This window comes from Butyrivibrio sp. TB, from assembly GCF_900110805.1.
In the GTDB taxonomy this organism is placed as follows: Bacteria; Bacillota; Clostridia; order Lachnospirales; family Lachnospiraceae; genus Butyrivibrio; species Butyrivibrio fibrisolvens_C.
Genome location: NZ_FOER01000001.1, coordinates 1 through 57,671, shown reverse-complemented (window position 1 = coordinate 57,671; position 57,671 = coordinate 1). Strand labels below are relative to the sequence as shown.

Sequence of the window (57,671 nt, the reverse complement as noted above, 5' to 3'; positions counted from 1 at the left end):
CGACTTTCTTGCCAATGCAAGGGATAAGTCTTACTGCTGTAGTCTTCTGATTGATCATACCGATAGCCATCTCATCCGCAATGATACCTGCAATAGTTGTAGCCTTAGTATCTCCGGGGATTGCGATCATATCAAGGCCTACAGAGCATACACAGGTCATGGCTTCAAGCTTCTCAATAGTAAGAGCACCGGCTTCTACAGCATCGATCATACCCTGATCTTCACTTACAGGGATGAAAGCACCTGAAAGACCGCCTACATAAGAAGATGCCATTACGCCGCCTTTTTTGACCTGATCGTTAAGAAGTGCAAGTGCTGCTGTTGTTCCGGGAGCACCGGCGTGCTCAAGGCCTATCTCGCACAGGATATCCGCTACAGAATCTCCAATAGCAGGAGTCGGTGCAAGAGACAGATCTACGATTCCAAACGGGACGCCGAGTCTCTTGGAAGCTTCTCTTGCTACAAGCTGACCTACTCTTGTAACCTTGAATGCAGTCTTCTTGATGGTCTCACACAGTACTTCAAAATTCTCTCCGCGAACCTTGGAAAGAGCTGTCTTAACAACGCCGGGGCCTGATACACCAACATTGATGATCCTGTCTGCTTCTGTTACGCCATGGAAAGCGCCTGCCATAAACGGATTGTCATCAGGAGCATTACAGAATACTACAAGCTTGGCACATCCATTGACTTCAATATGCTCAGAAGCCTTGGCTGTCTCAAGGACCATCTCTCCCATAAGGCGGACAGCATCCATATTGATACCTGTCTTGGTCGAACCAACATTGACAGAGCTGCAGATAAGCTCAGTCTGTGAGAGAGCCTGTGGGATAGACCTTATAAGAAGCTCGTCAGCCTTGGTCATGCCCTTACTTACAAGTGCAGAATAACCGCCGATGAAGTTAACTCCTACTTCATGTGCTACCTTATCAAGAGTCTTAGCAATCTTTACAAAATCCTCTGAAGTCTTGCAGGCAGCTCCGCCTATGATAGCTATAGGTGTTACGGATATTCTCTTATTGACGATCGGAATTCCAAACTCCTTGGAGATCTGCTCACCGGTAGCAACAAGATCCTTGGCACTATTGTAGATCTTGTCATGGATCTTCTCGCAGAGCTTATCAAGATCAGAGTCTATACAATCGAGAAGGCTTATGCCCATGGTTATAGTACGGACATCAAGGTTCTCTTTTTCTATCATGTCATTAGTTTCAGAAACTTCTCTAATATTAATCATGTGCGTCCTTTCTCATATGGCGGGGATGTATTTCTAAGTGCCTGATTACAGGAAGTAATTAGTACTTGTCCAGAAGTGCATGGATGCACTTCTAAGTACCAAGATTACAGGATGTAATCAGTACATGTATAGAAGTGCACGGATGCACTTCTAAGTACCTGATTACAGGATGTAATCAGCACTTGCCTAGAAATACATGGATGTATTTCTAAGTGCCTTATATCCTATGCATTGAATCAAATATATCTTCGCGCTGCATTTTGATCACAACGCCCATCTCATCTCCGACCTTGGAAAGTTCTTCTTCGATTTTTCCAAACTCAGCATCAAGACCTGTTACATCAACGATCATCATCATATTAAAATACCCCGACACGATCGTCTGTGAGATATCGAGAATGTTGACCTTCTCAGAAGCCAGATAAGTACATACTCTGGCGATAATGCCCACGGTATCTTTGCCGACTACAGTTATAATTGCTCTTTTCATGACTGCTTCTCCTTTATATTACATATATAAATATGCTGTTTTAGGTTTTCAATACTCTCGTTTTATTACTCGCAGAATTCTCTGTTTTTTAACTTGTTTAGATCATTCAGAGCCATACTTTTACAAATGTTTTGCCAAAGTATAATTACTATCGTATCAGATCTCGATCACCTGAGAGACTTCACTTCTCTTAGCAACGTAAAGCGGTATATCGCTGCTATGATATGGATTGTCTCCCATATCTATCGCAAGTCTTACTGTCTCATATGCCAGTTCCGGAAGATTATTCTTGTCAGAAAGATGACCAAGAACTATACCTTTCATATGATCATTAAGTAGCTTGCATAAAAGCTCTCCTGACATATCATTGGACAGATGGCCCTGATTTCCTGCGATTCTCATCTTGAGCTGATATGGATAAGGTCCTGTCTGAAGCATCCTCACATCATGATTGGCTTCAAGCAGCAGTGCATCCATGTCCTGAAGACATCCTACTATATAGTCATCGTAGGAGCCAAGGTCTGTAGCTACAGCACATTTTCTTCCTTCGCATGCAATCCTGAATCCTACAGGTTCTCTTGCATCATGTGAAATTTTCATTGGATTTATTGTTATATCGCCCAGAATAACGGGCTCGTCGCTTCTTATTACGTGGAACTCTTTATCTAACATCTCGCCGTTCTTGTCGGCTTCTCTTATTCCCTGAATAGTTCCCTGTGTTGCATACACCGGAATGTCATACTTCTTCAAGATAAGACGAAGAGCCGCGATATGATCTGAATGTTCGTGAGTTATGAATATACCATTTATATCAGGAAGATCCACATCAAGACTATTAAGACCATCTATGATCCTCTTCCTGCTGCATCCTGCATCTATCAGAATATGAGTACCAGCAGACCCTATATAAGTACTGTTCCCGCTACTGCCGGATGACAGGCTTACAAATCTCATTCTTTCTCTTCCCCTATCTTCTATTTTTGTTATTATCAGATTAACCCTCCTAACAGAATACATCATCTTGCATAAGAATTCATCATCAAACTTTACCAAATAAAAAAAAGAGGCAGCCCCTAAATTAGTTATTAAGGCTACCTCTACGTTATCGCATTACATATTATTTTTTCCAATACACTTCGATATTGTCTCCCTCAGCGATTGGCTGCATATAGTTGGGAGAGCTGCCGTTGAGCATAGTCACGATGCCCCTTCCCTGCGGTTTACTAAGGTCAAAATCGATATAATCAAACACATCTACAAAGATATAATTAGCCTTGTTATGAAGAGTCACCGGAGATCCATTGACTATAACATGAAGGTCATGAGCCAGAATATTCTTGACAGGCGTTATATCATCAACCTCTTTATCCATGGCACTTTGGTCAAAGTCCTTGTCTTCTGCGATCGCAGCTTCGCCGGCATTTTCAAAGGCTTCTTCATTCTCCTGTTCCATGGCTACCACGTCAGCATCCGGAATATCCTTATAGTAGTCCATGATCGCATCTTCTCTTAGCTTGAACTCAACCTTGAAATTCTCATATACAGGAGTATCAGGGCCTGCCTCTTCATTATTGATCATGATAAGAGTATCAGGTGTTATCTCGATATCCAGAAGTTTTGCAATCTGCTCTGCTGTATCATAATCAAGTATCTTAACATCATCACCGGGTTTTATCTTGTAGTAAGAAGTCTGAGGCTGACCATCAACAGTAGCAAATCGTGAAGCCATGACTTCTTTGCCATCAACGTTGACCTTAAATGTAGACTTGAACTCATTAAGTGCGCCGATCTCCATTTGCCCCGGGTCGCCGGCTGTAGAGGGCTTAACCTCTATGATATCATTGGCCTTTATCTTACTGTGGATATCTGCAGGCTTGCCATTGAGCATGATAACTGCAGATTCTCCGGGATGTCCGGGTACCGACTTCTCTTCACCGTTGAGTGTGAATTTAAGAGCCTGACCTCTCTTTGGGAAAAGATCTTCATTCGGAAATGCAGCCTGCATGGCAGCATCAACGATCTGAAGCTTGCCATTGTCATAGATCTTGGTCTGAGCGCCGTTAAATGAAACAAATACAAAGTTGTTGGTATCTTCATAGTAGCTCATGCAGATACCCAAGGGTGTAACCATAAGCGAGTCCCTTGACACGTCACCTGCATTAAGAAACTGGAAATCTTTCATGACCTCTTCGCCCCTTAGAGCGACTCTTTCTTCCGAGATCTCCATATCCCTTGCTATAGCCTGTGTATATCCTTTAACGCAGCCGCCACCTCCAACTACGAATACTGCGCTTACAGGCTTGTCACCATTAAGGCGCTTTATTTCTTTGGTCACATCATCTGCCATCTTGTCAACAAGAGGCTTGATAGCAGTATCAACTTCGTCCTTACTTATAGTCTTTTCAAGACCCATGATATCAGTATATGTAACAGTGTCATGGGTTGATGCGTCTATCTTGATCTTGTCTGCTGTATTAAAATCAACCAGGCAGTGATGAGCGATAGCTTCTGTAAGATGATCGCCTGCTGTAGGGATCATGCCATATGCTGTTATAGTACCGCCATCTGTTACGCATATATCTGATGTTCCGGCACCCACATCTATAAGAGCCAGATTCAATAGTCTGAACTTCTCAGGTATAGCAACCATGATAGCTGCAATAGGCTCCAGCGTCAGATTAGCTACAGAAAGCTCTGCCCTCTCACACGCCTTATAAAGGCCATCTACAACATCATCCGGAAGGAAAGTTGCGATAAGTTCTACTTTGACCTTACCGCCGTTATGGCCTTCAAGATTACCGATCTGATAATCATTCAGATAATAATGAAGAACAGAATAGCCTACCAGATAGAACTTAAGATCAGACTCATTGTTTTTGATAAACTCCTGATAAGCCTGTTCCACAGCCTTAGAATCAAGGTTATAGATATCCTCATCTGTAATGGATCTGGTATCATCAAGAACCTCTTCATAAGAAGTCTCAACTGTTCTAAGAACTCGTCCCGCTGCAGCGATACATACATCTGTAAGATGTATATCTGTCTCAGACTCAAGTTCATTTTTTATAGTTCTGATCGTCGCACCGACCTTGCCTATGTCATGAATCTGTCCATCCAGCATAGCTCTAGTCTCATGCCCTCTTGATTTCTGGGCGATGACAAAGAACTTACCATCCTTCATATATCCGACAGTTCCGACTACATTCCTCGTACCTATATCAAGGCCGAATACTACGTTTTGATCTTTCTGTTCAAGACTTTGTGGCATGTTCTAGTCCTCCTGCAGACTATGGCACATCAGTTCAAAGGAAGATGACTACAATCATCCTTATAATACAATTCGTATATATTCAAATAATCATGGAACTTAAATAACCCTACGCTTTTATATCGGAGAGAATCAGCAAAAGATTAACTACTATCTAAAAAAAATCCCACACAGATACTAAATCCATGTAGGAAAGTCTAAGCGGTGCAATATCTTCAAGTATGATGTTAGTATATTTAATTCAAACTTCGCACTTGCCAAACATACGCCACCCTTTAAGGCAGCGCCGATGCGGATGGTTTATAATGCATTTTCATATCTTGAAGGTGTTATAATTCAGGGCATGATATCTGAATTTTTATATTCTAGGGTCTGAAACTCGCTTCGCTCAGACATGCAGACCCTAAGAAGAATATAAAAATCCATCTCTCATGCTCCTGAATTTTATAACACCTTCAAAAGATATGAAAATGCATTATAAACCATCCGCATCGGCGCTGCCTCAAAGGGTGGCGTATGTTTGGCAAGTGCGAAGTTTCAGTATTTAATCTATACTTCCAGATGCTTTCTTATCTGTCCGATAGCATGATCAAGGTCATTACTATTATCAACAACAAAATCACAGTTTTGCCTGAACACTTCTTCTGAAAGCTGCGCTTTTAAGATGCCATCTATCTTCTCGTCAGAGTAGCCTCTTGCCTTTTTAAGGCGCTGTCGTCTTACTTCTTCACTTGCAAAGATATACCACATCTCATCAACTATATCTTTGTATCCATTCTCTATTAATAGAGCTGCTTCTATAAAAAGATAATCAATTTCGCCCAAGGCTCTTTCTTGGTCGATTATATCAGCGATATATTTATTGGTTGCAGGATGAAGGATATCATTTACCTTTTGTAACAAAGTATCATCTTTAAATATAGCTGCTGCCATTTTCTTCTTGTCTATCTCGCCGTAGCTGCCGTCAGCATTTACTTCCAGGATGCCATCCCCAAGCAGGTCCACAAGGGCATCATAGGCCGGCATTCCTTTTTTCTTAACATCATTGGCAACATTGTCAGAGAAGATAACTTTGCAGTTACATATCTCCATAACCCTGGTAAGGAGGGCGCTTTTGCCTGCGCCAACTCCCCCGGTTACACCTATAATTTTCATAAATAACCTCATGTCGCGAGCAAAGTAAGTGACTAATGGTTCAAATTGATGGAGCTCGCGTCATCAATTCAGATTTGAAAATGGAACATTTTCAAACCTAATGCTTCTATTAATGATCTATTTTAAAATACGAAAAATACAATTATTTAGCTTCAAACCAGTCAGATCCTACACTGCACTCTGCAATAAGCGGTACCTTAAGGTCTGCTGCCTTCTGCATTTCTTCTGTAAGAAGACTCTTAACAACATCAACTTCATCAGGTGCTGTCTCTATAAGAAGTTCATCATGAATCTGAAGTATAAGCCTTGACTTAAGGTTCTCTTTTCTTAGTCTCATGAATACTCTTATCATAGCTACCTTCATGATATCTGCAGCTGTTCCCTGAATAGGCGCATTCATGGCAACGCGCTCACCGAACTGCCTGCGCATGAAGTTGGATTCCCTAAGTTCAGGTATAGGCCTTCTCCTTCCAAAGGTCGTGATACTATATCCATGATCCTTGGCATATGCAACAGAAGCTTCCTGATAAGCCTTAACTCCAGGGTATGTCTTGAAATACTCTTCCATATATCCCTTGGCTTCTTCGCGGCTTATACCAAGATCATTGGCAAGACCGAACACACTGATGCCGTATACGATTCCAAAGTTAACCGCCTTGGCATTACGTCTCTGAGTGTCAGTAACCTCTTCAAAAGGAGTATGGAATACCTTGGAAGCTGTTGCTCTGTGTATATCCTTGCCTGATCTGTAATCTTCAAGAAGTCCCTCATCAGCGCACATATCTGCAAGGATTCTAAGCTCTACCTGGCTGTAATCGGCATCTGCAAATACGTACCCGTCCTTGGGAACGAATACCTTACGAATAGCTCGTCCCAGTTCTGTACGCATAGGAATATTCTGAAGGTTAGGCTCAGAAGATGAGATTCTTCCTGTTGCAGTTATCGTCTGATTGAATACTGTATGGATCCTGTTGTCGGATTCGATATAGTCTGCAAGACCGTCTGCATAGGTACTCTTAAGCTTGGTAAGCGCTCTGTATTCAAGGATATCCTTGACAAAAGGGTGCTCCGGTGCAAGCTTATCAAGTACGTCAGCTGATGTAGAATATCCGGTCTTGGTCTTCTTGCCGCCTTCATATCCAAGCTTTTCAAAAAGTATAACTCCAAGCTGCTTGGGAGAATTAATATTGAACTCTTCTCCTGCCTCTTTATAAATATTGCGCTCAAGCTCAGCTATTCTTCCTGTGAGCTGATCTCCATACTCTTTAAGAGCATCGCGTCTGCAGATAATACCTTCTTTTTCCATAGAATATAAGACAAAAGAAAGCGGCATCTCAATATCATTCATAAGATCAAGCATCTTGGCATTCGCAAGCTTCTTCTCAATAATCGGCGCTGCGAGTAGTGATGTATTGGCAATTTCTGCAGCATACTCAACGATCTGTTTAAGAGCATCTTCCGGAAGGATCTGAGGCTCCAGAGCCTTCTTAGACTTCTTGGAAGACTTCTTGGCAGAATCATCATCAGCAGGCATAGGAATTCCAAGATCCAGTGTCATCTGCTGTGGAACCTCTATAAGTTCTTTAAGGCTGCTCTTACCAAAGCGCTCCTTATAGCTTCTCATCATCCTTCCAAGATGCTCTCCTGCTATATCTTCAGGAGTGTAGTCATCCTTTAAGGGATTAAGAAGGTAAGCGCCTATAAGTATATCAAAATCACCTTTTTCCTTCTTATGGTCAATTTCATATGGGGTAAAAAGATGGTAGGTATTCTTAATATCAAAAGTTGTAAGTCTGCAATCCTTGGACAGATCTTCAAGAACCTTACCTACGTATTCTAAAGTAAACTTCTCTGTATGCCTTAAGAAATATGCTTTGCCATTCTCGTAGGATATGCCAAGACCGATGAAATCATCAGGATCTTTGGAATCTTCTATGACGCTATAGCCTATAAATCTGTCATTATTACCTGCAGCATACTCTTTTGCTTTTCTTATAATATCTTCTGCTTCGTCAAATGAAGTAACTGATATAGCTTCTATCTGCTGCGGAACCTGTTTAAGGAGATTTATAATAATCTCATCCTGATTATCACCAGCTTCTTCTATATTACCGGTAGATGAAGACTTAGTATTTAAATTACTTGTATCAGCAACAGCCCCTGCAGATGCCTTATCAACAGATACTCCGTCCAAAGCTGCACCCTTAATAGCCTCTCCATTTGAAGCGATTCCATTAGGATCAGCTGCATTAGATGCTGCATTGGAAGCTGCATTAAAAGCTGCATCAACAGCATTCGTATTACCCGATTCTCCAACACTTGCAAAAGCCTTATCAACAACTTCCTGAGAGAACTTGGATAAGAGTCTCTTAAAGCCAAGTCTCTTATACTCTTTGTATGCATTTTCATTTAAATAGTTAACACGTTTTGCACTGTCCCATGGAAGTTCAAAGTCTGCATCCGTCTTGATAAGAGCCAGAGTATATGAAAGGTCGCAGCTTTCTTTATTGGCCTTAAGTGACTCTCTTATAGCATTCTTGGTGATCTCTTCTACATGCTCATAGATACCTGCTATAGAGCCATAAGTCTGCATGAGTTCCTTGGCAGTCTTAGGTCCAACTTTAGGAACTCCGGGGATATTATCAGATGAATCTCCCATAAGAGCCTTAAGTTCTACGAACTTCTCGGGAGTTACGCCCCATTCATCTATAACTTCCTGGGTGTGATACCTCTCTACAGTTGTCTGTCCGCCCTTAGTCTTAGGGTTAGCTATAAGGATATTGTCACTTGCTATCTGTAGAAGGTCTCTATCTCCTGATACAAGCGTTACGATCATACCCTGAGATTCTGCTCTTTTTGCAAGTGTTCCAAGGATATCATCTGCTTCAAGTCCCGGCTCTTCATAACGCCTTACGCCCATAGTATCAAGAACCTCTTTAAGAAGCGGCACCTGCTCATGGAGCTCTGCCGGCATAGGCTTACGGGTTCCCTTATACTCTTTGAATATATTATGTCTGAATGTAGGCGCACTTGTATCAAAGGCAACAACTACGTAGTCAGGATTCTCCTCATCAAGAAGTTTGAAGAAAATATTTAAAAAGCCAATAACCGCATTGGTATGAAGACCTTCGGAATTGGTCAGATCAGGCATACCATAAAAGGCCCTGTTAAGAATACTGTGTCCATCGACAAGTAAAAGTTTTGATGCCATATTAGTCCTCTTTCTATAAATATTACCGGAAGTTATATCCGATGATGAACAAGGTTGACGACGTGTTCACCTTTGATCTTAAATCAGCAAGTCGGAATGCTTATTCATCATGATCTTGCAATAATTCTGTGAATCTGCTTTGTATCTAACATTGTACCATAAAAATCTTTGACTTTTATACACAACGGTAACTCTTTATATAGTTTAATTGCTGGGATGACTAATACATGCTATAATACTTGTCTATGCCCAAAGGGGGCAATAGATTAGTAATAATAAGTTTTAGGAGGAGTAACATGCCAAAGTTTGAAAAAGTTTTTAACATGGACAAGGAGAAAAATGCTGCTGCCGTTTATAAAGCTCTCGAAAATGGCCGTGGCAAGGAGCTTCTAAGTTCATTCCTTGCAGAAGCACTAGGGGCCGGCGTTATGCATCTTGCAAAAGCCAATGTCGTGATCACTGCTAATTATGTCTGTCACTATGGAGACTTTAAAAAGTCCTTAGTAATCCTTCCGATCAAGGACATCACCAATGTCTACAGCTCCAATTGTTTTTACGGATCTTATGATTACAGCTTTAAGGCTGTAGCTGTTGAAACTGTAATGGGTGAAACATTCTATTTTTCAAAGTGCTCAAAGCAACAGAATGTAGCTGACTACAATACAGAGCTCGACACTCTGGCAAAGCGTTGCCGCATGAATGAAGGAAGTCTTATAGCTTAAGGAGAGAATATAAATGGTTATAATATATGGTTCAAAAAAGAAACTCAAATTAGATAAAGATCTTGGCAGATGTATATGCCCCAACTGTCACCACCAAGTAGAGCGTACGCTTGCAAGAGAAAAGACTTATGTAACTCTTTTTTATATCCCGGTACTGGGATGGACATCAAAGAAGTTCATACTCTGCCCATGCTGCGGAGATTCAGAAGTGCTTACTGGTTCCAAGTATAAAGAACTTAAGAATGCCTGATCGTATCTAAAAAACAAGAACCGGGTGCTGTAGATTTAATGATCACAGCTTGCCGGTTCTTTTTGTATAACCATTCATCGCTTCACATTATCGTATTGTTTCTTTAGATACTCTCTCAATCTGGGCAGCGGCTTCTTCAGGAGTTATTTTTCCTGTCGCAAGCTCTTTTAGTGCATCACATACAGCAAGACTCAGGTCTTCATACTTGATTCCTCTTGGCCCTGCAACATTGTTTTTTCCGTTTTCTACGATCACATCAAGATTCTTTTTTCCATCTTCACCAAGTCCCTGTACACTTAGTTCTAAATCTGCACGGGATGGCATATATTCCAGGTACTGATTGACCAAAAGATCCTGTCCTTCGTTTACTAGATAGTCCATAAAGCGAAAAGCTGCTTCCTTCTGTCTGGACTCCGGATTCAGGCAGAGGATCACATCCGGGTTTGCTGTCACAGGTGCTATTTTTCCATCGTCATTCCAATCAATAAGGAAAACATCATGGTCTGCACCCTCTTTATCAAAAACAGTCCTCGTTTTCTCATCGCTTACTGTGTACATGTTCATGGCCCAGGACCCGTTGGTGATCATGGGGATACTGCCCTCACGCTGGAACATGTCATTAACAGTATCGTAGATTGGCATTTTAACTGCTTTGTCCTGGAACACTCCGCTATCAAAGCAGTCCTGCCATATCTTAAAGGACTCTATTATAGGCTCTGACTCAAAGCTTGCCTCGCCTTCTATTGCATCATACAAGGCATCTTTGTCGCAATCCGCTGCAATTGACATCCACATATCAAGATTCATCCAGGAATCCTTGGCCCCGATTGAGAGTGGCATCTGTCCATTCTCGCGAAGTATCTGACAGGTTTTCTTCATTTCACGAAAGCTCTCCGGAACTTCGCATCCATACTGCCTTAGCATATTCACATCTGCCCACATATATCCCGCATAAGTCTGGCCAAGCGGAAGTCCATAAATCCTGCCATCGGAATCACTTACACGATCAAGACATGAATCAAGGAATTTATCCTGCCAGTCCTCTCCCCATTCTCTTTCACAAAAAGGAGTCAGATCTTCCTCGAAAATCCTGAAGGTATCAAAGGCAGAGCCTGCGCTTATTCCATATACGTCAGGGCCATCACCATCTATCAGTTCTACTCGCATATGTTCCTGATATGCAACTGATTTCGTAAAGACATATTTTACATGTATATCCGGATTTTCTTTTTCAAAAGAATCAATGATCTTGTATATAGGGCTATCCGGCCCATAATCTGCCGGATTCCAGGTCTGAAAGGTTATGGTCGTTTTCCCTTCCTGCTCTTTGGGTTCACAGCCGGAAAGAGCAGTTAAGCAAATGATCATAGTCAAAATACACAGAGCACTTCTTTTCATAAACGCTTTCCTCGCATCATCCTATTAACATGCGTACTTTAAACATATCGTTCCCAGCAATATATCTGATCTCGCTCCCTGTCTTTTTAGCAAAGTCAAGGACACTTCTGGTTCCGATTCCATGGTCATCCTCAGAGGCAACGGGGTGACCATCTTCATCAAGTTTTACTATCCCTTGGCAGGAATTTGATATCTCCAACAGAAGCTGCTGCTTATATTTGGCAGTAACTTCGATAAAACGCTCTGCTTCAGGTACCTTGTCGCATGCATGGATCGCATTCTCAAGCAAGTTGCTTATGGCAATAGCCAGTTGCATCTCATCAACGCCAACATTATGAGGAATATTCGTAGATACTTTTACCCTTATGTTATTTCTCTCTGCAATGGCTACATAATGCATAAGCGCTGCATTGACAGTAGTATTTTCGCAAAAGCTCCTGCTTCCCCGCGGCTCCTGAGACATACGTTCCTCAAGGCATTTTTTTGCCTCATCCACTTTCCCATCCTGTAAAAGAGATAAGATAAGTGCTTCAAAATGTCTCCTGTCATGGCGCATTGCCCTGTCCTGACTAAGGATCTCTTCTGTGGCATTCAGACGTTCTTTCATGCTGTTTGTGGCCATTTCCAAAATAGCCGCATCAGATTTTAACTGATACTCTCTCTGCTTAAGTACAGTTGAGTCAACCAGTGCATAAAGCTTTCCGATAACTTCTCCATCTGCCGAAAGCTCTTTTTCCTCAGGTGTATAATACTTATCGCCGATCTCAATGGTGTCGCCTCTTATGATTGCCTCTCTCAAGGTATTCACAACACTCATTGGTTCTCTGGTAATATCCGGATAAAGCTCTTTTGCATGTTCATTGTAGTACTGCAGCTTGTCGTCACAGTCAAGGGCAATAACTCCCTCTGATAACCTGTCCACAATATAATCTCTGGCCATATCTATTACGCCCAGAAGGTTATATCTGAATATGGCAATGAACATTGAAATAGTGATCGCAACATTTCCAAATACAGAAATATCAAAATAGTATGTGGCGAAGAATACATGCGCAATCTGGCATAGATAGAGTATTGCCGCAACAAGAAAGCCTCCGACAATGATAAAGACGCGTCTCCTGGCAATTTTACCCTTGTGGTCTTTTATAGATCTGAACAATATTACTAAAACGATGATAATAGCAACGGTCTGATACTGCATAAATGCCTTATGTACAATACCGTTTCTATGCAAAAGAACCGGAAACATACCGGTCTTGTCGTACCATATCTTGGAGTAAAACAGATCATGCTCCTGGAATGTAAAAATGATTGCATAGACAAACACATCAATTATAAGTAAAGATCTCACCAGGAGCTTGGGAATCAAAATGTGACACAGCTCAGCAGAGGCCATAATAAGGGAAAATACGATAAACACTCTTCCTATATATGAGAACTTCAGGGCCGCAATATAGCCATCTTCAGTTTTTGAAAGAAGTTCCAGAAGATAACCGGTATTACTGATCAGCATTGTGATGCAGTTCAAAAACAGATATGCATGAAGCTTATTTTTGAGCTTTCTAAAAACAATAATCCCCTCAAAAAGCATAGCAAATATGCTAAGTATTATCGCTGCTAAAAGAAATTCCCTCATAGTCATTTCTGCATCCTTTGTCCAAAAGTCTCTCTTAATTATACATGACTTTTCCCTTTACTAGCACAACAGTGCCAATATTCCGTATGATGCAAGTCCCAGGCTTGCCGCACAGCAGCTTGGTGCATCAATAAAGGAATCCGCAGGAGTACATAGGTACTGCAAACATCGCTAAAATTTCCCCTCCAATACTTTATAAAGCCTTCTGTACAAGTGGCTCTGACTGATGCTCACCTGCCAGATTATTAAGCCAGCGCTCTTTCTTCAGCCAGAAATGGAATATAAGAGTCCTTACAATGTCCAGAAGCTTTACGCAAAGGTACATCTGTACCGGCCCGATATCGGTATATCTTGCAAGCAGGAAAAGCATAGGAAGCATGACCGCTATTGTTATTCCGGCATCTGCATATGCGCCCATCTTCGTGTCGCCGCCGGATCTTGCGATGGCCTGCTGTGCGTTTACGAGTACCCATACAGGCATAAAGAATGCCATAAGTATTACCATACTCCTTGAAATTGCAATGGCGCTTGGACTTAGCTTTCCAAACACAACAGGAATGATAAGTGTTGTAGCAAATCCGACAAAAGTCATGGCAACACCAAATACGATAGCTCCTGATAAAAGCCATGTTTTCTCTCTGCGGGCTTTTTCAAGATTTCCCTCTCCCAGGGTCTTTCCGATTATTACTGTAGTTGCAGAGTAAATTCCTCCAAATGCTACAAAGAAAAGATTAGCTATGGCAAAGCTTGATGCCATTCCCGAAACCACATCTGCTCCGCCTCTTCCATTATAAATTGCCGTAGTCAAAGTTTCAGAAAGAACCCAGGTCATCTCGCAGAAAAGCATCAGAGCGCCTTTCTTTAGTATTTCCTTAAACAATCTTCCATCTACCATGAAATCTCTGTCAAAGCGAATTGCAAAATCAGGTCTGCTTCTGAAATAGATAACCAAAAATATAATAAACTCTAATGATCTCGCTATTACAGTAGCATAAGCAGCTCCCCGAACGCCCAATGCCGGAAATCCAAGATTTCCATAGATAAGAAGATAATTGAATACAGTATTTGTAAGAGTTGCTATTACTGTCACGGCAAGTGGTATTTTGACCTGCCCCATATCCCTGAGTGAACTTGCGATACTTACAGAGATTGTCATGGGAATTCCCACAACAGACATGATTCGTATATATTTTACTGCCTCATCAAGAATAAGCGGAGCCTGTGTATTACCAATAACCATAAGTGACAGTATTTCTCTTGGGTAGATAAGACACACCATAAGATATGGAATGAGCGCTACAAGTCCCGCAAGTAGTTTAAAAATAAACGCCTGTTGCATTCCGCCACGGTCTTTAGCACCAAAAAACTGCGTGAGGAATATTCCTCCGGTCATGCAGATTGTGTTAGTAAAGACCATAAACACAAAAAGCACCTGACCTGCAATATTTACACCAGACATTGATATATCACCAAGTCCTGAAACCATAAAATTATCAATAAGCGACACCATGCTCTGTATAAGCTGCTGAAGCATTATAGGTACTGCTATCGCCAGTACGTTTTTATAAAATTTTCCATCTCCAAAAATCGTATTCTTTTCTCTCATTATACTAATATCTCCTTGAATTAAATCCTTGTACCCATCATCTCCTGATCATCAATTTAACACCAAATAAAAAACAGGCCCTTTAGTTCACTTAATTGGACCTGTTTTACACTGATATTCAAATCAAGGTTCATTGCGCCGTCAGCTAATCCTTCTTCCAGAAAAAAGAATAATGATGTTTCTTCCTAAAGCCAAGCCTCTCATAGAATTCCATATCAGAAATGACGTAAGCTCTTTTAGCTCCAAGCTTTTTTGCTCTGCCCAGTGCTTCAAAGATAACAGCCTTCGCAACACCTTTTCCTCGATATGAGGGAATAGTGCAGACTGGCTCAACATAAGCATAGTCAGTTCCTGCCATATACCATAGCAGACAACACGCCACCATTTCTCCCTTTTCATTCACCGCAGCAACACCCAGATTCTTGTTAAAGTGTTTTCTGATTCTTGGAACAATTTCTTCTTCACGCTCAAATTCAGCTTTGTCCTCGCCATGGTCAAATCCTTGCCAAAAGAGCCACTGAAGTTCATAAGCATTTTCCACCGGATCCGGGCAAAAGAACCTTATGCCACTTGGAAGCTGTGCCCTGAGATCATCGTCCAGGCTTTTCTCCATAATGGTCTCCTGCTGATCCACAATTGTAAATCCAAGATGCTTTACAATCTCTGCTTCATCAGTATTTTCATCGCAGATAGCCAGTCCAAACCCGGAATCATCCTTTAGTTCTTTGCATGCATATTCCACAGCCGAAGAATATAGATCATTATACTCCGGAAGCACTCCGCAAAAGCCCTCGCCAAAATACATATCGTAAATTGCAGCACCAACAATTTTGTCATTCACTGTCCAAAGACCAATGGAATTCTTTAAGCTCTTATCAAATTCCGGATGCTCAATCATCCATTCAAGCCTTGCCCAGTTCCAGTTAATGTGACTATCATCGTTTTTATTTAATGCAATTAGAAAATCACACAATGCTTCATACTCGTCATCTGTGTAGTTCTTGAATTTTATATCAGTTCTCATTTTTAACCTCATGTCACGAGCCAAGCGAGTGACTAATGGTTCAAATTGGTGGAGCTCGTGACACCAATTTGGTTTTGAAAATGGAACATTTTCAAACTTTGATCCTCTCCTCAAATAGCTAATACTTCTTTTTCCCAATAATATATTTATCATAGAACAAAAAACAGCTCCAAATTTACACTCATTTGGAGCTGTTTTACACTGAAATTCAAATCCAGAGTCTTACTCAGTATATCTATATTTTTTCATGATCTGACCGGAGATTATACAGATGGCTGTTCCTGTCACACCAAGAATGAACATCATCATTGCGGCGCCTGAACCCTTACCGCTTCCGAAAAGAAAAGTCCAGAACGGATCATTACTTTTCAATGCCATAAACGGTTCGCAGATCTTGTCTACAAAGAGCCCGCCAAGGAAAAGTCCGATTGGAATAGTAAAGAACTGCAGAGTATTTCTGCAAGCATATACTCTTCCCTGAAGCTCTATTGGAATGACATTGCGCATTATTACATTCTGGTTGGCTGCCATGAGTGGAACAAACACCCATCCTATTATCTGGCCTATGCACCATAAAACAGAGCTTCTTGCAAAGGCCAGTAAAAAGTTCTCTATCCCCAGCGCAAAAAGCATCGTGAGATATATGACTCTTACCCTGTCCTTGGGCTTTGGCAGGATCATTGGAAGGAAACTTCCTGCTACCATGGCCAGTCCTGAGCATGCTGTTACGATCCCGTAAACATTGTTACCTTTTTGAGGTATAACAAGGGCCGGAAGTACAGCATCAAAGGCTGAAGCAGTGAGGTTAACCCCCGCCATAAACAGTATTACAGTAAGTATGAGCGGAGTTTCTTTTAGGAACTTTAGCCCCTCTTTAGCCAGTTTGATCACGTTTTTGTCCTTACTTGTTCCGTCCTTGATCTCAGTTAGTTTTATAAAGAACAATAATGCCACAAATGCCATGGCAAAAGACAGAAGATCTACCGCAATAACCGTATCAAGGCCTGCCAGTCCATAAAGTGCTGCAGCTATCAGCGGATTGCCAATTGAAATAAGCGAACGGGACAATTGCTGAAAGCCACTGGTCTTCTATCGAATTTATCTGTTATTGCACTTCCAAGCTGTGATAAGCTCTGTGTGATCCAGATTATGTAAAAATCTCTTAATTCCTTTATTCTGTTTTTCATTGTTTTTTATCCTCCATACAAATATTTTTATCTGCATGGAGCATATACACTGCAATTGATCATGTCCTTCCTCCTTCTTGTTATTTTAAACGAATATCATTCTTTTGACATCACATTCTTTTTCCAACATATCAGCGCAATAATCACTATGTATATTGCTGACAGTACAACATAAAACCAGATATCAACCTGTAAGAAACAATACAGGAAATTAAAGCAAAAGTGTATTACTATGCCATAGATCAGATTGTCATTCTTTTCCATGAAAAGATTCATGATAAAGCAAAGTCCCGTCATTACGATGACGTTGGACAGAACGTATGGTATCATCTGGATTCCCATATAATCTGAATCCACAAACCACAGTATGGTATGCCAGAATGCCCATATAACTCCCTGTATCACCGATGCTGTAAAAAAGCTGTATTTTGCATTAAGGTATGGGCGAAGATAACCTCTCCAGCCTGACTCTTCTCCTGTTGGCCCCGTTGTGATTGAGAATAAAAATGACGCCCAGAACGGGTAGGATCCAAGATTCCAGTACTCACCAAATGCCTTCCCCTGGAGCAATGATAAGATCATTACCGTAACGATAGTCGCACCAAGAGTTATAATAGCTGCAACGATCAGCGTTACTATGTTTACCTTTCCACCAAAAGCTTTTTTGTAAAAGTCAGCAATCCTACGGTCAAGACAAAAATACTTAAAGCCTATAAGCAGCACAATCGTAGGTGCCCACGCGCAGATATTAGATAAAATCCTCATTACAACCGGAGGGCAGTGAAATACCATGCTTGCTGTCCCGCATAATCCCAGCACCATGAGCCAAAACACAAAATAGCTTAATCCTATGTACCATTTTACACGTTTTTCCATATGATTGTTATGTCTCCTTCCGATCATCACTTTATCACCAAACAAAAAACAGCCCCGAGATTACACTCATTTAGGGCTGTTTTTCACTTATTTCTATCGACGGTCCAATTAGTATGGTGTGATCATACATTCCATCTGAAGATCATATGGCTCATCTTCCACACAGGAAGGAATAGGGTCAGAACTGAGGCGGAAACCCATAGCGGAGTAGAAGTTTATCGTTTCCTCAGATGAACAACAGGATGCATACAAGGCATGCGCTCCTCTCTTTAGGGCTTCATGTCTGGCAGCTTCAAGCAAAGATCTGCCAATTCCGCGACGACGGTAATCCGTAGACACATGGAAGCTATCTATGATGAGTCGCCCTTTATTTAGCTGAGGGATCAGCATAAGCTCTCCAACCACACATTTTTCCTCAAACGCACAGTATGTCACATATTTCCCACTGAGAATATCATCAGCTTTTTGCAGGCGGCGTGCAAGATCCCAATCCTCTGTGAAGGGATTGTAAACCAATATCATTTTCCCTTCATGCACACGGTATACATTCTTCACTTCCTGATATCGCTGAAAGCCTTTCAGTGAATCGCGTGTGAAGTTATGTTTGTCAACAAGCATAATTTCCATATAATATTATTCCTTCCATTCAGATCTCAATAAATCCTTATTCTATCTGTTTCCATCTTAATTCTCCAATTGTTAATCAAAAATCTGTCCGGGAAGCTTTAATTTTTCCTTTGGTGGGAATGCCTTGTCAAACTCTTCGACATCTGAGTCTTCAACATAGTATCCCTTAGGCGTCTGATACACTCCTGTGATACCATCAAGATATCCCGGAATCAGCTCTCTGCACAGGAAAAATGACGCATCTGCGACTTCCGGAAGATCATGATATCTGATTCCAAACTTGCTTGCATAGTCAAATCCGCAGTGACTGTAGAATCCGATATTTCCTTCAAAAAGAACTGCTCCAAATCCCATCTCTGTAGCCTTTTCAAGGGAATAATCCAAGATAGCCTTACCATAGCCTTTTCTCTTTAATTCCGGTGTGATTCCTATAGGTCCCATGGTAAGCACATCTATAGTTCTTCCATCATCTGCCTCAATAACAGTTTTCATGAACATGTTCTGCCCGATCAGCTTCCCATCCTGTTCCATAACAAAGTCAAGCTCAGAGATAAATGCCGGATCATCTCTGAGCACATGAATTACATAGTGCTCACTGCACCCGGGACGATAAACGTTCCAAAATGACTCTCTTACTAAGTTTTCAACGTCTCTATAATCTTTCTTTTCTTCTAATCTAATTGTGTAATTACTCATATTTTTCCCTCAATTTCTTATCCTTATGCTTTTTCCCGTCTATAAAATAACATTCCCTTTATGGTCGTCAAAATAAAGGCAACAGATGTGGCATAAGCAGCCCTTGTGATTGCCAGAACAAGTACAGTTATTACACTTATCCCCATAGACAATGCTATCATTACCCGTTTTGGTCTTTCGAGGTTAAAACGGTTTAAGATCACTATGACCATTCCTATCGCCACAAGTGTTAAAAACAGCACCCAGTAAATCACCTTGATACTGGCTGAAACATCGCAGTATTCTAGCATGCTCACAGCAAAAACCGTTCCATCTGCCGTATGCGGAAACAACGGAAGGAATATCAGTCCGCACACCATAAGATCAACCAGTCCCAAAAGATAATCCAATACTCTGTGAATATTTGCCCTGTTCTCTTTTTCTGCAATAGTTACAAGTTTTTCACTTGAAAGAAGCTCGTCTATTGAAACAGAGAAATACTTAGATATCTCTTTTAACGAATCTATACTAGGATAACCTCTTCCAGACTCCCACTTTGAAATAGCTGTTCTAGAGACAAACAAATCCTCTGCAAGTTCCTCCTGCGTCATTCCTTTGCCGTTTCTCAGTTCCAATAGCTTTTCGCCAAATTCCATAAAAGATATCTCCTTTTTAGGATTCACTTATGCATGATAGAACGAAACCCTTGTACAAATAATACAAGCCAATGCTTAACAGTACTGAGCCTATGATATCCGTAAACCAATGGACTCCGGATAACAGCCTTCCCACAACCATAAAAAGCGAAAATAAAACTGCTAAGACGTTAATAATCTTCTTTGCCTGATCATTATTCAGCCTCCGGGAAGTCTGCTCAATCAGTGTCGGCATAACACTAAGTACAAGTAACGTAGTAGATGAAGGATATGATGCCTCCATAACACCTTCTATAGGAATTGGCCTGTAGTTTATAGGTATCATCTCAAAAATCAGATATGCAAAAATGACAATAATATAATAGATGCCAAGAATTAAGATATCCTTATCCACTTTGAGCAGGCTCTTTCTGCTTATTAGTTGTATAAAGCCAACACATCCAAATATCATACATATAATTATTGGTACCAGCCCAAGCCAATCAGTGATTGTATAAAGGGTCATATTGACTCCGGTCAATGCATGAAATTCGATATTAAAATCAGCAAATCCTATGTCTGTTCCATTCTGCCCAACCGGCTGAACATCGATTGTCATAATAAGCACTGTCCATAAAACAAACATTGCGATCAAGATGCAGCCAATTAGTAAACTCTTCTTTTTTGTTTTCATTTTTGGATCCTCTCTTTTAAAAAATATTTCCTTCCGGCTTCTTCAAAGTAGCAAAGGTCATGAAAAAATAAAAGAATCGTTCAGTAACATTGGCGATACGCTTCGTGTCATCCGCATGGATACTGCTTTAGCCTCTGAACATTTATATGTAGTAGTGACCATACTTTATCATAGCAAAAGAAAACAGACTCAAATCACACTGATTTAGGTCTGTTTTTCACTGATTTAATAGAATTTATAATAATTCAATTCTGATCAAACTGTACTGGCCCTTTTTTATAACTAATATCAGTGTCCTACATGTTTTGAATAAAACACAAACTCCTTATCGCGCTTTATTTCTTTATAGCCAAGCTTAGTATAAAAACTATTTGTCCTGACATTCCAAATAGGAGTATCCAGTGTATACTCTCTTACTTCTGGAAACATATTCTCCACTTCCTGCATGATAAAGAGCCCATACCCTTTTCGAAAATGCTCCGGTGCAACGAATATCCTGCCAACGTTTAAAACGTCTTTTTCCAAAAAAAGGATTGCTCCGCCAACAATGAGTCCATCATCTGTCAATTTATACAGATACCCCTGCCGCGCCATTTTCGTATGAAATTGTAATGACATATATCCGGGAGGTCCTCCCGGTGATTCCGCACCGATCAGTACATCACTGTCAAATGCGCGCTTCGATATTCCATTCAATGAAAGCGCATCAGAAGTACTTGCCTTTAATAACTGTAAACTCATATAGACTCCTTAACTGACCAACATTCTGACTTTGAAGGTCTTTTCTTCAGCTATATATCTTATCTCGCTATCAGTTTTATTTATGAAATTCAGAACACTTCTGGTTCCTATTCCATGATCTTCCCTATCGTGATTGCTATCGATAAAATATCTACCAGTATCATCATCTCGGAATTCCACTTCAATTTGAAAGTTCCTTCATATAAAGACTTTGTTATGATACAGCCACCCATTATTCGCAATACATACATATTGTTCCATTTGATAACTTAAATCCGTTTTTTTCGTAAAACTTAGCCGCTGGTGCATACTCGCTTGTATAAAGAACAATGCCTGCAAGTCCTTTTTCTTTACTGTAATTTTTGACCGCATTTAATAGTTGTTTACCTATTCCATGCCCTTGTCGTTCGGGAAGTACCGCCATCTCATTAATGTATATCTCTTCTTTGCTTCCGGAAATTTTACAAAGTGCGAATATACAACCTAACACTTCATCATTTTCTTCATAAACATATCCAACAAATCTTTTCTGTTCAAAAAAATCGCGAAGATATTCTGTTGCATTTTCTGCATTCCAATCTATTCCCCAATGTTCCATGGGGAATGCTTTTGCATAAATCATGCCACATTGTGCTAAGTCAATGTTCTTCATAACTCTAATCATTTTGTTGTCCCACCATCAAGTTCTAATTTGTCTTAGCCTATCATCAAAAATTCTATATTACCATTGCTGAATAGTTTTCATATTGCTGAAAACCAAATTTTTCATAAAATGGTATTGTTTTCGGGTCTGGAGGCATTACTTTTATATATAATTTGATCAGCTATCAATCACTCATCCTTAGTGTCCTTTAAGCTCCCATCAGAAGCCATATGAATGAACGTCTCTTCATCTGCATGATTGCATCCAATCATTCAAAAAGCGAATTTGCTCGTCCGTATGAACCCAATGCTCTCCGCCCTCCATAACAGTAAGCGTTGCATTAATCCTATTAGCAAATTTTGTTATAGTATCCAAATCCTGCAAATTATCAAGGCTACCATATAAAACGTCTGTCGGCACATTCCATTTCACAGGATTCGATCTTACATACTGCAAATATTCCCAAGACAAATCATCACCAAAATCTACAGGAATAATTTTCTTTTCCTGAAGTTCTGTTTCTGTTGTGCCAGCCCAGGCAATCATGTTTAAAATCAGTTTTTCCATATCAACTATTGGAGATACAAAATATGCATGACTAATGTATTCATCACAATTTGCAACCATGGAAAAGTATGCACCTATGCTATTGGCGATTAATGTAATACTCTCATAGCAATTTGCCATTTCCTCTATTTTCGCTTTAAATTCTTTCTTTGCATCCCATGGATTATCAGACTTGTAGTCAAACCCATAAAACTCATGCTCTGAGAAAAATTTATGGTAGTTTTCAATTTCATTTGCATTTCCACCCTTGCCATGAACATAAATCACAAGGGATTTCTTATTCTCATTCATTGTAGTCTCTCCTTAATTTTCCACATTCTTTTACAAACTCGATCACATCATTCTTTTTATTTATTTTCTCAATTATTGATTCGTCTAATAAAGCCAATAAGTCTTCAAACTGAATCTGTGAAAGACTTCTTATTTCTTTAAGTTTCTCGGTGTCTTTCAGCTTTCTTGCAGCTTCACTCTTTGGATATCCCTGTCCAAATGGCTCAGAGAAGAGAGCTTCTATTGTCTTTTCAAAGTTATCTTCGCCTGCCCAGGTATAGTCTTCGCCTAGCGGAAGTGAAATAGCATTACCATTGTTGATCTGTGCAAACAGATAAGAGTCCTTTGGCGTAGGCGCATATCCACATATCACTCCAGGCATACTGTTGCACGCCAGCATCATTCCCTGTCCGGATGAACAACCGGTAACAACAAAGTCAACTGCGCCGCTTGCAAGTAATATACCAACAAGAACCGAAACATCTATATAGGAGTACTTTTCCTGCTCATCTAAAGTACAGCCAAAGTTTATGACTTCAGCATCTTTAGGGGCATATTTTTTGACAGTATTAAAAATAAGCTCATTTTTTTCAGCCTGAGAGCTCGCTTGAATTATTCCTATTCTCATTGCAACATTCTTCAGCATCTGCACATCGAGTCCCCCCTAAACCAATGTATACCCGGCATTTGTTAATGCGGTAAGCGCCTTTGAATAATTTTCCTCTTTTACCAAAATGTAGTCTGTATTGTATGTAGATACAGCAAATATCCCAATTCCATTATCTGCAAGGATTCCTGATAGCTTAGAAAGAATACCTACAAGTGAGAAATCCAGTACACCCTGTATTCTAAATCCCTTCCAGCCATCATCACGTTCAACTATATTCTCAGGAACTTCCTCTGTTTTACACACCAGGGATATTTCCTCATCAGTCTTACCGATAAAATAGAATTCCTTGCTAATGTCGATGTCATCAATCGACTTCAGCTTACATATGGTCAGCTTATGACTTAACTCTTTGATCTCCATACTTACATTCTCCTTGTAACGATCCATGCGCAATATTTACAGAAGACTAAAAGCCATGTCATACATTTCTCTGGCATCATTGGTATTTCTTATATAGTTTGGCTCATCCGGCTCATATCTGACGTATTTTTCAACTTCTTCAATAAGGGCCAGGTAACAAACTGCCAATGCATATCTAACTTCAGTCTCTTCAGAAAGAGCCATCCTTTCTGTCGCAGTCTCGTTGTAAATATCCAGCTCTTTCTGTTTGGCTGAAAGTGGTGCTTTTTGTCCTGCACCCAGAGTAATAAAATCAGCTACCGGATCACCCCAAAAGCCTCGCTCAGGATCAATCCAGCAGATCTTGCCATCATGATAAAGGACATTACTGTCCCAAAGATCAAAATTCACCATTCGGCAAGGTACACTCTTAAGGAGCTCTGCATGTTTATCAATATATGAAATAAACTTCTCCCCATCAGGGGTCTCGTATCCAAGAGCCTTACAATCCTTAACAAGATTACCTGCCATGGACTTTAGCGCATCATACCATGTATCGTGAAGTCCGGATTGTATGTAGCCAAATCTGTCATTTTTGATCCTGTGTATCTTGGCAAGCATTTCTATTTTCTGCCTCTGAACTTTTTCATATTCATTATCCGAGAAGTTTACTGCCCACAAGGGCACTCCTTCCATCATCTGCATGATGAAGCAGTTACTCTTTACGATGCTTTTGGAAAAATCAGACACATATACTTCCGGGCAAAGAATATCTGTGTTCTCATGCATCATCCTATACCAGAACACTTCTGATTCCATCATGTTTTTCTCATATGAAAGAACCGTCGCGTCTTCCGGAGGTGCTATCTTGAGGGCAAAACTCTTTCCGTCATCAAGCATTACCTTATATGCAGAATTGAACTCTCCATTACCAAGTGGTGCTATATCTGACACATTCCCAAGTTTATGGAATGCGAAAAGCTCCTTTATTTCTTCTAGGGTTGCTTCATATTTCGTTTTACTCTTGATCATTATTCAGCCCTTTCTCTTTTCTAATCAATTATTTTATTTGGCCATTTACAGATTCCCACCTCAAGAGCTCTTTCTTCCTTCAGATGAAAATCTGCATATTTACAGTACCAGCAGCCCTTTAGACTTGGAATTGCATCCTCTCTTGGAGTATATGCAGGACAGATATCCTCCGGCCATACACTTCCATCTCTCTTGGGAACATCATAATTGTTTGTTTTGTTATCTATCATTAGCAACTCTCCTTACAATGAAGTTCTGCTCTCGGCATTTAAGCCTCGCCAGAACAAGGTAGTACACTAAGCTCGAAAAAAGCTCGCTAAGTGATTACCTTTTACAGCCTATAATCCATGTAGCTATCCATAACTTCAGAATATCTGCTCTTTGTAACAGGTATCTGTTCCCCACCTCGAAGCGTAATATCTATCTTAGTCAATTTATCAATTGCTGCTATGTTCACAGCTATAGATTCATGGCATCTTACAAAATCTTTGCCGGAATGATTCTCTGAAAGATATTCTGCAAATCCTATCCTTAAGGTTGGTGTTGATATGATTTCGCCATTATCCATGTGATATGAAACCACATGGTTGCGATATTCTATATAAAGTATGTCGCTAAGATGCAGTGTCTGCATACCACCCTTGATCTTTATGCAAACGCTTTTATCACTATCAATGTCCACGCGAGAGATAGCCAGATCAAGAGTTGAAAAGAACTTTTCTTTCTCTATTGGCTTCAAAATATAATTTATGGGATTTACATCAAAAGACTCCAATGCATATGAGCTTTCAGAAGTTGCAAAAATAATCTGAGCATCGGGCTGATTCCACCGAAGTTCTCTGGCAGCCTGTATTCCTGTAACCATTGGCATAACTATATCCAAAATGTAAATATGAGGTCTATAATGCTCGCACTCCTCTATAAGTGTGTCCGGATGATCAAACACTTTGACCTGCGCTTTTATTGATTTTTTCTTCAAATAATCCTGAAGAAGAACATGTACCTTTTCCCGATCAGACTTGTCATCGTCACATATAGCTATACGTAATTCAGAATTCTCAATAAAGTCCTTGTTTTCCATAAATCCCCCTGTCATAGCGTGAATATCTTTTACTACAACACATTATATCAAAGTCCTGAGCTTTATTTACCCTCAAGTCTACGCTTGGCATCAGGATTATTACTGATTATTTCAGAAAGCTTGGAACATGATGTCATTTCAGTGCAGTCTCCGCAAGTAACAACCTTCATGCCCAATGCACATTGCCTGATCTGACACAAAGACTGGCAAAAAGGCGTCTTCACTCCTGTAAGCCTGCAGCCTACGCAATTTATCATTTCGGGGGTTATCTCTACTCCATTAAGCTTGGACCATTCTTTCGCTACTTTTGCTCTTAGATCGTTGTCATCATTAACTGTTGCTATACGCGCTTCACACTGTTCACAGTCAAGTCCGCAAAATGCGATATAATCTGTCATGGTTAATCTCCTTTTCCATATATGTTTTGCACTTACTTTATGCAATTTAATGAAGCAAATCAGTCAAAACTCTTTCCAAATTTCCCAAGTAGCAAAAAAGTCCCCAGAACTGCATTGAAAGTCACTGCTGAAAAGGTGCTGAATCTCTCAAATAACCCGAATACTGCCTTTGGCATAATTCCTGTTCCGATAGGTCCTAGAAGCATCGCTGCAAGACATACGCATGACCAGATAAAAAGAGATTTCATCCCCTCTTTCTTTGCTCCGATCATTGATAGTATCAGCGCTGCCAGAGAAAATATCACCACAAGAGCAGTTACTATAAGGTGCATCACATTCTGAGGGTGACTACTGTCAGCATCTGCCACCCAAGGAAAAAGTTTATAACCAACATCCGAAATCCATTCCATAGCAGCAAAGAAATATATTCCAAATCTCAAGAGCTTAGTCTTAAGATTCCGGGATGCCACGCAAACGGCCATAACAGAAACCAGTCCGCACGGTCCATACAAGGCATTCAGCCGTCCGGCAAGCTCTGCAGACGGAGCTCCGGCAGCACTTAATTCACTAACCGCCATGCTGAGCCAGTCATATCCCGGATAGACAAGGGGCGAAAACACGACCATAGCCGTATATGATAGCAGACTGATTATTCCGCATATACCAAGCTTTGTTAATTTCATAATGTGTCTCCTGTTCTGGGTTTTGTCTTAAGAGTCTTTTCTCTGTCTTCCAATCTAAACTCATCCGAATATTCAGCTCCATCCATTAGCTGTTCAAGCTTGGTGGTACTGATTCCACATTTTGTCAGCGCTTCAATGACATATTTAAACTCATATTCTTTATCCTGCATGTCGAATCCATAGAATCGTATATCCTGTCCTTTCCATCACTATATCCTCCATTTCAAAAATACATTACCACAGCAAAAAACAGACCCTATCAGTTACACTGATAAAGGTCTGTTTTACACTTAATTTTCGTTGCGAATCATGCATGCGTTATAGCTTGCATCATGTATTCTTCATTGTAATTTTCCTCAAAGAACTTTCCTTGTACGAAGAATGTAGTATCTTCCTCATGAAGCTCGCTTTTTTCAAAACCATCGGTGTCCTTCGGAGTAAAGCAAAGAACAGCTTTCTTTACCTGAGATCCAAATGCCCTGATCACCTCATCTACTGCCCCATTCCCGATGATGGTATGTAAGATAAGTGTATCGTCCTCCATTTCAGCAACAGCATAACTGCTACACTCCTCAATATAGAACATGTTTTCCGTCATAAACTGTGACAGATAGAACATATATAGTCCGGGATTTCCTACCATATACAACTGTGCGTTCTGATTATTTGTATCGAGTATCTTAGCCGCCCTGTCAAAATCAGTCTTATTCGTCAGCGGAATATTTTGGACTTTGCATTTACCGGATATGGTCACTTCTTTTGAATACTGATATTCTTTTGCTTCTTTAAATCCAAATTTCGGATAAAACTCAAGTACAGAATCATTGGCGAAAAGGTAAATTCCATCAGCTTTTCCGTCATAGTCTTTTATAACCTCTTTCATCAAAGCTCCGGCATACCCTTTTCCTCTGTGGTCAATGTCCGTCATGATTGTTCCAAGCTGTATCAGCTTTACAATTTTACCCTTATAATTCATATTACAGGCGTTTACTGAAACATTTGATACAACATCTCCATCTATCACCACAGAATATGGAATGTAGTTGTCCTGCCAAAATCCGTTCTGGTACCAGTTCTCGAAATTAAGCCCAAAGGTCTTTTCAGCCAGTCTGTTGAATGATGCTCTAAGCGCATCATTATTTCTGTAATTCTTTTCTATACAATAATTCATAATTTCATTCTCTCTGAATATTATTCAGGGACGAGAGCTAATAAGCTTCGTGATACCACCCTAATTCACTCATATCTCGCGATATGGATTATTTCGCGCCGCGAGCTACAAAAGTGCCATATTCCTTCTGCAGGTTGATGGCGCCGTCTTCTTCATGAAGTTTCAGCATCTTAAGAATCTCATCTCTTTCCATAGTGCCGATGCTGTGAAGAGCCTTGAGACTCTGAAGGTAATCTGCAAGGTCATCAATATTAGTTACATGGAGTGAATCCTCGTAGCGGCGCACTTCTATATCGGCAAATTCTCTGCCCAGAACTTCGCCTCCGTTCTGGAGGGTGAAGAGGTGGTTAGGATCATAGCTTTCGCCGAAAAGTCCAAACCACTCAGCAATGATGTCGTTGAAATTGTGCTCGCCGTATGTAGCACTGTAGAAGATGCCGTCGTTTTTAAGGACTCTTCGTATCTCGCTGACAGCTTTATTTATGTCAGGCACGTGATAGAGCATCATGTTGGCGATTACTATATCAAAAGAATTATCTTCAAAAGGTATATTCTGGACGTCGATCTGTTTGTATTCTACGTTATCACGCTCTCCAACGTTATTTTTGGCAGTATCGAGCATGCCTTCTGAAAAGTCAGAAAGGACAAGCTTATCGCACTTTGCAATGAGGTCGTCATGTCCGGTCCACATGCTGCCTGTGCCGGTGCCAAGTTCTAGAACTTTCATGCCTTCTTTTATCTCATAATTTGATACAAGCCAGGGGCCAAAGCCCATCTTGTTGGTTGAATACATATTGTGGAAGTTTAATCTGATATCAAGGCTTTTGGATGATGCGTACTGAGCTTTTACTGCGTCGCGGTCGTTGCTGCTTCCCATTTTCATACTAATAATCTCCTTATGTCTATTCATTATCGCTAATGTCACTCAGATGACAATCATAAGTCTAATGTATGCCCCAAGGGCAAAGTCAAATATTAATTTTATCTATACACTCGTTAACTATCGCCTCAACATCCGCGCCTACTACATCGAGTCCAACAGCCTGAATCTTCTCGCAATCTTTTATTCCATAAAAATTCTGGGCGAGAGCTTTTATATAGCCATATCCAAATTCTTCCGGAACATATGCACCGCCTGCTGTTGTGACATAGTAGAGCTTATCAGCTTTGCAAAGAGGCTTGGGGTAGCCTTCGTCTGTGTATTCGAAGGTTATACCAAGTACGTTGATATGCTCGATGTACTGTTTAAGTGATGCTGGGAATGATAAGTCATAATATGGTGCGGCAATTACGATCTTATCTGCCTTTGCGAAGTTCTTGGCAAGGTCGAAATACTCGTCTGTGAAGTCGCCTCTTGCTATGCAATCATCTCTATAAGCAAGAAATTTTTCATCTGTCTTAGGTAAAGAGATGTCTTCAAGTTTTACTTCTAAAACTTCGCCATCCAGCTTTTCAAGAAGATTATCAGCAATTCTTTTGGTCCTTGAATTTTCTTTTACGCAAGCGTTAATAAGTAGAATCATTATGCACCTCCGTCAGCAAAAACATATATACATCATCGATTTTCTAATATACATTTTATGAATATTATTAAAGCCGTTAGAAACATTGATATCGCCCATACAGCACTTAATGTTCCAACTAACGTAGTCTTTCCAAATCCCTCGAAGATTGTAGAAAGAAGTGAATATATTCCTGTATTAGATGATGAATTCACAGATCTGCTTATTTCATAAAACTGAATATTATGGTTCAATGCCCTTTGCATTTGAACTAACCGGAACATAAAGAATACTTTCTTCCCCGGCAGGTGTTTGGCATTTAATTCTGCCGTCCTGAAAATAAGCTGCCCCTCCTTTGGCTATCTCAAATCCTTCTCTGTCCAGACATACCGAATTTACAAGACATACATCATGGCCAAAACGCACAGACTGTTCAGCATAATTATTTGGGAATACTATATCGATATATCTTTGATGATACTATATCCGAACACTGAAAAAAAGAGACTTTCTGAAGAATAATCCTCAGAAAGCCTCTACTTTTCTTAATCTTTTTAAATTACTACTGCTTTGGCTTTTCCTTCTTCTCAGTCTTGCTATACATAAAGATATCAACAGCTTTACCTTTTTTGTAAGAAGAATCATTCATGTATCTTGCGGCAGCTCTGCTCTTTTGAACATTGCTCATACCGCCTTTTAAAATGGATACATAAATAAATCCAATGATGGCTGATATCACAAGATCGATAACAGCTCCTTTTATTGTTATGCCACTTTTTCCAAATAAGAGGATCAAAAGAAGTATTATGGCAAAAGAAACTGCGATGCCGATAACGAATCTAAGCCAGTAAAGACCTTTATCTACAGGAAGGCTTCCAACCATTTCTCCTGTCTGTCCGTTTATTCCGAAGGTGTAAGAGGTGCCTTCATATTTGGTGGTCATCATCCATACAGGTAGCATGGCATATTCAGCTTTGGCATCAGTCAGATTTATATTTTCTGCTTTGGCATCAACTGTATCATAACCTGATACCTGCTCGCGCATCTTATCTCTGAAGGTGTTTTTTACACGCTCATTAGCCCTTGGTCTGGCATCGTTCTCGGCAATGTCATATCTGTCTGCAAGGTAGCCGCTAAAATAGGCAGCATCATACTTCACAGCTTTAGTCATGTCAAAAGGCTCTAAAGATTCCATAACGGTGGCATCCATCTTGCTTGAAGCATCAACCGGGATTTTCTCAAAGGTCATCTCTCCGCTTCTTCTGACTCTGTAGAAATCCTTCTTCTCATATGTGTATCTGGCATCTTCTCTAGTTGATTTCTTCACACCTTCAAAAGTCACAGTACCATCTGCCTTGCAGCTGTAAAGCCAAAAGGGAACATAAAGTCCTGTGATATTTTCGATCCTGTTACCTGATGTAAATGATTTTGGCAGTAGCTTTTTGCCTTTGACAAAGTCCTTAAGCTTTCCTTTGGCACTTTCCTTATCAACAGAAAAAGGCACAACATAATCCGGCTTATAAAGTCCTGAGAAAGACTCAGGTATTATCGCCTGATTGCCGCAATATGGGCATTCTGTAGCTGCTGTGTTATCATCAGCCACCATCTCGGCGCTACATGATGGACAGCGGTAGCCTTTTACTTTACCATTTTCATCCTGTATAAGGAGCTGCTCTGTTGTAGTCCAGGTCATGCTTGATGATGCAGCGTCCTGCTCCTCAGCTTCCTGAGCTGCCTTGGCCTGCTCTATGGAAAAACTGGCATCGCAGTATTCGCAGGTCATCTCTTCAGTCTTGCCGCTAAAAGTAAGCTTTGCGCCACAACATGGACATTTAAAATTAAGTACATCTCCCATAGTCATACTCCCTTCGTTATTCTATCTTCAAGATGGATAATGAGTCTACCCTTACCCATAGCATCCTGATGCTGACCCTTTTGTAAAAGCTCTTCAAGAACACCTGCACAGGATGTACATATCTGTCTTGACGTTCTGTTCTTATCAAGATCTGCCACTCCTTTATTCTGTCATATTTTTTCAAAAAAATAAATATGTACTAATGTACATATTTTATCTTGTTTTCGTATACTTTTGTTTTTGTATCATTTTGGGAAAACAGGTATATAATTTTACATAAACCGATTTGTGAAGAGAACATCTAGGATTAAATCCATGTGAACATTCTATGCATTTTGATTGTGACTATTTTGTCCGAGATATACTTATCAATGTTTTCTATACCATCTATGGTTACAAGATTGCTATAAGTTCAGTCATCCATTGCTTCGAACGATTCCGGATAATATTCTGGATTGATGAACTCCAGAAGGATCTGTAACAGACTATCATGTATCTCACTTTGGGATATGAGGTTAACTTCTATTACTTCTCCCATATTACTTTGTCGTTCCTTTCATCGGTTACGATATGTTCTATACCGTTATGCTCTGACTGAAGGTAATCTTTCATGAATGTGGGAAAAGACTTGTATTTATCAAGGTCAGCTATAGGCAGCCAGTGCATCTTCTCTTCAACTCCCTGAGTTGTGCTGTGACTGTTGAGTTCCTTGGTTCCGCGAGGCTTCATAAGAAAATAAAAAGCAAGCTCATGGCAGTCAAGGCCCTTCAAAGCACCTTGGTTTTCATCAAAGAAATTCTCGTGAATGATCGCAAGGTGATCTATCTCATAATGGACGCCTGTTTCTTCAAATACTTCTCTCTTAACAGCATCCTCTGCTGTCTCGCCCATGTGAACTGCACCGCCGATTGAGTAGTAGTAATCGTCTATTGAATTACCTGCAAAAAGAACAGAGTCCCCCTCTACGATTATGGCTGCTGCCCTGTATCTGAACCATTTGTTGTCATTAGTAAATCCGCAGTTGTATTCTTTTTTCATACTTTATATCCTTTCAGTAATTACGCAGTTGTCTTACTAGGCTTCCGAGGCTTTGGTGTAAGAAGAGACGTTTTTCCTATATCGGGAAGAACGTCATATAACGACTTGTAATTCTGAATAGTTATTTTTTTAAGTTTCATTTTGCTCATTTAAATATGCTCCTTTCAGAGAAAAATACCTTATCTAAATCCGAATTAAGTATAACGCTTTTCTCAAATAATGCCATATCTAATTTTTGCATTATTCAATGTTTTAGCACATTCACACGTTTTTAAATGTATCTAAAATGGCATTTTTACCTTTATCTAAATAGATATTTAAATATCTGTTTATCTCCAAAAAGTCATCATCTAATTTACAAGAATACTAAAAAACTTACAGATCTGAATGTTTTAACCCAATCTGGAAGTTTATAATAATATTTTCTATCTACACATCTTAGTAACTATTTTAGCCTGAAACTCCGCATCAATCCCGATCTTTTCAAATAATTCCTGAACTGTACCATGACTTTCTTCGATAAGTTCGAAGAATCTGTACATATTGTTCTCGTTAGGTATGACGATGTTCATGTCGATATCAGGAAAGTTTTCGTGAATCATCTTGAATCGCTCTTCGTTATTGAGCTTAGTTCTCATATAGTCATAGACGATATCACTTTTCCTGACTCCGCACAGCCATAATAAAAGTGCTGAAGTTACGCCTGATCTGTCTTTTCCGGCGCTGCAGTTGAACATTACATTTGTTTTGGCATTTGCGATAGTCTTAAATACCTTTGCAAGATTCTCTGAATGAGCGATCTTGTAGTAGCTATCCGGCACAGCCTCTACACTTTCCGGGATACCGCTTCCTTCTTCGATTGGGATATCATGATAATCAAAGCCTTCCAGATTCGCAAGGCCGTGAGGTTTGCGTTCCTTTTCTTCGCTGTTCCTCATATCGATAATGGTGGTGATGCCATTGTCTTTCAGGAACTTAATATCTTTTTCCGAAGGGTAATTGGCAACGTCACTTCTTATCACACGGCCATACTTCGTGAGTCTGTCTGTGCCATCGATCCTGTAGCCGCCAAGGTCTCTTGTGTTAAGGGTAGTCTCGAGAAGTGAATAAGGCATATTATCCCAAGATGTGTCGTAACAAGTTATTAATCCCTTACCTTCTTTGAGAGCAGCAAGTTCTTTTTCACTTGATGCCATTTCAACTAGTTCCTCCTTACACCTTTCTATAAAAATGGTATGACTTTTTAAGAATTAACCAAAAGCCATCGTGTTAAACCCTTCGTTGTCTAACAACATCTATCGTTTTGGTCACGCCTCTATCTTTTTTTACAAAGTCAGAAAGGTATGGAATGCAAAACATGACTTTACCGCGCTCTGCAGCAGCAATAATACCGTGATCAATAAGATACGCCCTGTTTCTGCTAAGTTTACTTTGAGATACTCCCAAAGCTTTAGCTATTTCAGACGTTGAGCTAAGACGATCATCCCTCATGCACAAAGACATTTTTATCAGGTATTGTTTCTCATTTTCCGGAAGCTCTTCAAAAAGAGGAACAAGTGCTCTCTGTTCATATGCAAATAGCGCATTCTTCTCAGCTTCCAACAGCTCATCTTCAGTTACAGTATGCTTTTTATCCGGGTTATGATTATTGACCTGCAAGATCAGGTGATAACCAAGAAGTTGCATAATATATGGGTGTCCAAAACTGCTCTCGTTAATTCTATTCAAAAAGGTATTATCTATCTGTAGTCCTTTGATACCGGAGAACACTTTTTTAAGAGCATCTTCAGCTTCATCCCAGGTAAATAATCCGATTTCTTCATGTGATGCGCGTCTAAGATACGTACAGCCTTCATGCCTCGTAATATTTCCATATGCGTAAGGAAGGCCTGCAACCGCAAGCATGATATCATATCCTTTTCGTGAAGCCATCTGAAAGGCATTACAAAGAGATGAGACATCTTCAATTGGAACCTTTTGAATTTCATCCACTGTAACAAGTAAACCTTGTTTGGACTTAGCACATGCATCCAGAAGAATAGGCTGAAGAAGTTCTCTGCCAATACGCTTAGTTTTATAGACAGATCCTCCGCTGATTCCACCGCCAATTCCAAGCACGCTGACACTAGCCTGAGGACTAATAGTATTGGTCACCTCATCGTACCCGCTTAATTCATGCATCAGTTGCTCAATAGTATCTTCCGGACCAAGATCTATGACTCTTCTGTTTTTCTTACTAGCTCTTATAGATAATTGCTCTAATAAAGCAGTCTTACCACAACCTCGTGTTCCAGTTATAAATATCGCTCGCTCATCGCTTCCAGAATCGACCATGGCAAGGTCAAAAAGACCCAGGATTCTGTCTCGACCAAAAAACACATCCGGTTTGCCACCAAAAATAGGTGAAAATGGATTAGAAAACATGATAATACTTCCTTTCCATAAGTGTAATTGACAATCAATTATTATCTATATTTAATTTTATGCTTTTATGCAATTATGTCAAATATGTCAATATATCTGTTTTATGAATTTTATGTACTTGTAACCTTTTTATACACTTTATGTTAAGATGATGTTTTTATGTAATCAGATGAGTTTTATACATCAATGATAATTTCATGTATTATGCTAAGCAAATTGAAAATCCAACACTCTAATCCCTTATTTCTTTTGCTCAATCTCTAAAGTAACATCTTTGATCTCCAGAATTGAATACCCGTCAAAACAGCTATACCATGCAGCTTGTTGTTATTAAAAATTATTACCGTTCCATCCCCAGTAATGGGTTGTTGAATACTTGACATACTATTGCTCGCATAACTCCGTATTGCTTAACTCTTTTTTGAGCTGTGATTTCTTAATCTTTACTCCCCTCATGAGCACCCCCCATATTTGCACTCTTTATCTGATCAGGATATCTTCCAGCTTTCTTTCGGGAACATAATGTATATCATTTTCATCTCTGTAATACTTAGTACTGCCGTCGTCACTGGTATCTACAAGAACTACTTTTTCATCAGGCTTTCCAATAGCTATGATAAGCTGCGGTGACATTGTTTCGGGAAGTGACAACGCCTTATTAAGTTCTTCCTTGTCAAAATTGCCAAGCATACATCCTCCAAGGCCTTTTTCAACAGCGCCAAGTAGCATGGTCTGTGCAGCAATACCAATATCCATCTTTGCAGTTTCTTCGTTCTTGCAGATATCCTTGTCTACGCAGACTACGATGTAGGCATTTGGATATTTTCCTTCATGGGGCAAAGTAATATTTGTCAGCATCTTGGCCCATCTGGTTAAGGAATTAAGAGCATCTATTTCACTACTATCAGTAACGATCCTATATTTCAGCGGCTGAAGATTTGCTCCTGATGCAGTGATTCTTGCCATATTTATAAGGTCTTTGAGATCTTCTTCAGATATAGTGAAACCTTCCTTATAGCCTCTGTAACTTCTGTTTTCTTTTACCAAGTCATAAAGCATTGCTTTTCCTCCCATATAGTGTTATGCAGATACCAAACTGCTAAGTGCCTCAAAAAGCTCTGGCTGCTCATCTTTCATTCGGATAGGTCTTCCTTCACGATTTAAAAATGCATGTGAAGATGTACCCTTGCATACAGTCTTCAAGTCCAAATTTGATTTTTACAGGATACTCTCTTTCTCATACTTTCTCAATAAGTTCCAGATACTCACTGTAATTCTTTTTGCCAGCTTTTCTTTGAAACCAGTCATTAACAAAATCACTACTAGCGCACACAGTATTATACATGGGTGCAAACTCCTTAAACATGTAGTTATGTTCGAGAAGCCTTATCTCATCAAGCTCCATTTCTACAGCTTTATCAACAAACTTCTGTATCCAGTCAAGTGTATAATCTCCATACTCTATATGATAAAATTCACGGATTTCTTCTTTTTCCATTATCTCCTATTGCTCCAATTCTTTGATGTCTTCCTCAGTTAGCACCTGGAGTTTTCTATAATTCCTATTCCCCTAATTTTTATTCTTTTGATAATGTCAGTATCATATCCGGAAGGACAACTGTACGCCCATAATCATACTGATTCTGCTGTTCTTCATTTCGTCCAACCAGTGCAGCTCCTGATGCAGAATTATCCGAGGCCACAAGCAGTGCTATACCAGGTTAGGGGTCTACAGATTTTTCATAAAAAATCTGTTCATGGTACTATGAACCACCTCTTTAGGACGCACTATCTCTTTATAACCTTTCTTTTCATAGATATGGATAGCGGCCTGAAGGTTATTATGAGTCTCCAAATATGAAGCTTTGTACCCTGCTTCTCGCATCTTGTCTTCAATGAAATCTATCATTTCGTAGCCAAGTCCGGAACCTTTTGCCGAACCTGTAAGATATAGTTTTTGTAGTTCAGCGGTATCTTTCATCGGTTCAAATCTATCATATCCTATTCCACCAATGACTTCACCTATATCATCTTCAATGACGTAGTACCTTCGCTCATCATTGCCATAATAATCACTAAGGTGGTCTAGTCCCTCATCGAAATATACCGTTCCGGGAATATCAAGATTAAACTGTTTTAAATTATTCCTGACAAGCGCTGCAACTGCGGCGTTATCAGACTCTGTTATTTATCTGTATTTAGGCATAGGCATATTCATTCCTTAATAGTTGATATCTGATCATATTTACCTCAACTCTTTTTTATATCGAATCGGTATATAAATACCTCTCGCTTTCCTTCTGCATACATTTCATTGTCTTCAGGTATGTCAGTTTTTTCAATAAATTTACCTCCGGCAAGTTCACATGTTCTTGAAGAAGCTGCATTAGTAGGATCACATGTGATGATCAGATAATCCAGATCATGTTTTCTTGCCTGTTTAAAAAGAAGTTCGCATGCTTTAGCTGCATAGTGATGTCCTCGATATGGCTCATCTATGCTGTATCCAATGTTTCCACCAATATAAGTCTTCTCATTATGACCGATGCGAAGATCGCACTTTCCAATCTTGGTTCCGTCTAAAAGGCATATATCAAAATAATATGTGGGAAGCCACTTTTTCTCAGGCTGTGCCTCACATGTCTTTTCAAGTTGTAAACATATTTCTTGGGTTTTCAAATCAGAAATGTCATAGAACATATCAGTCCTCCCGGAAGCTTTATTATGTGAAGCCTCACACTACTAAAGTCGCGTGAGGCTTCACGGCATCTTTTAAGTAAATAGGGTAGTCGATGGGAACGGTTCTGTGAATCACTTCAGTTTTTCAATCATACCGGCTAAAGCCAAAAAGCTTTCAGATTTGACTAAGGCAATTCCCTGTCCTTCATCTCCAAGGACAACCAGCTGGTCTCCGGGAGAGATATCAAACAGCTTTCTGGCTTTGGCGGGAATCACTATCTGGCCCTTATCTCCCACTGTTACAAGGCCAAAGAGGTGCTTGCCCTTAGGCGGAACAGCGAATCCCATATTGTCCTCAGGCTCGTAATTGGCAAGGTCATCTAAAGACACTCCGAAAATATCCGCAAGTTGCTTGCATTTATCAAGATCAGGAATGCTCTCTCCGGCTTCCCATTTGGCAACGGATTGCCTTGTGACTCCGAGCTTTTCTGCAACATCCTCCTGAGTCATCTGTGAAAACTTTCGCAACTGAACCAGATTATCCTTGAACATTGTTTATTTCTCCTCGTATATTATGTAATGGCAGGACTGCTCAAAAGTCCTGCCATATCGGTCGGAACCATTCCAAATCATGACTTCGTCATGATGGTTCCTCCTTTCTTAATTCCCAGCACTGCCCATCTGAAAAACGGTATCCGTGAAATGATGGCATACAGGCCATATCCGAAAAGAAATCCCGCTGCAAGACTTAAAATGTAGCATGCAGGCGCAGGCAAGAGCCCCGGCTTTGCAAATATAAGAGCAACAGTAGATATTCCAAGGTAATGGAATACGTATAGTCCGAAACTGTGAGCTGACATCCATTTGGTAAAAGAGCTGGCAGAGTCGCCAAAGCGTGCCATTTCGGCCAGCATTGCCAGCGATCCCACGTATGCATCAAGCGCATATAAGAAGCCTCTGTTGATCGGCTTGTCTGCATAATTATCGCCGAAATTCATAACTGCGAATACAACACATATAGCCACTGCTGCCACTATCAAAGGTACTGCTATCTTCTTCAGTTTTTCGATCACTTCATCATTTGAAAAAACGAAATAACCAAGCATAAAGAAAACAAAATAAAATGCGATTCTGTAAACAGAAACAATAGGAGTATTAAGAATCTGCGCTGCACCCCAGATTGGAAAAACAAACAGTGCGATCAGCCACAGAGGAGTTTTAGCACCGGCAGCCAATAGCTTTCCTTTTTCAATCTTTCTTATAACCACAAGTAACACGCAGTATATCCACAGAAGATGCATGTACCAGAGCACTCCGCTTCCGGAGGCAACCATTATCAGATAGATAACCGGTTTTGGAACTCCCGCTGACGCAAGTCCTTCAAATCCGCCTCCAAGCGACATGCTCACATACCCTTGAATGAATTGAAATACAAAAAGACCTATAGTCGATGGTACCAGTAGTTTTAAAGATCTGGACTTTATGAACTCCTTATCCGAATGTGAATCCAAAGACAGTCTGGCACTTATTCCGGAAACTACAAAAAGAACCGGCATAAACCACGGATATACAAGATACTGATATATGTCGTAATACTGAACCGAAAGATTTGTGATCTTTCCAAGACCGCCAAGAACACCCTCAGCGTTATACATGTAAAGCACATGATAGATCACAACGATAACGACAGTAGTCCAGCGAATGTTGTCCAAATAGTGTTTCCTCATACTAATCCCACCTTTGCAATTTATTTTAACATAATTTTATTGCTCTAATAAGTATGAGTCCACCAATCAAAATTAACATTTAAGAAGCATTTGTGTTAAGAATTGTTGCTTTAGTTTTCCTTCAGATTGTACCTCCATCAATAATCATCCATCTTTATTGCTCCTTCCAATTTCAATACCAAAGCCTTGACCTGTTTTTCGCTAATGAATAAAATAAATATCATGATATGCTTTTTAGGAATATCACATCATCCGTCTCTATCGAAAGGAGTTTTTATGGAAATCAGGAATCTCAAGTACTTTCTTGCAGTCGCAAGGGAAGAGAATATGTCAAAGGCCGCTGAGCAGCTTCATGTTTCCCAGCCTACTCTTTCAAAGACACTCAAGGCTCTGGAAGAAGAGCTCGGTAAAAAGCTGTTTGTCAGGCACAGCTTCAGTATTTCACTTACAGATGAGGGAATGCTTTTGCGCGATCGTGCTCAGGACCTTGTAGCCATGTCAGATAAGATAGAGCAGGAATTTAATACTCTGGATGATATTACCGGCGGCGATATTTATTTTGGACTGGCTGAGAGCTATCAGATTAGATATCTGGCCAGAGAGATTTATAAGTTAAAAGAAAAATACCCTAATTTCACTTATCACATAACCAGCGGAGATACTGAGCAGGTTACAGAGAAGCTAGACAAGGGCATTCTTGATTTTGCTGTGCTGTGCGAAACACCTGACAGCAATAAATATGAATTTGTAAAATTCCCTCAAGCCGATGTATGGGGCGCAATAATATCTGCATCACATCCGCTCTCCAAGAATAAAACCATCAGAGTTTCCGATCTTGTGGGACAACCTCTTTTTGTATCTGAGCAAAGCTGGAATAACGAGATCAAAGCCTGGGCAAAAGACAGATTCTCTGAGCTTAAGCTTGAAGGATCATTTAGGTTATCCTACAACGGTAGCGTATTTGCAAGAGAAAACCTTGGTATACTTCTCACCTTTAAAGATCTGATCAACACGGAAAAAAGTGACCTGGTTTTCAGGCCACTCTCTCCAAAACTGACTTCCGATCTTTATCTTATATGGAACAAGTACCAGACTTTTACACCTATTGCAGAGAAATTCCTGGATCAGATCAAGAAGGCATTTGATTAGTATACGCGAAAGGCTTCCTCATCACCATAAATCCTGAAATCATTCAAAATCCTTGATCATAGACGCGTCTATTCCGAACTCTTCCGGAAGGAATCTCGGGCATACATTCTCTTTGGTAGCAATAACAGATGCTGCAAGTCTTGTTCCTATCTCGCAGGATTCTCTGAAACTCTTGCCATATGTAAGACCGATGGCTACACCTGCAAAGAAGGAATCTCCTGCGCCGGTAGTATCTGTAACTACAACCTGCCTGGACTTAACATATCCGGATTCACCGTCACAAGTAGCATATACAGAGCCCAGCTCTCCGAGAGTTATTACCATCTTCGGAATCTGAGAAGCCTTGAGCTTGCATACAAGGATCTCACGCAGCTGCTCCGGATCCATATCATCATATACATCAGAAAAGAATATTCCGGCTTCCTGCTGATTGCAGACAAAGCATGCACAGTTCTTCAGAAGATCTCGCCTTTCTACTGCTATAGTCATATTCGAAACTACAGCATATACCTTCTTGTCATACTTTTGTGCAAGAGCAAAAACTCTTTTAAGAATATCTTTTTCCATATCGAACTCAATGATGATACTGTCGGCATCTTTGAAGATCTCATCACCCTGTTCATCGAGGATTCTTGCGATCTCGCTTAGATCGGGACGCTTGGAAATCGATGCAACAACATCACCTGAGTTATCAAATATAGCAAGCCAGGAGCCAAGCCCGTCCTTGACTTTCCTGATATATTTGGTGTTGACCTTATGGTTTTTGAGCTTATCAACAACATCAATGCCGATACCTGTCTCGTCAACAAGTCCTACAAATGTGGGTCTTAACTCAACATTGGCTATATCCTCTGCTATGTTACGGCTTACTCCTCCATGTACCTGTACTACATTACCTACATTTCTCCCACCGGCAATATACTGCATGGAAGGATAGCCCTTAATATCAACAAAAACAGCGCCAATTACAACAATACCCATATTTACCTTAATTCCTTTCGTACCCTTAGGGGTTAAAACAAAATACGAAGCGTGAGCATAAAAAGTGCCACGGTTTCTGCCACTACTATTGCTCGCAGGATCCATGAAAATCTTTCGAGTCTGTAGAGCCTGTTCAGACGAGCATGCGCCTTTAAAAGCTTTTTGTCAAGTTCTCCAGCAAGGTTGAATTCATCGCCCATACTAAGGCTCTGAAGGCCCCTGCCTACCAGAAATTGTATAGTAAGCTCTTCTCTGCAATCAGGACAACTGTCGATATGCTCCAAGAACTCAGCAAGTTCCAGATTTTCAATAGATTCGTCAAAAAAAGAGGGAATACACCGCTCTGCTTCCTTGTGTGTCATAACTGTCTTCCTTCAGGTCATCATCAGGCAAAATAGGTAAATTCAAAACTATCTACAACTATCCTGATCTTATAGTATAAGACCGGATATAAGTTCTATCAGCTCCTATTCTCCATAGCGACAAGATTCTCAGCACCATGCATCTTTCTAAGCTTTGGTTTTTCTATCTTGCCTGTGGCATTACGTGGTATTTCTTCGAAGAAAATGGTTTTAGGTCTCTTATATCTTGGAAGACCCATGCAATACTCATTGATTTCTTCTTCTGTACATATCATACCATCTTTTACTTCAATTATGGCAGCAGTTTTTTCTCCAAGTCTTGGATCAGGAATTCCGATAACTGCTACATCCTTGACTTTATCGAAAGTTCTTATGAAATTCTCAATCTGAACAGGATAAATATTCTCTCCGCCACTGACTATTACATCCTTCTTGCGATCTACAAGAAAATAAAATCCGTCCTCATCCTGCATAGCCATATCACCCGTATAGAGCCAGCCATCTTTTAAGATCTTGGCAGACTCTTCCGGATTGTTATAATAACAGGTCATAACGCCGGGGCCTTTGACGCACAGTTCTCCGACATCGCCCTTTTCAACTTCTTCATCATCTTCATCAACTATCTTGCACTCCCAGCGATATCCAGGTATGCCGATAGCGCCAACCTTATCGACGTTCTCAACTCCAAGGTGTACGCATCCGGGGCCGGTAGATTCAGAAAGGCCGTAATTAGTATCATACTGATGATCAGGAAAATATTCAAGCCATCTTTTGATAAGTGATGGCGGAACAGGCTGTGCTCCGATATGCATAAGCCTCCACTGTTCAAGATCATAATCATCAAGGCTAAGTCTGCCACTGTCAAGAGCATCCAGAATATCCTGTGCCCACGGAACCAGCAGCCATACGATCGTACACTTCTCGCTAGATACTGCAGATAATATAACTTCTGGCGTAGCACCTTTTAAAAGCACAGCTCTGCTGCCTGCAAACAAGCTTCCCATCCAGTGGAACTTGGCTCCTGTATGATATAGAGGAGGTATACATAAAAAGACATCGTCTCTTCCCGTTCCATGGTGCCTTGCTTCCATCTCTGCTGCCTGCGACAGACTCAGATGCTTATGAAGGATTGCCTTCGGGAATCCTGTTGTTCCTGATGAAAAATAGATCGCAGCAAAGTCATCATCTGTAAGAGGAAGATGCGGCGACTTAGAAGAACAGTCGGCAACAAGCTCTCTATAACTCTCTGCAAAACTCGGACAATTATCACCTACATAGAAAAGAAGACGTCCCTTGGAAAGACGCTCTGCATATGACTCTATACGGCCTATGAATTCAGGTCCGAATACTATAATGTCAACTTCTGCAAGCTCTGTACAATACAAGATTTCTTCTGCATCGTATCTGAAATTGAAAGGGACTGCTATAGCACCTGTTTTTAACACGCCAAAATAAACAGGAAGCCACTCAAGACAGTTATACATTATGATAGCAACTTTATCATTTTTCTTAATGCCCCTACTAAGAAGCAGATTAGCAAATCTATTGGCCTTCTCATCAAAGACCTTCCATGTGATCTGTCTTCTGTAAGGCTCAAACCTTGTTGGCTCTATAAGATCATACTCTTTCCAGGATATACGTCTGGTATCGGCCATCTCCGGATTAAGCTCTACAAGAGCGATCTCGTCCGGATATAATTTTGCATTTCTTTCAAGAAGTTCTGTAACTGGCATAGCCTGTGGTCCCCCTTTGACCTCATAATATTTGATGATGCGTGAAAAACATATATGAAGAAGATTCTTTTGAAAAAAAAGATTTTCTTTTTCGCTTTAACGCTTCAACGTATTATATTTAAAGTATCACATATACGGTCAAACGTCAATGTCCGTTTGCTTTCTCTATACTTGAAAAGTATTGACTATGTATGTATAATATATGTATGGAAGAATTAAGTTTTGAATGGGACGAGAACAAAAACGAAATAAACAAGAAAAAACACGGCGTTTCTTTTGAAGAAGCCAAGACTGTATTCTATGATACATATGCCCTTTGCGAATTTGATGACAACCACTCCGATACCGAAGAACGTTTTAGGATTCTCGGAGTCAGTAAACGTGGTAATGTTCTTATAGTTGTTCATTGTATCAGAAGTAAGAATACAATCAGAATTATATCTTCACGTAATGAAACCACTAGAGAACGCGAAGGCTATGAAAGGAGTCGATACATATGAAAAAGATAGATGATGATGATGAATTTTTAGAAAAAGAGTTCGACTTTAGCAAAGCAGTAAGAAATCCATATGCAAAAAGATTGCATAAAAAAATCACTATGAACATAGATGTAGATGCTCTTGATTATTTTAAAACACAATCTTCTGCATCCGGAATCCCCTATCAGACATTGATCAATCTGTATCTTGTCGATTGTGCTACATCTAATAAAAAATTGGAATTAACCTGGAAGTAATATCTACGTAACGTGTTCAAAGCGGTCTGCCAAGGCAGACCGCTTTGAGTTATAGTAAACGAAATCTTATCATTATCCATATGCAATATTTTATACTTCGCCAAAGCCATTTATAATCTCTACGCATCACAGCACACTTCCTATCTGCAGGCTGGTAGAGGATTACATATCTTCTCCTATAGGGCTTCCAGGGAGAGTCCAGGGGAGTGACTATACTTGTACTCCTATATGTGGGAAGAAGCCAGCCATTTATCGATATCATCTTCCATATACCGGATTCATACTTTTTATGGTCATAGTATTCCCTTAGCTGATCCGGTGTTATCACTTCATTGTATCTGTCCGCAAGCTTCTCAAGTTCAAGTCTATGCCTGTCACTTATATTAAGATCACATATAGACTTAAAAGGCACAATAGTTTTATAAATCTCAGATACCTCTTTATGCAGAGCTTCAATATCTGTATCCCTCAGCCACTGTATACCTTTCATATAGTCTATGACCGCCTTATAGATAAGCTCGATATCACCAGGCGCCGTACCTGTCCCTCTCATGCTCGGTTCCAGTCATCCACAGTGCCGCAGCATTCTCATAGCTTCTCATATCAACAAGAGGATGCTCATTAACTATCCTGAAATTCTCAAACCATTCTCCTGCCGCGTGCTGTATATATCTATAATCTCCACGAAAAAGAGCTCCGCCTACAGATATCATTGCATATTCTTTTTTCAAAAAAGAAAGAAAACCATAAAGCCTTGTAAAAAGATCCGGATCAAAAACAGCATCATCATCCATCATTAGAAGGTGAGTCAGTGACAGCTCTTCTCTCCTATTCATAGCTTCTATCATGCCACGGCTAAATCCTCCGGCACCGCCGGTATTATCATTAGGAATAACTTCTATATTATTGGTAGATGCTACAAGATCCGTAAACTCCTTACAATCTCCAAGAGACTTGCCATTATCTATGATAAAGACATGAATATGCCCGGAAGCCTCGGGAGTATCAGACTCCGTCATAGAACTGTTATTGTCTTTAAAGCCGGGCTCTATACCCAAAACATCGGAAGCTTCTGCCCTATCACCTTCTATCCATCTTATTAAAGACTTCATGTTACGAAGGACATACTGCTCGCGCTTGTAAGTACATATGTTAAGGCCAAGATTTACCGGATTACACATCTGACTACTACGCCCTTCATAAAAGCCCTCAACATATGTTATGTCTGAGTGCAAAGTTTTTTCCAAGCATCGCCTAAGCCTGAACCAGAACACTCCCTTGTCATACTGCGTATATGGGTATGCAAAGCGTCCTTCTATGATACCGCTTCCGGCGTCCATGTCCTTCTTTAGATCTATGCTCCTTATCACTTCCCTGTCATGCATAAGCTCCAGCACATCGTAGCCCGAACATTCAAGGACCAGTTCAAGCGAATCTATGAATGTATACTTTTTATGTTTTTCTATATAGAAAAGGTTGAAATAGCCATCATACAGATCGAAGATGTCATCTTGATGAAAATACAGCTCCGGTTCATTACATATATCCGTTGATGGATGCAGAATAGTCTGAAGATTCATGGCAAACCTCTAATTTTTTCACTATACCCCTTATTACCGCAAGCAAAGAAAGTGACTGATAGTTCAAATTCGTGTAACTTGCGACACCAATTTAGTTTTTAAAACAGGGCATTTTCAAACTTTACTCGCAGTGCAAAATGCTGTTCAGTATATATCAAGATAAATTGTAGGATCAAAGTATTCTTTGAAGTGTACTCTGCATTACATGAAGCATATATAACCCAAATGGGCTCTTCATCCTTGCAACAAATACTACAGCTTTAAGCCTTGGCTCAAGTACTTTAATATCAATATTATCAAAAGCTTCTGCATACTCTTTTATATCCATAGTATTTCTTGCAAGCTGTAACTGATGCTTTAGATCATAAGGGCTCATTGGACTAAAAAAGCATAACCTGCATAGTATTGCAAAAGACTTGATAACACGTGCATAGTAAGCAATGTATAAAGCTTGATAATCCATGCCTTCACATTCTGATCTATCTATATGATCATATTCCGTACTATCTTTATTATCATTTTCTGCCTTGAAATCAGATTTATACTTAATATATTTTTCTTCCTCGAAATCAGCTCTATACTTATTATATTTTTCTGCCTTGAAATCAGATTCATCACAATTATCTGATTTCTCCACTAACTCATTATTATCATAACTTTTTCCGAAATCATGACTCTTTCCTCCGCTTTTTACACTTCTGATGTCCTCTCCTATCATCTTAAATACTTCAAGATCTTTTTTGATCCTATTCGGGTCATATTTATTAGTTATAGATTTTCTATTGAAACAGTAATGATAAAGTTTTTTATGAAGGTATGCGACTTTTGGAGAACATCCGAATGCAAGATAGTTGAATGTCATATCATCAAGTGTCTTAAGCTGCTCCGGAAAAATCAGATTATTGTCATTAAGAAAACTCTTTTTATAAAGCTTGTTCCAAGGGGCAGCTATTGCGATATCACTTTTATGGGTGGACTGATACTGATCTTTAATATGCAGATTAGGACTATAACGCAGCATATAAGGATATAGAATAGCGCATCTAAGATTCATGATATGATCCTGCTCTTCAATGATCATACTGTCATCTGCAAGGACAAGAGGCTCTTTTTCTCTGACAGCATCAAACATGACAATATCTGCATCCGTCGTCTCTGCGTACTCGTAAGAAGCCCTGCAGTAATCAGGTGATACATAATCATCCGGATCAACAAAAGCTATCCACTTACCTACAGCGCAGGAAAGACCTGCATTGCGAGCTGCTGCCGGGCCTTGATTGGACTGATGTATCACTTGAATGAAGATGCCGCCAATCTTATTAGCATTTGCCGCATAAGTTCTGCATATGGATAGCGAGTCATCTGTCGATCCGTCATCTACAAGGATGATCTCGATATCTGACAGCGTCTGCGACAAAAGGTGCTGCATGCACCTGTCAAGATAGGTTTTAGCATTATATACAGGAACTATTACAGATACCTTCACTCCCATATCGAACCTCAGTAATATTAGAAAATAACTCAGCCTTCCTGCTTAGACAGTGCAGCATCACCAAAGGCTTTGCTCTGCCTAAGCGGAAAGGTGTCAGGAAAAAATCCACGCACAGACAGCGCTGTTAAATTACTGTTTCCACCCAAAAGTCTCGATGGCTTTAGAAAGCGCTTCCGAATCTCCCCTTCGAACAAAATGGTGATTCTCATCCTCTATGAAGATCTCATGATTAGCCCTGGAATCTCCCAGGATCATCTTCTTGTTCATAGCTTCGTATATGAATGCCTTGCCAGGGATAGTGCGATCCTGTTTGCCATCGCCATCTGCAAAATGCCCTGCAAGACACAGATCCGCTCTCCGTATCCTTTTGGCAAGATCCACTTGAGAAAGCCAAGGCATTATATCTATACTCGAATATCTCTCAGCTATATGTTGTAAGGCACCATCAAGTCCTCCTATATAAGTCATCCGAATGTCCCTGCCTTCATACTTTCTTGCCAGAATCAGATAAGCTTCTATAACAACATCTATTCCCTGTAAAGGAAGCCCTGTACCAAAATATAGCACTTCAAAAGTTCTCTTGTCCTGAAGATATTCAGCTTCTTCTGTGGCCAGATACGTCTTCTCATCTTCAAGAGATGCCTTATAGATAGATGAATCTGCTTCTAAGTAAAAAGGTTCTATATCGCTACGTCTGTATCCAAGAATCTCTAATCCAAAGAAATCAGCATCAGCTTTGGTATCTGTCAGTACGTAATCTGCTTCTTCAAGTACTTTCCTGTCTAGAGATTCAAGATATCCGGATAAAGGATTGCCTGTACCTATGTACTTTCTGTCAAGTACTACAGTGTCATATAAAGATAAAAAGAAATCCGCAACAAACAAAGGACTACTCGTTCCGGCCTTTTTTCTGATAAACTTCCAGATAAGCTGCGGGAGGAATCCTACTATTATCACATCATAATAAGTAAGATCGATATGCCTTAGCCTACGCCTTAGATCGAATACTCTGGATATAGGACCAGCCTTCTCAGAAGATATCACAAGACTCTCCAAAGCGTATTCCAAAAGGACTCTTCTAAACTGGAGAGTCCTAATATAATCAGCATTCTTGACTGTAATATATATTACTTTACGTCCTCTTAGAATCTCTGTCAGGCGAGAAGGTATCATGTGCGCCTCATCAAAATCAATTATTATGCCTCTATCTATCTGAACAAATCATATGATTCACCTGTAATAGATCCTGCACTTTTCATGCTCATGTATATCAGCCTGCTTGACACCATCGTAGTACATCTTTCTGGTATGATACTGGGTATCCTGCAAGATCTTGCGGTTAGCCGTAATCGTATCTCCCAGTATTCCTATCATCTGACACATAGCGCCTATGATGATCAAGGTACATCCAAGTATCAGAGACTGTACATGTCCGGCTCCACCATATTTCGCAAACAGATATATGAATCTGATCCATACTATAAGCCCCGGAATAATCGGAAACAAAGACAGGAACTGGAAGAATTTTAAAGGTTTATAAATAAGATACGCTCTTAATATAGTGAGCATTGAAGTTCTGACATAACCCCACATAGTATGGGCAAGCCTTGATGGCCTTAGAGTTGGATTGACCCTTATGGGCACTGATACTATCGGAATCTTCTCTCTTCCCGCCTGCACTATTGTTTCCAGCGTATAGGTATAATCATTAACAACATTTAGTTTTAGAGCTGCTTCTCTGGAAAAAGCTCTAAAACCCGACGGAGCATCCGGAATCGTAGTCTTTGATGCCTGACGTACAGCCCAGGAGCCGAGGCGCTGCAATTTTTTCTTGAGAAAAGAAAAATTCTCATTCTCTTCGATTGGTCTTTCACCAATCACGATGTCAGCACGTCCTTCAAGGATTGGTTCTATGAGCCTTGCAATATCATCGCCGCAGTACTGATTGTCAGCATCGGTATTGACGATTATATCAGCACCATTTTCCAGACATACATCAAGCCCTGTCATGAAGCCCTTGGCAAGCCCCTTGTTTTGGGTGAAATTAACGATATAATCAACTCCCCAGTCTCTTGCAACCTGCGTAGTCTTATCAGAACTTCCGTCATTGATGATCAGGTATTCGATCTTATCAATGCCATCAAGCTCCTTGGGAAGGTCATCAAGAGTTGTGATAAGAGTATTCTGTTCATTGAAACATGGAATCTGAATTATCAGCTTCATATAGATGCCCTGGCTCCTACGATTTATCTTCTTTCGTTTTTTCTTCCTTTGTACTGCCTTGTTCAGATGTACTTTCATCAGCATTCTTACTACTAAAAGCAGTCATCACACTTACCCCTATCATGCACATGCACAAGACAACCAATACAGTTATCCATATGACTGTATTTCTTTTGGTTTTTCTTTTTTGTTCCAATGTGTCTTCAAGGATTTCATTATAGGCTTCCTGCTCTTTAAACTCTTCATGCAAAGCCTTATTACTTTCTTCTTTGGCTTTCTTTGCAGATGATGCAAGAGATGCCGCATTAGGGTTAACAGATACCCCTGTAGCAGAATCCGGCACATCAGTTCCATCTATGGCATATTTAGGGACATATTGCGTCGTATCCTTGAAATATATAACATAGAAATCACCATCCTCTCCTGTTACAAAAACAGTATCTCCAATATTAAGATCCCTTATCTTCTCAGAATCCATCGAAGGTTCCCTGTATGCGCTTGTCGGTGATACTATCATGTTAACTTCACCACTTATAGACGCATATGAATTTATATATAGAGATATAGGAGCAAGGAGCGAGTATACAGTCATCACTATCGATATAATCTTTTTTATCTTATAAATATATATATTCAAAACGAATTCCCCTCTTTTTTGGTATGTTTAAAGTAGTTCCAATTCTATAAGATGAGGCAGGTGTCAAAAGGAACTTTTGACACCTTATGTCTAACGGATTGTTTCGTTTCTAGGAAACAATCACATAAGACTATTCATTGAAATATAGTTTTAGATGTCCGTAGTATATAGCCGTATCATATTTGTCTCTAAGATCTGCATCGAGCGGCGTATCCGCATCCGTAATGATTATCGCATCGTGCGGAAATGCACTTATAAAAACGTCTTCTACCTCCGCATCAATTACATCAATAACCTTATCTCTTAGTCCGAACTGAACAACTTCTATATACGGGATGCCGCCTTTAAAGATATGTATTATCTGCCTGTCGGGATCTGCTTCTTCAAGTCTTTCAACTTTGTCTGTCAGCTGAACATCTGTATATACATAAGGCTGAATAGAATACATGAACTTGTTGCAAGTGACAACTGATAATGCCAATTGGATCACTATTAAACAGGCAAGCACCATGGATTCACCCGTTCTACGGGCTATCAAAACTATAAGACATACCACCCATGACAAGATCACACCGAATATAACTGCTCTTATAAGGAACGCCTTAGCATCTGTATCCTGATAAGACAACATATAACTAACACCCGCCATGGTAAATCCCTGAAGTTCGCTCATTCCGGTATTATTCCTACTGATAACGATCAGAATAGGAATCATTAGCAAAACGTCTGCCGCAGATATGATGCCTGTGATGATAACAGGGTGCTTGCCATAATACATGGCATATATACCGTATATAAGCAGCACCGGAATCAGCATATCTATATATCTACCATGAAGTAGCAGATCAAGCCTTGCATTATCAGGTGACGGAGAATCTATCAGGTATACAAGAGCAACACCTATCTGCAATAAAACTGCCAGAAACATATATATGCCAAAAAGTGCCCTGCTCTTTGAACCTCTTTTCCTAAGAGATTTTATGCTTTTTATAAATAGTGATGTAACAGCTGCTATTCCCCACAATCCCAGTCCATAGGAAGCAAGGCTTATATAAAGGACTTTGCCGGAGATATTTTCAAACATGTATTGCATACCCTGGGGAGTGAAAAGTTTTAATATCTTCGGTAATTGCCCGTTATAATCATTCCAATTGATAGTATCTTTAGAACTGAAAGTATAAACTTCCGATACTATATGACTTTTGATCACAAAGCTTACAGCAAAACAAAATGCTACAACTGCTATAAATATCAATATGCCCATTCTGATCTTGCGACTGCCGCAGCTAAAAGCCCATACCAGAAGCGTCACCATTATCGCTATAACAGTTCCTATCATTCTCATATGAACCAGATATGCATACATGGAACATGCTGCCAGAAGGAGTCCATTTATGATCCCGGGCTTTTTTAAAAACCTGTACATCAAAAAAGATACCAGCACGAACAAAAACAATATGAGGCTCTCTGACATAGTACTCTGCGAATACAAGGACCAGGCAGGATACATTACACAGGCCGCGCTAATTATCGCAGCGGCGCCCTCAGCCTTACTTTCACTCGCAATATTTCGTACAGAACAGATAAAAAAATATATAAGCCATACAGCTGCAATGCTCAAAGCAAAATTTATAAATATTGCTGCCCTGTATGCTGTTACTGCGTTTTTGAAAATATTAAAGATTATATATAAAATCAGGCTGTACCCATAAGAATAGTACGAACCAATAGATGTCACCTGCGACCAGTCATATCCGCTAAGTCTTGCAGCAGGTGACCAGTAGCCAAACTCATCCGGATAGGCCCAGAAACTGTAGATACCACCTAATCCGCCAAAACATATACACAGGATGATAATAGATATAAAAACAAGAAATCGTCTGGATTTTAGATTTGTTCTCAAGGACTTTCCCTTTCACGGAGCTTTTTTTGCATAATAATAAAACTCATATAGTACGCTGGATCAAAGTACCTCTTGAAACATATATATTCTATCAGTATTGCTAAAAAAATGCGGAGCAGCTTGCGATACTGCCCCGCGTTGTGCCTTATGTGATCAGATTACTACTATGAAATATGTGAAATGTCCGTTAGAAGGTGTGAAAGAAACAACTGTTCCATCAACAGTAGCATCAAGAACTGTTGTATCACCGCCATCAGCTACCTGGATAACCTTAACGGTTCCAGTAGGAGCTTCTTTAAGAACAGCCTTAGCTGTTCCGCCGTTCTTAAGTGTGATATCAGCATTAATAGCATCACCAACTACTGTTCCGCCGATAGCTGCTGCAGCTGCATTAGCTGAATCAAATGCCATAGGAGATTCTTTTGCAGTCTTAGAAAATACTGTCTGCTTATCGCCTGCGGTCTTACCATTTGCTGAGTTAAGGATGAAAGCCTTAATAGTCTTGGAATTCGTTACATCAACTGTTCCTGCTACATCACTCTTAAGGGTCTTGCCGGCAACAACTGCTGTTGTACTTGCAGCTGTCTTCTCAGCCATAGTCTTATTGAGCTTCTCTCCTGCTGACTCCTGCTCTGTCTGAGTAGACTGAGTAGACTGTGTTGTCTGCTGTGTTGTCTGCTGTGTTGTCTGCTCTGCTGTCTTGGTCTGCTGAGCAGTCTTAGTAGCAGCACTAGCCACCATAGGTACTACCATGATTGTTGCTGCCATGGATACAGCAAGGAATCTCTTTACGAACTTCATGTTCATATCGTCTTTTCTCCTTTCAACATTAAACGTTTAGGTTGGGGATAATATAAGCGATGCTTCATATTTACTTTCGCAATAAGCAAATATGATAACCGCATACTTATATTTTACGATATTTAAAATATTAATCAACCCTAATTTGATATTTAGAATATCATTTTACTGTTACATTTATATTTATCGGACGATATTGCAGAAAGTTAATTATATTATCATATAAATTACATTAGATATTCTTAATATCTTTGGGCTTTGTATTTTTCTATATCATGATAGAATTTTATTGTTTTATAAGTCCTCAACATCCCTATTTTTCAACAATTTGAATATTGTTCAGTCTACTTAGACTATAGTTAGACTGCTTGAGCACGTTAAGATTTTTTAGGCTTTATTTTTTATTACATTAAGCCATATCTTTTTTGACTTCTATTTTATTACACGAAGCCGTATCATTTTTTATATTATGGAGAGAATATGTCAGAAACCAGATTTTCAGTATACTTAAGGCTATTGAGAGAATCCCATGGACTCAAGCAGAAAGATATTGCTAATAAACTCGGGATTACCAGAGCCACTTATTCTCACTACGAGAACGCAAGATTAACTCCACCAGCTGATGCATTCTACAAAATCGGCAAGATATACAATGTACCGATCGAGAAGCTCATACGCCTATCTCTGATTCCTCTTGATCCTGATTCCGATCCGGATTTTGATCCGGAGATATTGTCATTGAATGACGATCTGTTTATGGATCCAAGCAATGAGAAAAGGCCTCCCAGTGATTATGTTGAAGTGATCCAAAAGATGTCAGATATGCATAACGATTTTCTGATGGCCATGAACAATACCTCTAAGAACTCCATGGTCAAGGAACTCAGAACTATCGACAAAGAACTCATATTCTACTATCACAGACTTCCTGAAGATATGCAGCAAGTAGTGATCGATCTGCTGCGCAATATTCTGGTAAGGTCTTCTGATACCTGAAATGAAAATTTATATATGAATCAAAAAACTCCTGATGAATGTAGTCTTGTACCTTACATCAGGAGTTTTTAAACACTCTATAGTAGTGATCTTTTAATTTTTTTACGTTTTCTTCCGGGCCATCTTTGTATAAATCATAGATACCATTTCAAATACAGTATTCTTTTATATATTCACCAAAGTACGGCAATGCAAGACCAATGTATGAATGTCTTGTATTAACTATTCCCCTTTTAATAAGTCTATCACGATAAACGGAATAATTGCCGACTTTTTCCATCATCTTCATTACTTCATCTCTCTTATACTCGGATTTATTTCTAATGAGAATTGCCAATTCTCTGTCGCCTTCTGACATTTCTTCCCAGATCTTCTCATATGCATATGCATACAGTTCTGACTTAAGTTGCCCTACGATATCCTCAAATTCTTCTTTATCTCCATTCCGAAAATACAAAACTCCAAGTTCCTGAAATGCATATGGATATCCTTTTGTGATTGCTGCAAGTTCTTTAGCTTTAGAAAGATCTACGTTAAGCTTATCCTTATACATTTCAGACATTTTTATATTGTTTAGAGGGACTGTCTTAATGGTTGTAGCCCTTCTAAAGAACGTGAGATTCTTAACATTACTCAGCTGTTCGATATTCTCATAAAGTCCGGTACATACAAGATATATTGAATATCCGGCTCTTAACCACTTACCATACTCTGATGCAAAGACTATCATATCAGGTGTCTTTGAAACTTCATCAATTCCAATAAGGATTTTCTTACCTTGAGAAGTTAGCTTTGCAAGCATATCATCAAGTTCTACGCCTATATCAAAAAACTCACTATTCTTTTCTTTCGTAACGCCTATACTGCCTCCGGCACCAAGAACACTTCCAGATACATTCATACTTACACTCTTGGGTTTATCTTTTATTATTTTTTCTTTATACATGAATGATGCTAGTTGCTTGAGCATATCTCTGGCAGGAGTCAGACGGCACACTATCCAGCCTTCTTTCTTCCAGTCATCTGAAGATAATTCTTCCTCTATCTTGGCAAGCAGTACAGTTTTACCAGAGCCTCTTACCCCTGTTATCTTGTATACAGACTCAGATGGATTATCGTATCTAAAATTATCGATTATCTCCATCTCCTGCTCTGTAGGTATATATGTGTAATTTGGCACTTTACTGAATGTAGTGGTAAAAGGGTTTTGCATGATATCCACTCCTTTTTGATCACTTGATTGATGATTTTATAGTTTTTTATACTTCATGATTGCTTTTATAGTTTTTTATACTTTATGATTTCTTTTATGGTTTTTTATACATTTTTATACTTGTACTAATATTTTATACTTTTTTATACTTTTTAACAAGTTGTTATCTGTTAACTTCCTATCTTTTTAACTCTCGTCGTCACTTCCGGTAAATCCCCTCAAAAAATCTCTTAATGCAGGGTTGATGATTTTTAATCCTCCTCATCAGCGTCCCCATTCATGAATTCTATGATCTCTTTCAGTGACTTTTTACTCTTCTCGAAAGCCTTCACCAGTTCCTTGCTCTCAAGTTCCCTGCGCTTTGTTATGAGCTTGTCCAGTTCTTTAAGCTCTGCTTCATATCTGTCTTTTGCCTTAAATACTGCCTCTTCCTGTTTCTTGATTCTATCGTCTAAACTTGTTCTTGCCATGATATCAGTCCTCCCTCTCTGCATTTGCCTTAACAATTACATTCTTTAGATCTTCTCCGAGTGCTCTTCCCAGCGTCTTTATGTCTGCTGCATTCATCCCGAATGCTTTCAGTATCGCTTTCTGGGTAGCACTTACTGCGTGATCTATCCTGTATGTATTGTCAGAGGACTTTATCATCTCTATCTTTTCAAGTTCCTTAAGTGCGGCTGGAACTGTCATGTAATTCTCTTTCTGTCCACTCTCCTTTACTTCATCCTTAAGGCATGTATATATCTTATTACGTATGATAAGAGCTATGAACTCTATGAAAAGCTTGGTCTCCAGAGATTCATTTCCATAAACCCTTTCTGCCCTTGCTCCCATATATGATTTATCTCCGCGGAACAGTTTTTCGGAAACATCCCTGCTCTTATACAGGTTTATTGCTTCTTCCGCTGTCATGGACTCTGATGTGATAAGTACAAAGTATCCACAGAGTGCAATCTCCCTGTCTATGACATCAGTGCGTTCGCGCCATGCAAGGAGTCGTTCATCTTCCTTGCCCTTATTGTAAATCTCAAGTTTAAAGTATTTCTCAATGTTTGGACTTGGGGGTATCTTCTTGCCCCTGTTCTTTTCAAGAAACTCGACTATCCTGTCTATCTTTCTCTCTACATTCTCGCGTTCTGCTGCATGTTTTCTGTCATTGTAGTATATGTGGAAATATCTGTCCTTTTCATCCGAAGGGAACAGTTGCATCTTAACTGTCATTCCATTGACTTTATAGGATCTTATGCTGTTTGCCCTGCTCTGCTCAAAACTGCCTCTATGTTTTAAAACAAGCTCACTCACAAGGTCCTTCATGCCCTTGACCATAATCACAAAGCCGTAGCCGTGGTGATCCATGTAGTGAATGTTTGCCTCACTAAAATATCCCCTGTCGAGGATGAATCCTATATTTTTATAGCCATAGCCTTCCACCTTTTCCAGCATGTACTGAAGCTGTGACACGTCATTGATGCTACCCGGATAGTCCTCATAGAAAAGGGGCTCATTGTTGTTCCTGTCATATGCTATCGCATAGTTGAAAATCGGCTTATCCTGCTTATCCTTTTCATGTCCGATCTCAGCAAGATCTATATCACCTGCCTGGCAGTGCTTATTGGTTGAATCATAAGAAACATAAATCTTTGATCTGTGATCCCGGTTCTTATTCCATTCATTAAGGAAAGCAATCCTTGCATCAGTCATGTCCTGGCCAAGGAAGTCTGAAATCTTTGAATCACTATAGACATGCATCCCTTTTGTAAAGAGAGGATGCTTATAAGCATAGTCAGGATAATACTGACCGGCATTGTTCTCAGTTAGAATGCTATATGCAGCAAGATCAAGAAACAGTCCGGCATCCTTGCCAACAATACGATTAACCATCTCGTCGATATGATAACTGGCAATGATCTTCCTGATTACAAAAAATGCTCCAACATTCAGGCAACTGCTGCGGCTGGTATCCCCTTCCAGTTCTTCAGGGATCTCTATATCCGGAAAGAACTTCATGCAGTTAGCATTAGGATACATCATGTCAAGGTGCTCATCATCACGTCTTCCGATGGATGTGGTCTTGGGGACGGAATACTTCTTGACAGGGTCATACTTTCTCTCATACGCATAGTACACGTAGGTAGTTCCCTTGATGTTTTTTATTGTGATACCGTTTTCCCCAGTCGGTATCTTCACAAGGAAATTCATATACATGGCAGCCTCCATAGAGATGTAATTACTTCTCTATTATCTTACCATGTTTCCCACTCAAAATCAAGTGAAATCCGCATAAAATCTGGTTTTTTCCAATTTCTCCACCTCTCAATTTGGCTGCCGAGAGTTAATTATCGCGGAAGTTCACA

At 39.9% G+C, this 57,671-nt stretch carries 65 protein-coding genes (1 of these 65 running past the window's edge); 6 read left to right on the top strand and 59 right to left on the bottom strand.

Annotated elements, in window-relative coordinates; genetic code table 11:
• The 6 genes from BMX21_RS00305 to polA all read right to left on the bottom strand — a co-directional run.
• Positions 1–1,237, bottom strand: the 5' portion of a protein-coding gene (locus BMX21_RS00305) for a PFL family protein (RefSeq protein ID WP_092039907.1). It extends 128 nt beyond the left edge of the window; the window shows 1,237 of its 1,365 coding nt (coding positions 1–1,237); it begins with the start codon at positions 1,235–1,237; its stop codon lies off the left edge, out of view.
• 217 nt (positions 1,238–1,454) lie between these two features.
• The gene (locus BMX21_RS00300) at positions 1,455–1,727 is read right to left on the bottom strand and encodes an ACT domain-containing protein (protein WP_022755138.1); all 273 of its coding nucleotides are present in this window, start codon (positions 1,725–1,727) and stop codon (positions 1,455–1,457) included.
• A 156-nt stretch (positions 1,728–1,883) separates the two neighbouring features.
• On the bottom strand, positions 1,884–2,681 hold the full coding sequence (locus tag BMX21_RS00295; protein WP_092040368.1) for an MBL fold metallo-hydrolase: 798 nt from the start codon (positions 2,679–2,681) through the stop codon (positions 1,884–1,886).
• A 163-nt stretch (positions 2,682–2,844) separates the two neighbouring features.
• On the bottom strand, positions 2,845–4,995 hold the full coding sequence (locus BMX21_RS00290) for a cell division protein FtsA (RefSeq protein ID WP_092039904.1): 2,151 nt from the start codon (positions 4,993–4,995) through the stop codon (positions 2,845–2,847).
• 549 nt (positions 4,996–5,544) lie between these two features.
• A complete protein-coding gene (gene coaE / locus BMX21_RS00285; RefSeq protein ID WP_092039900.1) occupies positions 5,545–6,150 on the bottom strand; it encodes a dephospho-CoA kinase in 606 nt (201 codons plus the stop codon).
• Positions 6,151–6,292: 142 nt separating this feature from the next.
• A complete protein-coding gene (gene polA / locus BMX21_RS00280) occupies positions 6,293–9,361 on the bottom strand; it encodes a DNA polymerase I (protein ID WP_092039897.1) in 3,069 nt (1,022 codons plus the stop codon).
• Positions 9,362–9,657: 296 nt separating this feature from the next.
• On the opposite strand from polA, the gene BMX21_RS00275 reads away from it, so the two are divergent.
• Both BMX21_RS00275 and BMX21_RS00270 read left to right on the top strand, forming a co-directional pair.
• The gene (locus tag BMX21_RS00275; RefSeq protein WP_092039893.1) at positions 9,658–10,083 is read left to right on the top strand and encodes a hypothetical protein; all 426 of its coding nucleotides are present in this window, start codon (positions 9,658–9,660) and stop codon (positions 10,081–10,083) included.
• A 13-nt stretch (positions 10,084–10,096) separates the two neighbouring features.
• A complete protein-coding gene (locus BMX21_RS00270; RefSeq protein WP_051199583.1) occupies positions 10,097–10,333 on the top strand; it encodes a zinc-ribbon domain-containing protein in 237 nt (78 codons plus the stop codon).
• An 87-nt stretch (positions 10,334–10,420) separates the two neighbouring features.
• On the opposite strand, the gene BMX21_RS00265 is transcribed toward BMX21_RS00270, so the two are convergent.
• From BMX21_RS00265 to BMX21_RS00095, 39 genes are all read right to left on the bottom strand, one after another.
• Positions 10,421–11,731, bottom strand: a complete 1,311-nt coding sequence (locus tag BMX21_RS00265; protein WP_092039890.1) for an ABC transporter substrate-binding protein — start codon at positions 11,729–11,731, stop codon at positions 10,421–10,423.
• 16 nt (positions 11,732–11,747) lie between these two features.
• On the bottom strand, positions 11,748–13,367 hold the full coding sequence (locus BMX21_RS00260) for an ATP-binding protein (protein WP_177173864.1): 1,620 nt from the start codon (positions 13,365–13,367) through the stop codon (positions 11,748–11,750).
• A gap of 193 nt (positions 13,368–13,560) precedes the next feature.
• The gene (locus tag BMX21_RS00255; RefSeq protein WP_092039882.1) at positions 13,561–14,973 is read right to left on the bottom strand and encodes an MATE family efflux transporter; all 1,413 of its coding nucleotides are present in this window, start codon (positions 14,971–14,973) and stop codon (positions 13,561–13,563) included.
• 145 nt (positions 14,974–15,118) lie between these two features.
• Complete coding sequence (locus BMX21_RS00250; RefSeq protein WP_092039877.1) at positions 15,119–16,150, bottom strand: GNAT family N-acetyltransferase; 1,032 nt, start codon at positions 16,148–16,150, stop codon at positions 15,119–15,121.
• A 69-nt stretch (positions 16,151–16,219) separates the two neighbouring features.
• A complete protein-coding gene (locus BMX21_RS00245; RefSeq protein ID WP_092039874.1) occupies positions 16,220–17,065 on the bottom strand; it encodes an MFS transporter in 846 nt (281 codons plus the stop codon).
• A 215-nt stretch (positions 17,066–17,280) separates the two neighbouring features.
• Positions 17,281–18,060, bottom strand: coding sequence for a CPBP family intramembrane glutamic endopeptidase (locus BMX21_RS00240; RefSeq protein ID WP_177173863.1), 780 nt, complete (start codon positions 18,058–18,060; stop codon positions 17,281–17,283).
• Positions 18,061–18,168: 108 nt separating this feature from the next.
• Entirely contained in the window at positions 18,169–18,687 is a 519-nt protein-coding gene (locus BMX21_RS00235) for a GNAT family N-acetyltransferase (RefSeq protein ID WP_092039865.1), read from the bottom strand.
• A gap of 72 nt (positions 18,688–18,759) precedes the next feature.
• Positions 18,760–19,383 carry a GNAT family N-acetyltransferase gene (locus BMX21_RS00230; protein ID WP_092039861.1) on the bottom strand — a complete coding sequence of 208 codons (624 nt, stop codon included), beginning with the start codon at positions 19,381–19,383 and terminating at the stop codon, positions 18,760–18,762.
• Positions 19,384–19,406: 23 nt separating this feature from the next.
• Positions 19,407–20,018, bottom strand: a complete 612-nt coding sequence (locus tag BMX21_RS00225; protein WP_092039857.1) for a helix-turn-helix domain-containing protein — start codon at positions 20,016–20,018, stop codon at positions 19,407–19,409.
• Between the two features lie 16 nt (positions 20,019–20,034).
• Positions 20,035–20,691, bottom strand: coding sequence for a phosphatase PAP2 family protein (locus tag BMX21_RS00220; RefSeq protein WP_092039852.1), 657 nt, complete (start codon positions 20,689–20,691; stop codon positions 20,035–20,037).
• A 288-nt stretch (positions 20,692–20,979) separates the two neighbouring features.
• The gene (locus tag BMX21_RS00215) at positions 20,980–21,432 is read right to left on the bottom strand and encodes a GNAT family N-acetyltransferase (RefSeq protein ID WP_092039848.1); all 453 of its coding nucleotides are present in this window, start codon (positions 21,430–21,432) and stop codon (positions 20,980–20,982) included.
• Between the two features lie 9 nt (positions 21,433–21,441).
• Positions 21,442–21,612 carry an ATP-binding protein gene (locus BMX21_RS00210; protein ID WP_177173862.1) on the bottom strand — a complete coding sequence of 57 codons (171 nt, stop codon included), beginning with the start codon at positions 21,610–21,612 and terminating at the stop codon, positions 21,442–21,444.
• Between the two features lie 52 nt (positions 21,613–21,664).
• The gene (locus BMX21_RS00205; RefSeq protein ID WP_092039840.1) at positions 21,665–22,096 is read right to left on the bottom strand and encodes a GNAT family N-acetyltransferase; all 432 of its coding nucleotides are present in this window, start codon (positions 22,094–22,096) and stop codon (positions 21,665–21,667) included.
• A 225-nt stretch (positions 22,097–22,321) separates the two neighbouring features.
• Complete coding sequence (locus BMX21_RS00195; RefSeq protein ID WP_092039834.1) at positions 22,322–22,933, bottom strand: alpha/beta hydrolase; 612 nt, start codon at positions 22,931–22,933, stop codon at positions 22,322–22,324.
• On the bottom strand, positions 22,926–23,558 hold the full coding sequence (locus BMX21_RS00190; RefSeq protein ID WP_242952841.1) for an RpiB/LacA/LacB family sugar-phosphate isomerase: 633 nt from the start codon (positions 23,556–23,558) through the stop codon (positions 22,926–22,928). Before BMX21_RS00190 ends, BMX21_RS00195 begins: the two co-directional genes overlap by 8 nt.
• An 18-nt stretch (positions 23,559–23,576) precedes the next feature.
• Positions 23,577–23,942: an ACT domain-containing protein gene (locus BMX21_RS00185; protein ID WP_092039831.1), complete on the bottom strand. Its 366-nt coding sequence runs from the start codon at positions 23,940–23,942 to the stop codon at positions 23,577–23,579.
• 36 nt (positions 23,943–23,978) lie between these two features.
• Positions 23,979–24,953 carry a phosphotransferase family protein gene (locus BMX21_RS00180; RefSeq protein ID WP_092039828.1) on the bottom strand — a complete coding sequence of 325 codons (975 nt, stop codon included), beginning with the start codon at positions 24,951–24,953 and terminating at the stop codon, positions 23,979–23,981.
• A 20-nt stretch (positions 24,954–24,973) separates the two neighbouring features.
• Positions 24,974–25,183 (bottom strand): hypothetical protein, encoded by a 210-nt coding sequence (locus BMX21_RS00175; RefSeq protein ID WP_022755693.1) that lies wholly within the window; start codon positions 25,181–25,183, stop codon positions 24,974–24,976.
• Positions 25,184–25,284: 101 nt separating this feature from the next.
• On the bottom strand, positions 25,285–26,034 hold the full coding sequence (locus BMX21_RS00170) for a LytR/AlgR family response regulator transcription factor (RefSeq protein ID WP_027204951.1): 750 nt from the start codon (positions 26,032–26,034) through the stop codon (positions 25,285–25,287).
• A 62-nt stretch (positions 26,035–26,096) separates the two neighbouring features.
• Positions 26,097–26,432 carry a DUF3795 domain-containing protein gene (locus tag BMX21_RS00165; RefSeq protein WP_022755692.1) on the bottom strand — a complete coding sequence of 112 codons (336 nt, stop codon included), beginning with the start codon at positions 26,430–26,432 and terminating at the stop codon, positions 26,097–26,099.
• A gap of 59 nt (positions 26,433–26,491) precedes the next feature.
• Positions 26,492–27,115 (bottom strand): DUF998 domain-containing protein, encoded by a 624-nt coding sequence (locus tag BMX21_RS00160; protein WP_022755691.1) that lies wholly within the window; start codon positions 27,113–27,115, stop codon positions 26,492–26,494.
• On the bottom strand, positions 27,112–27,285 hold the full coding sequence (locus BMX21_RS19255) for a hypothetical protein (protein ID WP_177173861.1): 174 nt from the start codon (positions 27,283–27,285) through the stop codon (positions 27,112–27,114). The genes BMX21_RS00160 and BMX21_RS19255 overlap by 4 nt, the downstream gene beginning before the upstream one ends.
• Positions 27,286–27,422: 137 nt before the next feature.
• On the bottom strand, positions 27,423–28,286 hold the full coding sequence (locus BMX21_RS00155) for a GNAT family N-acetyltransferase (protein WP_092039825.1): 864 nt from the start codon (positions 28,284–28,286) through the stop codon (positions 27,423–27,425).
• Between the two features lie 88 nt (positions 28,287–28,374).
• Positions 28,375–29,169 (bottom strand): class I SAM-dependent methyltransferase, encoded by a 795-nt coding sequence (locus tag BMX21_RS00150; protein WP_177173860.1) that lies wholly within the window; start codon positions 29,167–29,169, stop codon positions 28,375–28,377.
• Positions 29,170–29,254: 85 nt separating this feature from the next.
• Positions 29,255–29,809 carry an NAD(P)H-dependent oxidoreductase gene (locus BMX21_RS00145; RefSeq protein ID WP_092039819.1) on the bottom strand — a complete coding sequence of 185 codons (555 nt, stop codon included), beginning with the start codon at positions 29,807–29,809 and terminating at the stop codon, positions 29,255–29,257.
• Between the two features lie 541 nt (positions 29,810–30,350).
• Positions 30,351–31,643, bottom strand: a complete 1,293-nt coding sequence (locus tag BMX21_RS00140; RefSeq protein WP_143057184.1) for a TFIIB-type zinc ribbon-containing protein — start codon at positions 31,641–31,643, stop codon at positions 30,351–30,353.
• A 2-nt stretch (positions 31,644–31,645) separates the two neighbouring features.
• Positions 31,646–31,801 carry a hypothetical protein gene (locus BMX21_RS19250; protein ID WP_177173859.1) on the bottom strand — a complete coding sequence of 52 codons (156 nt, stop codon included), beginning with the start codon at positions 31,799–31,801 and terminating at the stop codon, positions 31,646–31,648.
• A gap of 254 nt (positions 31,802–32,055) precedes the next feature.
• Positions 32,056–32,181, bottom strand: coding sequence for a hypothetical protein (locus BMX21_RS19830; RefSeq protein ID WP_022755683.1), 126 nt, complete (start codon positions 32,179–32,181; stop codon positions 32,056–32,058).
• Positions 32,169–32,681: an NUDIX hydrolase gene (locus BMX21_RS00135; RefSeq protein ID WP_092039813.1), complete on the bottom strand. Its 513-nt coding sequence runs from the start codon at positions 32,679–32,681 to the stop codon at positions 32,169–32,171. Before BMX21_RS00135 ends, BMX21_RS19830 begins: the two co-directional genes overlap by 13 nt.
• 20 nt (positions 32,682–32,701) lie before the next feature.
• Positions 32,702–32,830: an ATP-binding protein gene (locus BMX21_RS19825; protein WP_143057183.1), complete on the bottom strand. Its 129-nt coding sequence runs from the start codon at positions 32,828–32,830 to the stop codon at positions 32,702–32,704.
• A 276-nt stretch (positions 32,831–33,106) separates the two neighbouring features.
• Positions 33,107–33,877, bottom strand: coding sequence for a tyrosine-protein phosphatase (locus BMX21_RS00130; RefSeq protein ID WP_242952835.1), 771 nt, complete (start codon positions 33,875–33,877; stop codon positions 33,107–33,109).
• A gap of 73 nt (positions 33,878–33,950) precedes the next feature.
• Entirely contained in the window at positions 33,951–35,105 is a 1,155-nt protein-coding gene (locus BMX21_RS00125; RefSeq protein WP_092039809.1) for an AAA family ATPase, read from the bottom strand.
• Between the two features lie 480 nt (positions 35,106–35,585).
• Complete coding sequence (locus tag BMX21_RS00120) at positions 35,586–36,164, bottom strand: nitroreductase family protein (RefSeq protein WP_092039805.1); 579 nt, start codon at positions 36,162–36,164, stop codon at positions 35,586–35,588.
• A gap of 178 nt (positions 36,165–36,342) precedes the next feature.
• Complete coding sequence (locus BMX21_RS00115) at positions 36,343–36,603, bottom strand: PHP domain-containing protein (protein ID WP_092039801.1); 261 nt, start codon at positions 36,601–36,603, stop codon at positions 36,343–36,345.
• A gap of 79 nt (positions 36,604–36,682) precedes the next feature.
• Positions 36,683–36,808, bottom strand: a complete 126-nt coding sequence (locus tag BMX21_RS19820; RefSeq protein WP_278303326.1) for a hypothetical protein — start codon at positions 36,806–36,808, stop codon at positions 36,683–36,685.
• A gap of 26 nt (positions 36,809–36,834) precedes the next feature.
• The gene (locus BMX21_RS00110) at positions 36,835–37,224 is read right to left on the bottom strand and encodes a GNAT family N-acetyltransferase (protein ID WP_242952840.1); all 390 of its coding nucleotides are present in this window, start codon (positions 37,222–37,224) and stop codon (positions 36,835–36,837) included.
• 131 nt (positions 37,225–37,355) lie between these two features.
• Positions 37,356–37,805, bottom strand: a complete 450-nt coding sequence (locus BMX21_RS00105; RefSeq protein ID WP_092039795.1) for a GNAT family N-acetyltransferase — start codon at positions 37,803–37,805, stop codon at positions 37,356–37,358.
• Positions 37,806–37,916: 111 nt separating this feature from the next.
• Positions 37,917–38,336 carry a helix-turn-helix domain-containing protein gene (locus BMX21_RS00100; RefSeq protein ID WP_027206238.1) on the bottom strand — a complete coding sequence of 140 codons (420 nt, stop codon included), beginning with the start codon at positions 38,334–38,336 and terminating at the stop codon, positions 37,917–37,919.
• Between the two features lie 77 nt (positions 38,337–38,413).
• The gene (locus BMX21_RS00095; RefSeq protein ID WP_242952834.1) at positions 38,414–39,496 is read right to left on the bottom strand and encodes an acyltransferase family protein; all 1,083 of its coding nucleotides are present in this window, start codon (positions 39,494–39,496) and stop codon (positions 38,414–38,416) included.
• A gap of 291 nt (positions 39,497–39,787) precedes the next feature.
• Between BMX21_RS00095 and BMX21_RS00090 the strand changes: the two genes are divergently transcribed.
• Complete coding sequence (locus BMX21_RS00090) at positions 39,788–40,660, top strand: LysR family transcriptional regulator (protein ID WP_092039788.1); 873 nt, start codon at positions 39,788–39,790, stop codon at positions 40,658–40,660.
• Between the two features lie 39 nt (positions 40,661–40,699).
• Here BMX21_RS00090 and BMX21_RS00085 read toward each other — a convergent pair whose 3' ends face one another.
• The 3 genes from BMX21_RS00085 to BMX21_RS00075 form a co-directional block, all read right to left on the bottom strand.
• A complete protein-coding gene (locus BMX21_RS00085) occupies positions 40,700–41,641 on the bottom strand; it encodes a carbohydrate kinase family protein (protein WP_027204969.1) in 942 nt (313 codons plus the stop codon).
• Between the two features lie 32 nt (positions 41,642–41,673).
• Positions 41,674–42,003, bottom strand: coding sequence for a zf-HC2 domain-containing protein (locus tag BMX21_RS00080; protein WP_022758719.1), 330 nt, complete (start codon positions 42,001–42,003; stop codon positions 41,674–41,676).
• Between the two features lie 98 nt (positions 42,004–42,101).
• Positions 42,102–43,736: a class I adenylate-forming enzyme family protein gene (locus tag BMX21_RS00075; protein WP_092039785.1), complete on the bottom strand. Its 1,635-nt coding sequence runs from the start codon at positions 43,734–43,736 to the stop codon at positions 42,102–42,104.
• 206 nt (positions 43,737–43,942) lie between these two features.
• On the opposite strand from BMX21_RS00075, the gene BMX21_RS00070 reads away from it, so the two are divergent.
• Positions 43,943–44,236 (top strand): BrnT family toxin, encoded by a 294-nt coding sequence (locus BMX21_RS00070; RefSeq protein ID WP_092040356.1) that lies wholly within the window; start codon positions 43,943–43,945, stop codon positions 44,234–44,236.
• Positions 44,233–44,472: a CopG family antitoxin gene (locus tag BMX21_RS00065; protein WP_092039782.1), complete on the top strand. Its 240-nt coding sequence runs from the start codon at positions 44,233–44,235 to the stop codon at positions 44,470–44,472. The genes BMX21_RS00070 and BMX21_RS00065 overlap by 4 nt, the downstream gene beginning before the upstream one ends.
• A gap of 49 nt (positions 44,473–44,521) precedes the next feature.
• On the opposite strand, the gene BMX21_RS00060 is transcribed toward BMX21_RS00065, so the two are convergent.
• The 8 genes from BMX21_RS00060 to BMX21_RS00025 all read right to left on the bottom strand — a co-directional run bounded on the left by BMX21_RS00060 (position 44,522) and on the right by BMX21_RS00025 (position 53,114).
• Complete coding sequence (locus BMX21_RS00060; protein ID WP_092039779.1) at positions 44,522–45,025, bottom strand: hypothetical protein; 504 nt, start codon at positions 45,023–45,025, stop codon at positions 44,522–44,524.
• A complete protein-coding gene (locus tag BMX21_RS00055) occupies positions 44,997–46,052 on the bottom strand; it encodes a glycosyltransferase (RefSeq protein WP_092039775.1) in 1,056 nt (351 codons plus the stop codon). The genes BMX21_RS00060 and BMX21_RS00055 overlap by 29 nt, the downstream gene beginning before the upstream one ends.
• Positions 46,053–46,224: 172 nt before the next feature.
• Positions 46,225–47,544 carry a glycosyltransferase family 2 protein gene (locus BMX21_RS00050; protein ID WP_092039772.1) on the bottom strand — a complete coding sequence of 440 codons (1,320 nt, stop codon included), beginning with the start codon at positions 47,542–47,544 and terminating at the stop codon, positions 46,225–46,227.
• A 129-nt stretch (positions 47,545–47,673) separates the two neighbouring features.
• Positions 47,674–48,717: a glycosyltransferase family protein gene (locus tag BMX21_RS00045; RefSeq protein ID WP_092039768.1), complete on the bottom strand. Its 1,044-nt coding sequence runs from the start codon at positions 48,715–48,717 to the stop codon at positions 47,674–47,676.
• Positions 48,718–48,774: 57 nt separating this feature from the next.
• Positions 48,775–49,767 (bottom strand): glycosyltransferase family 2 protein, encoded by a 993-nt coding sequence (locus tag BMX21_RS00040; RefSeq protein ID WP_027205224.1) that lies wholly within the window; start codon positions 49,765–49,767, stop codon positions 48,775–48,777.
• 16 nt (positions 49,768–49,783) lie between these two features.
• On the bottom strand, positions 49,784–50,404 hold the full coding sequence (locus tag BMX21_RS00035; protein ID WP_092039764.1) for an SH3 domain-containing protein: 621 nt from the start codon (positions 50,402–50,404) through the stop codon (positions 49,784–49,786).
• Positions 50,405–50,534: 130 nt separating this feature from the next.
• Complete coding sequence (locus BMX21_RS00030) at positions 50,535–52,307, bottom strand: ArnT family glycosyltransferase (protein ID WP_092039761.1); 1,773 nt, start codon at positions 52,305–52,307, stop codon at positions 50,535–50,537.
• A gap of 153 nt (positions 52,308–52,460) precedes the next feature.
• On the bottom strand, positions 52,461–53,114 hold the full coding sequence (locus BMX21_RS00025; RefSeq protein ID WP_092039758.1) for a hypothetical protein: 654 nt from the start codon (positions 53,112–53,114) through the stop codon (positions 52,461–52,463).
• 474 nt (positions 53,115–53,588) lie between these two features.
• On the opposite strand from BMX21_RS00025, the gene BMX21_RS00020 reads away from it, so the two are divergent.
• The gene (locus BMX21_RS00020; protein ID WP_022755962.1) at positions 53,589–54,104 is read left to right on the top strand and encodes a helix-turn-helix transcriptional regulator; all 516 of its coding nucleotides are present in this window, start codon (positions 53,589–53,591) and stop codon (positions 54,102–54,104) included.
• A 148-nt stretch (positions 54,105–54,252) separates the two neighbouring features.
• On the opposite strand, the gene BMX21_RS00015 is transcribed toward BMX21_RS00020, so the two are convergent.
• From BMX21_RS00015 to BMX21_RS00005, 3 genes are all read right to left on the bottom strand, one after another.
• Positions 54,253–55,317 (bottom strand): ATP-binding protein, encoded by a 1,065-nt coding sequence (locus BMX21_RS00015; RefSeq protein WP_092039755.1) that lies wholly within the window; start codon positions 55,315–55,317, stop codon positions 54,253–54,255.
• Positions 55,318–55,568: 251 nt separating this feature from the next.
• Positions 55,569–55,787, bottom strand: coding sequence for a hypothetical protein (locus BMX21_RS00010; protein ID WP_022755965.1), 219 nt, complete (start codon positions 55,785–55,787; stop codon positions 55,569–55,571).
• A 4-nt stretch (positions 55,788–55,791) separates the two neighbouring features.
• Positions 55,792–57,522, bottom strand: coding sequence for an IS1634 family transposase (locus BMX21_RS00005; protein WP_092039752.1), 1,731 nt, complete (start codon positions 57,520–57,522; stop codon positions 55,792–55,794).
• Positions 57,523–57,671: the final 149 nt, after the last annotated feature.

Coding starts and splice junctions, on each gene's coding strand:
- BMX21_RS00055 (WP_092039775.1), bottom strand. CDS start 46,052: ATGAATCTTCAGACTATTCTGCATCCATCAACGGATATATGTAATGAA.
- BMX21_RS19255 (WP_177173861.1), bottom strand. CDS start 27,285: ATGCAGGATAAAGAATATGAGTTTAAATATGTCATTGAAGCGCTGACA.
- BMX21_RS00060 (WP_092039779.1), bottom strand. CDS start 45,025: ATGAGAGGGACAGGTACGGCGCCTGGTGATATCGAGCTTATCTATAAG.
- BMX21_RS00005 (WP_092039752.1), bottom strand. CDS start 57,522: ATGTATATGAATTTCCTTGTGAAGATACCGACTGGGGAAAACGGTATC.
- BMX21_RS00250 (WP_092039877.1), bottom strand. CDS start 16,150: ATGATAAATATATTATTGGGAAAAAGAAGTATTAGCTATTTGAGGAGA.
- BMX21_RS00165 (WP_022755692.1), bottom strand. CDS start 26,432: ATGACAGATTATATCGCATTTTGCGGACTTGACTGTGAACAGTGTGAA.
- BMX21_RS00040 (WP_027205224.1), bottom strand. CDS start 49,767: ATGAAGCTGATAATTCAGATTCCATGTTTCAATGAACAGAATACTCTT.
- BMX21_RS00105 (WP_092039795.1), bottom strand. CDS start 37,805: ATGTTCTATGACATTTCTGATTTGAAAACCCAAGAAATATGTTTACAA.
- BMX21_RS00115 (WP_092039801.1), bottom strand. CDS start 36,603: ATGGAAAAAGAAGAAATCCGTGAATTTTATCATATAGAGTATGGAGAT.
- BMX21_RS00205 (WP_092039840.1), bottom strand. CDS start 22,096: ATGATTAGAGTTATGAAGAACATTGACTTAGCACAATGTGGCATGATT.
- BMX21_RS00155 (WP_092039825.1), bottom strand. CDS start 28,286: ATGAATTATTGTATAGAAAAGAATTACAGAAATAATGATGCGCTTAGA.
- BMX21_RS00015 (WP_092039755.1), bottom strand. CDS start 55,317: ATGCAAAACCCTTTTACCACTACATTCAGTAAAGTGCCAAATTACACA.
- coaE (WP_092039900.1), bottom strand. CDS start 6,150: ATGAAAATTATAGGTGTAACCGGGGGAGTTGGCGCAGGCAAAAGCGCC.
- BMX21_RS00085 (WP_027204969.1), bottom strand. CDS start 41,641: ATGGGTATTGTTGTAATTGGCGCTGTTTTTGTTGATATTAAGGGCTAT.
- BMX21_RS00260 (WP_177173864.1), bottom strand. CDS start 13,367: ATGAGGGAATTTCTTTTAGCAGCGATAATACTTAGCATATTTGCTATG.
- BMX21_RS00170 (WP_027204951.1), bottom strand. CDS start 26,034: ATGGAAAACAAGGACTTTATTGAGAATTCTGAATTACGTATAGCTATA.
- BMX21_RS00130 (WP_242952835.1), bottom strand. CDS start 33,877: ATGGCATCAAGTGAAAAAGAACTTGCTGCTCTCAAAGAAGGTAAGGGA.
- BMX21_RS00150 (WP_177173860.1), bottom strand. CDS start 29,169: ATGAAAATGGGAAGCAGCAACGACCGCGACGCAGTAAAAGCTCAGTAC.
- BMX21_RS19830 (WP_022755683.1), bottom strand. CDS start 32,181: ATGGGAGAAGTAATAGAAGTTAACCTCATATCCCAAAGTGAGATACAT.
- BMX21_RS00045 (WP_092039768.1), bottom strand. CDS start 48,717: ATGATACCTTCTCGCCTGACAGAGATTCTAAGAGGACGTAAAGTAATA.
- BMX21_RS00025 (WP_092039758.1), bottom strand. CDS start 53,114: ATGAACATGAAGTTCGTAAAGAGATTCCTTGCTGTATCCATGGCAGCA.
- BMX21_RS00020 (WP_022755962.1), top strand. CDS start 53,589: ATGTCAGAAACCAGATTTTCAGTATACTTAAGGCTATTGAGAGAATCC.
- BMX21_RS00190 (WP_242952841.1), bottom strand. CDS start 23,558: ATGCTGAAGAATGTTGCAATGAGAATAGGAATAATTCAAGCGAGCTCT.
- BMX21_RS00145 (WP_092039819.1), bottom strand. CDS start 29,809: ATGATTCTACTTATTAACGCTTGCGTAAAAGAAAATTCAAGGACCAAA.
- BMX21_RS00225 (WP_092039857.1), bottom strand. CDS start 20,018: ATGGAATTTGGCGAAAAGCTATTGGAACTGAGAAACGGCAAAGGAATG.
- BMX21_RS00240 (WP_177173863.1), bottom strand. CDS start 18,060: ATGGAAAAACGTGTAAAATGGTACATAGGATTAAGCTATTTTGTGTTT.
- BMX21_RS00215 (WP_092039848.1), bottom strand. CDS start 21,432: ATGAGTTTACAGTTATTAAAGGCAAGTACTTCTGATGCGCTTTCATTG.
- BMX21_RS00295 (WP_092040368.1), bottom strand. CDS start 2,681: ATGAGATTTGTAAGCCTGTCATCCGGCAGTAGCGGGAACAGTACTTAT.
- BMX21_RS00270 (WP_051199583.1), top strand. CDS start 10,097: ATGGTTATAATATATGGTTCAAAAAAGAAACTCAAATTAGATAAAGAT.
- BMX21_RS00140 (WP_143057184.1), bottom strand. CDS start 31,643: ATGGGAGATGTACTTAATTTTAAATGTCCATGTTGTGGCGCAAAGCTT.
- BMX21_RS00275 (WP_092039893.1), top strand. CDS start 9,658: ATGCCAAAGTTTGAAAAAGTTTTTAACATGGACAAGGAGAAAAATGCT.
- BMX21_RS00255 (WP_092039882.1), bottom strand. CDS start 14,973: ATGAGAGAAAAGAATACGATTTTTGGAGATGGAAAATTTTATAAAAAC.
- BMX21_RS00135 (WP_092039813.1), bottom strand. CDS start 32,681: ATGAAAAAAGAATACAACTGCGGATTTACTAATGACAACAAATGGTTC.
- BMX21_RS00195 (WP_092039834.1), bottom strand. CDS start 22,933: ATGAATGAGAATAAGAAATCCCTTGTGATTTATGTTCATGGCAAGGGT.
- BMX21_RS00175 (WP_022755693.1), bottom strand. CDS start 25,183: ATGATAGATAACAAAACAAACAATTATGATGTTCCCAAGAGAGATGGA.
- BMX21_RS00050 (WP_092039772.1), bottom strand. CDS start 47,544: ATGGGAGTGAAGGTATCTGTAATAGTTCCTGTATATAATGCTAAAACC.
- BMX21_RS00100 (WP_027206238.1), bottom strand. CDS start 38,336: ATGTTCAAGGATAATCTGGTTCAGTTGCGAAAGTTTTCACAGATGACT.
- BMX21_RS00185 (WP_092039831.1), bottom strand. CDS start 23,942: ATGGAGATCAAAGAGTTAAGTCATAAGCTGACCATATGTAAGCTGAAG.
- BMX21_RS19825 (WP_143057183.1), bottom strand. CDS start 32,830: ATGAGCAAAATGAAACTTAAAAAAATAACTATTCAGAATTACAAGTCG.
- BMX21_RS00235 (WP_092039865.1), bottom strand. CDS start 18,687: ATGGAAATTATGCTTGTTGACAAACATAACTTCACACGCGATTCACTG.
- BMX21_RS00180 (WP_092039828.1), bottom strand. CDS start 24,953: ATGATCAAGAGTAAAACGAAATATGAAGCAACCCTAGAAGAAATAAAG.
- BMX21_RS00075 (WP_092039785.1), bottom strand. CDS start 43,736: ATGCCAGTTACAGAACTTCTTGAAAGAAATGCAAAATTATATCCGGAC.
- BMX21_RS00230 (WP_092039861.1), bottom strand. CDS start 19,383: ATGAGTAATTACACAATTAGATTAGAAGAAAAGAAAGATTATAGAGAC.
- BMX21_RS00125 (WP_092039809.1), bottom strand. CDS start 35,105: ATGTTTTCTAATCCATTTTCACCTATTTTTGGTGGCAAACCGGATGTG.
- BMX21_RS00120 (WP_092039805.1), bottom strand. CDS start 36,164: ATGCTTTATGACTTGGTAAAAGAAAACAGAAGTTACAGAGGCTATAAG.
- BMX21_RS00220 (WP_092039852.1), bottom strand. CDS start 20,691: ATGAAAACAAAAAAGAAGAGTTTACTAATTGGCTGCATCTTGATCGCA.
- polA (WP_092039897.1), bottom strand. CDS start 9,361: ATGGCATCAAAACTTTTACTTGTCGATGGACACAGTATTCTTAACAGG.
- BMX21_RS00070 (WP_092040356.1), top strand. CDS start 43,943: ATGGAAGAATTAAGTTTTGAATGGGACGAGAACAAAAACGAAATAAAC.
- BMX21_RS00090 (WP_092039788.1), top strand. CDS start 39,788: ATGGAAATCAGGAATCTCAAGTACTTTCTTGCAGTCGCAAGGGAAGAG.
- BMX21_RS00160 (WP_022755691.1), bottom strand. CDS start 27,115: ATGAAATTAACAAAGCTTGGTATATGCGGAATAATCAGTCTGCTATCA.
- BMX21_RS00265 (WP_092039890.1), bottom strand. CDS start 11,731: ATGAAAAGAAGTGCTCTGTGTATTTTGACTATGATCATTTGCTTAACT.
- BMX21_RS00080 (WP_022758719.1), bottom strand. CDS start 42,003: ATGACACACAAGGAAGCAGAGCGGTGTATTCCCTCTTTTTTTGACGAA.
- BMX21_RS00300 (WP_022755138.1), bottom strand. CDS start 1,727: ATGAAAAGAGCAATTATAACTGTAGTCGGCAAAGATACCGTGGGCATT.
- BMX21_RS00290 (WP_092039904.1), bottom strand. CDS start 4,995: ATGCCACAAAGTCTTGAACAGAAAGATCAAAACGTAGTATTCGGCCTT.
- BMX21_RS00010 (WP_022755965.1), bottom strand. CDS start 55,787: ATGGCAAGAACAAGTTTAGACGATAGAATCAAGAAACAGGAAGAGGCA.
- BMX21_RS00065 (WP_092039782.1), top strand. CDS start 44,233: ATGAAAAAGATAGATGATGATGATGAATTTTTAGAAAAAGAGTTCGAC.